This window comes from Pseudoalteromonas sp. XI10, assembly GCF_001469895.1.
Lineage (GTDB): Bacteria > Pseudomonadota > Gammaproteobacteria > Enterobacterales > Alteromonadaceae > Pseudoalteromonas.
Window position 1 is genome coordinate 1 of record NZ_LOPY01000052.1, and the last position, 57,671, is coordinate 57,671.

The 57,671-nt window shown below is 43.1% G+C and carries 43 protein-coding genes, 1 tRNA gene and 1 rRNA gene (1 of these 45 running past the window's edge); 21 read left to right on the forward strand and 24 right to left on the reverse strand.

The features are described from left to right. Positions 1-153 precede the first annotated feature (153 nt). A 5S ribosomal RNA gene (rrf, locus tag AUR67_RS15835) occupies positions 154-268 on the forward strand. A 505-nt stretch (positions 269-773) separates the two neighbouring features. On the opposite strand, the gene AUR67_RS15840 is transcribed toward rrf, so the two are convergent. The 5 genes from AUR67_RS15840 to AUR67_RS15860 form a co-directional block, all read right to left on the reverse strand. After that, complete coding sequence (locus tag AUR67_RS15840; protein WP_058585990.1) at positions 774-1,490, reverse strand: hypothetical protein; 717 nt, start codon at positions 1,488-1,490, stop codon at positions 774-776. Between the two features lie 90 nt (positions 1,491-1,580). Then, positions 1,581-2,858, reverse strand: coding sequence for a LysM peptidoglycan-binding domain-containing protein (locus AUR67_RS15845; RefSeq protein ID WP_058585991.1), 1,278 nt, complete (start codon positions 2,856-2,858; stop codon positions 1,581-1,583). Between the two features lie 118 nt (positions 2,859-2,976). After that, positions 2,977-3,516 carry a hypothetical protein gene (locus AUR67_RS15850; RefSeq protein WP_082665665.1) on the reverse strand — a complete coding sequence of 180 codons (540 nt, stop codon included), beginning with the start codon at positions 3,514-3,516 and terminating at the stop codon, positions 2,977-2,979. Between the two features lie 85 nt (positions 3,517-3,601). Continuing rightward, positions 3,602-4,906: a sensor histidine kinase gene (locus AUR67_RS15855; RefSeq protein WP_058585992.1), complete on the reverse strand. Its 1,305-nt coding sequence runs from the start codon at positions 4,904-4,906 to the stop codon at positions 3,602-3,604. Positions 4,907-4,909: 3 nt separating this feature from the next. Continuing rightward, positions 4,910-6,313: a sigma-54-dependent transcriptional regulator gene (locus AUR67_RS15860; protein WP_058585993.1), complete on the reverse strand. Its 1,404-nt coding sequence runs from the start codon at positions 6,311-6,313 to the stop codon at positions 4,910-4,912. Positions 6,314-6,543: 230 nt separating this feature from the next. Here AUR67_RS15860 and AUR67_RS15865 point away from each other — a divergent pair, with 230 nt between their 5' ends. The 3 genes from AUR67_RS15865 to AUR67_RS15875 are packed head-to-tail and all read left to right on the forward strand — an operon-like array spanning position 6,544 to position 10,908. Further along, positions 6,544-7,797: an efflux RND transporter periplasmic adaptor subunit gene (locus tag AUR67_RS15865; RefSeq protein WP_058585994.1), complete on the forward strand. Its 1,254-nt coding sequence runs from the start codon at positions 6,544-6,546 to the stop codon at positions 7,795-7,797. An 11-nt stretch (positions 7,798-7,808) separates the two neighbouring features. Continuing rightward, the gene (locus AUR67_RS15870) at positions 7,809-8,510 is read left to right on the forward strand and encodes an ABC transporter ATP-binding protein (RefSeq protein WP_058585995.1); all 702 of its coding nucleotides are present in this window, start codon (positions 7,809-7,811) and stop codon (positions 8,508-8,510) included. Position 8,511: 1 nt separating this feature from the next. Then, entirely contained in the window at positions 8,512-10,908 is a 2,397-nt protein-coding gene (locus tag AUR67_RS15875) for an ABC transporter permease (protein ID WP_058585996.1), read from the forward strand. A 115-nt stretch (positions 10,909-11,023) separates the two neighbouring features. Here the strand turns inward: AUR67_RS15875 and AUR67_RS15880 are convergent, their stop codons facing one another. After that, positions 11,024-11,551 carry a sugar O-acetyltransferase gene (locus tag AUR67_RS15880; protein WP_058585997.1) on the reverse strand — a complete coding sequence of 176 codons (528 nt, stop codon included), beginning with the start codon at positions 11,549-11,551 and terminating at the stop codon, positions 11,024-11,026. Positions 11,552-11,706: 155 nt separating this feature from the next. Here AUR67_RS15880 and AUR67_RS15885 point away from each other — a divergent pair, with 155 nt between their 5' ends. The 4 genes from AUR67_RS15885 to AUR67_RS15900 all read left to right on the forward strand — a co-directional run bounded on the left by AUR67_RS15885 (position 11,707) and on the right by AUR67_RS15900 (position 17,398). After that, the gene (locus AUR67_RS15885; protein ID WP_054552250.1) at positions 11,707-12,477 is read left to right on the forward strand and encodes a DeoR/GlpR family DNA-binding transcription regulator; all 771 of its coding nucleotides are present in this window, start codon (positions 11,707-11,709) and stop codon (positions 12,475-12,477) included. Between the two features lie 95 nt (positions 12,478-12,572). After that, positions 12,573-14,393 carry a glutamine--fructose-6-phosphate transaminase (isomerizing) gene (gene glmS / locus AUR67_RS15890; RefSeq protein ID WP_058585998.1) on the forward strand — a complete coding sequence of 607 codons (1,821 nt, stop codon included), beginning with the start codon at positions 12,573-12,575 and terminating at the stop codon, positions 14,391-14,393. Positions 14,394-14,523: 130 nt separating this feature from the next. Next, positions 14,524-16,110: an N-acyl-D-amino-acid deacylase family protein gene (locus tag AUR67_RS15895; protein ID WP_058585999.1), complete on the forward strand. Its 1,587-nt coding sequence runs from the start codon at positions 14,524-14,526 to the stop codon at positions 16,108-16,110. Positions 16,111-16,279: 169 nt separating this feature from the next. Then, complete coding sequence (locus AUR67_RS15900) at positions 16,280-17,398, forward strand: alpha/beta hydrolase (protein WP_152996541.1); 1,119 nt, start codon at positions 16,280-16,282, stop codon at positions 17,396-17,398. Between the two features lie 18 nt (positions 17,399-17,416). On the opposite strand, the gene AUR67_RS15905 is transcribed toward AUR67_RS15900, so the two are convergent. Further along, positions 17,417-18,565, reverse strand: a complete 1,149-nt coding sequence (locus AUR67_RS15905; protein WP_058586001.1) for a serine hydrolase domain-containing protein — start codon at positions 18,563-18,565, stop codon at positions 17,417-17,419. A gap of 404 nt (positions 18,566-18,969) precedes the next feature. On the opposite strand from AUR67_RS15905, the gene AUR67_RS15910 reads away from it, so the two are divergent. Genes AUR67_RS15910 through AUR67_RS15920 form a run of 3 tightly spaced genes read left to right on the forward strand, consistent with a single transcriptional unit; the run spans position 18,970 to position 21,085 of the window. Beyond that, positions 18,970-20,121, forward strand: coding sequence for an RNA ligase RtcB family protein (locus AUR67_RS15910; protein WP_058586002.1), 1,152 nt, complete (start codon positions 18,970-18,972; stop codon positions 20,119-20,121). Further along, positions 20,118-20,756, forward strand: coding sequence for a peptide chain release factor H (prfH, locus tag AUR67_RS15915; RefSeq protein ID WP_058586003.1), 639 nt, complete (start codon positions 20,118-20,120; stop codon positions 20,754-20,756). Before AUR67_RS15910 ends, prfH begins: the two co-directional genes overlap by 4 nt. Positions 20,757-20,764: 8 nt before the next feature. Then, positions 20,765-21,085 carry a low molecular weight protein tyrosine phosphatase family protein gene (locus AUR67_RS15920; protein ID WP_058586004.1) on the forward strand — a complete coding sequence of 107 codons (321 nt, stop codon included), beginning with the start codon at positions 20,765-20,767 and terminating at the stop codon, positions 21,083-21,085. Between the two features lie 20 nt (positions 21,086-21,105). On the opposite strand, the gene AUR67_RS15925 is transcribed toward AUR67_RS15920, so the two are convergent. The 6 genes from AUR67_RS15925 to AUR67_RS21055 form a co-directional block, all read right to left on the reverse strand. Beyond that, complete coding sequence (locus tag AUR67_RS15925; RefSeq protein WP_058586005.1) at positions 21,106-21,921, reverse strand: DNA polymerase beta superfamily protein; 816 nt, start codon at positions 21,919-21,921, stop codon at positions 21,106-21,108. Then, positions 21,918-23,174, reverse strand: a complete 1,257-nt coding sequence (locus AUR67_RS15930; protein ID WP_058586006.1) for a multifunctional CCA addition/repair protein — start codon at positions 23,172-23,174, stop codon at positions 21,918-21,920. Before AUR67_RS15930 ends, AUR67_RS15925 begins: the two co-directional genes overlap by 4 nt. A gap of 15 nt (positions 23,175-23,189) precedes the next feature. Then, on the reverse strand, positions 23,190-24,218 hold the full coding sequence (gene rtcA / locus AUR67_RS15935; protein WP_063124318.1) for an RNA 3'-terminal phosphate cyclase: 1,029 nt from the start codon (positions 24,216-24,218) through the stop codon (positions 23,190-23,192). A gap of 2 nt (positions 24,219-24,220) precedes the next feature. Further along, the gene (locus tag AUR67_RS15940) at positions 24,221-25,447 is read right to left on the reverse strand and encodes an RtcB family protein (protein ID WP_058586008.1); all 1,227 of its coding nucleotides are present in this window, start codon (positions 25,445-25,447) and stop codon (positions 24,221-24,223) included. A 28-nt stretch (positions 25,448-25,475) separates the two neighbouring features. Continuing rightward, positions 25,476-26,630 carry a slipin family protein gene (locus AUR67_RS15945; protein WP_058586009.1) on the reverse strand — a complete coding sequence of 385 codons (1,155 nt, stop codon included), beginning with the start codon at positions 26,628-26,630 and terminating at the stop codon, positions 25,476-25,478. A gap of 233 nt (positions 26,631-26,863) precedes the next feature. Then, positions 26,864-26,934: transfer RNA gene (locus AUR67_RS21055), tRNA-Ser, on the reverse strand. Between the two features lie 250 nt (positions 26,935-27,184). Here AUR67_RS21055 and rtcR point away from each other — a divergent pair. Continuing rightward, positions 27,185-28,777: an RNA repair transcriptional activator RtcR gene (gene rtcR / locus AUR67_RS15955; protein WP_235591850.1), complete on the forward strand. Its 1,593-nt coding sequence runs from the start codon at positions 27,185-27,187 to the stop codon at positions 28,775-28,777. 96 nt (positions 28,778-28,873) lie between these two features. Here rtcR and AUR67_RS15960 read toward each other — a convergent pair whose 3' ends face one another. The 3 genes from AUR67_RS15960 to AUR67_RS15970 form a co-directional block, all read right to left on the reverse strand. Beyond that, on the reverse strand, positions 28,874-32,089 hold the full coding sequence (locus AUR67_RS15960) for a S41 family peptidase (protein ID WP_082665652.1): 3,216 nt from the start codon (positions 32,087-32,089) through the stop codon (positions 28,874-28,876). Between the two features lie 158 nt (positions 32,090-32,247). Further along, a complete protein-coding gene (locus tag AUR67_RS15965; RefSeq protein ID WP_058586012.1) occupies positions 32,248-33,621 on the reverse strand; it encodes a hypothetical protein in 1,374 nt (457 codons plus the stop codon). Positions 33,622-33,649: 28 nt separating this feature from the next. Next, positions 33,650-36,073 carry a TonB-dependent receptor gene (locus AUR67_RS15970; protein ID WP_058586013.1) on the reverse strand — a complete coding sequence of 808 codons (2,424 nt, stop codon included), beginning with the start codon at positions 36,071-36,073 and terminating at the stop codon, positions 33,650-33,652. Between the two features lie 138 nt (positions 36,074-36,211). On the opposite strand from AUR67_RS15970, the gene AUR67_RS15975 reads away from it, so the two are divergent. The 3 genes from AUR67_RS15975 to AUR67_RS15985 are packed head-to-tail and all read left to right on the forward strand — an operon-like array spanning position 36,212 to position 37,626. Then, positions 36,212-36,715, forward strand: a complete 504-nt coding sequence (locus AUR67_RS15975; RefSeq protein ID WP_058586014.1) for a ZrgA family zinc uptake protein — start codon at positions 36,212-36,214, stop codon at positions 36,713-36,715. Beyond that, positions 36,712-37,179: a Fur family transcriptional regulator gene (locus AUR67_RS15980; RefSeq protein ID WP_058586015.1), complete on the forward strand. Its 468-nt coding sequence runs from the start codon at positions 36,712-36,714 to the stop codon at positions 37,177-37,179. The genes AUR67_RS15975 and AUR67_RS15980 overlap by 4 nt, the downstream gene beginning before the upstream one ends. A 45-nt stretch (positions 37,180-37,224) precedes the next feature. Continuing rightward, on the forward strand, positions 37,225-37,626 hold the full coding sequence (locus tag AUR67_RS15985) for a MerC domain-containing protein (protein WP_054563008.1): 402 nt from the start codon (positions 37,225-37,227) through the stop codon (positions 37,624-37,626). A gap of 60 nt (positions 37,627-37,686) precedes the next feature. Here AUR67_RS15985 and AUR67_RS15990 read toward each other — a convergent pair whose 3' ends face one another. Beyond that, complete coding sequence (locus tag AUR67_RS15990; RefSeq protein WP_171037140.1) at positions 37,687-37,932, reverse strand: DUF3297 family protein; 246 nt, start codon at positions 37,930-37,932, stop codon at positions 37,687-37,689. A gap of 85 nt (positions 37,933-38,017) precedes the next feature. Then, a complete protein-coding gene (locus tag AUR67_RS15995; protein WP_058586016.1) occupies positions 38,018-38,482 on the reverse strand; it encodes an energy transducer TonB in 465 nt (154 codons plus the stop codon). Between the two features lie 178 nt (positions 38,483-38,660). Between AUR67_RS15995 and AUR67_RS16000 the strand changes: the two genes are divergently transcribed. After that, the gene (locus tag AUR67_RS16000) at positions 38,661-40,745 is read left to right on the forward strand and encodes a TonB-dependent siderophore receptor (RefSeq protein WP_058586017.1); all 2,085 of its coding nucleotides are present in this window, start codon (positions 38,661-38,663) and stop codon (positions 40,743-40,745) included. After that, entirely contained in the window at positions 40,735-41,880 is a 1,146-nt protein-coding gene (locus AUR67_RS16005) for a DUF1624 domain-containing protein (RefSeq protein ID WP_058586018.1), read from the forward strand. The genes AUR67_RS16000 and AUR67_RS16005 overlap by 11 nt, the downstream gene beginning before the upstream one ends. Before the next feature lie 63 nt (positions 41,881-41,943). Here AUR67_RS16005 and AUR67_RS21510 read toward each other — a convergent pair whose 3' ends face one another. From AUR67_RS21510 to AUR67_RS16030, 5 genes are all read right to left on the reverse strand, one after another. Continuing rightward, positions 41,944-46,881, reverse strand: coding sequence for a S8 family serine peptidase (locus tag AUR67_RS21510; protein WP_321166307.1), 4,938 nt, complete (start codon positions 46,879-46,881; stop codon positions 41,944-41,946). Between the two features lie 168 nt (positions 46,882-47,049). Then, positions 47,050-48,213, reverse strand: a complete 1,164-nt coding sequence (locus AUR67_RS16015) for an ATP-binding protein (RefSeq protein WP_058586020.1) — start codon at positions 48,211-48,213, stop codon at positions 47,050-47,052. A 27-nt stretch (positions 48,214-48,240) separates the two neighbouring features. Next, a complete protein-coding gene (locus AUR67_RS16020) occupies positions 48,241-48,951 on the reverse strand; it encodes a response regulator transcription factor (RefSeq protein ID WP_058586021.1) in 711 nt (236 codons plus the stop codon). After that, positions 48,951-49,334, reverse strand: a complete 384-nt coding sequence (locus AUR67_RS16025) for a DUF3019 domain-containing protein (RefSeq protein WP_058586022.1) — start codon at positions 49,332-49,334, stop codon at positions 48,951-48,953. The genes AUR67_RS16020 and AUR67_RS16025 overlap by 1 nt, the downstream gene beginning before the upstream one ends. Further along, positions 49,334-50,149 carry a MipA/OmpV family protein gene (locus tag AUR67_RS16030; protein ID WP_161936944.1) on the reverse strand — a complete coding sequence of 272 codons (816 nt, stop codon included), beginning with the start codon at positions 50,147-50,149 and terminating at the stop codon, positions 49,334-49,336. The genes AUR67_RS16025 and AUR67_RS16030 overlap by 1 nt, the downstream gene beginning before the upstream one ends. A 426-nt stretch (positions 50,150-50,575) precedes the next feature. Here AUR67_RS16030 and tkt point away from each other — a divergent pair, with 426 nt between their 5' ends. Beyond that, positions 50,576-52,576: a transketolase gene (tkt, locus tag AUR67_RS16035; RefSeq protein WP_058586024.1), complete on the forward strand. Its 2,001-nt coding sequence runs from the start codon at positions 50,576-50,578 to the stop codon at positions 52,574-52,576. A gap of 121 nt (positions 52,577-52,697) precedes the next feature. Here the strand turns inward: tkt and tal are convergent, their stop codons facing one another. Further along, the gene (gene tal, locus AUR67_RS16040) at positions 52,698-53,651 is read right to left on the reverse strand and encodes a transaldolase (RefSeq protein ID WP_058586025.1); all 954 of its coding nucleotides are present in this window, start codon (positions 53,649-53,651) and stop codon (positions 52,698-52,700) included. Positions 53,652-53,882: 231 nt separating this feature from the next. Between tal and AUR67_RS16045 the strand changes: the two genes are divergently transcribed. The 3 genes in view from AUR67_RS16045 to araA are tightly spaced (at most 23 nt apart) and all read left to right on the forward strand, a layout consistent with a single transcriptional unit that may run on beyond the window. Further along, positions 53,883-55,535, forward strand: a complete 1,653-nt coding sequence (locus AUR67_RS16045; protein ID WP_054562996.1) for a ribulokinase — start codon at positions 53,883-53,885, stop codon at positions 55,533-55,535. Beyond that, positions 55,532-56,227, forward strand: a complete 696-nt coding sequence (locus tag AUR67_RS16050; protein WP_058586026.1) for an L-ribulose-5-phosphate 4-epimerase — start codon at positions 55,532-55,534, stop codon at positions 56,225-56,227. The genes AUR67_RS16045 and AUR67_RS16050 overlap by 4 nt, the downstream gene beginning before the upstream one ends. Before the next feature lie 23 nt (positions 56,228-56,250). Continuing rightward, positions 56,251-57,671, forward strand: the 5' portion of a protein-coding gene (araA, locus tag AUR67_RS16055; protein ID WP_054562995.1) for an L-arabinose isomerase. The gene runs 79 nt beyond the window's last position; only the first 1,421 of its 1,500 coding nucleotides appear in the window; the start codon lies at positions 56,251-56,253; its stop codon lies beyond the right edge, outside the window.

The following is a 57,671-nucleotide window of genomic DNA, read 5'->3' on the forward strand; positions in this document are numbered from 1 at the left end:
TACTAATTACCCGTGAGGCTTAACCATACAACGCCAAACGCGTTTTATGACAGCGTAACAGACAGAAGTTAAGACACTAAAGTAGACAATTACTTGATATCAGAATTCCAGATTTATTAATTTGCTCAAAAGAGCGAATTAAAACCCAATTTGCTTGGTGACAATAGCGTTTTGGACCCACCTGACCCCATGCCGAACTCAGTAGTGAAACGAAACAGCGCCGATGATAGTGTAGCAGCTGCTATGTGAAAGTAGGTCATCGCCAGGCTCCAAATAAGAGAAAGCCCGATTCGAAAGAGTCGGGCTTTTTTGCGTTTTGAGCTGTCCACATAACGTGCCCTATTCAATCTTGAGGTAGGTTGGGTAGAGCGCAGCGAAACCCAACATGAGTTAGCGAGTTGCTAGTTAGCAAGGGTAAAGTTGAACTGTTGGGTTGTTTAGTACAGAGTCACCCTCAGCAACAACCCCCGTAGGAGGCATTTCAGTGCCGAATTCAGACCATAACAAACACATTCATGGCTAAAGCCATTCCTACAAGTACACTTTGCCTAGAGCCTAGAGCCTAGAGCCTAGAGCCTAGAGCCTAGAGCCTAGAGCCTAGGGCCTAGAGCCTTCGGTAGATTAAAGACGCAGCAACAAACACCCACACCACGCGGCTGAAAGCTGATAGCTCTGTGTTGGGTTTCGCTCCGCTCTACCCAACCTACGGCAGATTTCCAAACTTTACTCTTGCAACTTTCCCCTTGCTAACTTTACTCTCGCAACTCGCTAACTCACTCACACTGCTGTATTTCTCTTACATCGCCGCGGCCATCGCTTAGATAGCATTGTTCTAGCAACGAGCAGTAGCAGATCTCAGTTTTAATATTAAAGCGTTGGTCATTTACCTTGTCCCACTGAGTTGCATTAAAGCCTGTTTTCTTAAAACCAAAAAGGTTAAGTTCAGCGCCTGAGGCTAATAATCGATTATTACTAACGCCGGTATACAACCAACCAAATTTTTCAAAGAAATTGATCTCTGGTGATTCATTTTGCAACTTATTTAATTGCTCTTGGTAAGCATAGATGTCAAAGCAGCAGTCTTTTATTACTTTAAATATCTCTGTATACGACTTTTCATCGTGGAAGAATTTTACGTATTTAATAATGGCTGGGCCTGATCCTGAATTTTTAATGTTGATAGTGATTTCTTCATAATTTTTTTCTTCATTGAAATTCCCCGTCATCACTTCGAGCCATGGCCAGGTTGCGGCTTTTACTTGTCGTTCTGCGGCGCTGGCTTGCAAGTAAGTGGCATAAAAGGAGGCCGCGGAGATAATAATGGCACAGAGTGCGAGAAATAGGTTTAGCCGCTCGTTGGTAAACCATGCCTTGCGCTGATTGCTGTCTGGTTGAGTGTTTTGCTGGGTGGTCTTTGTTTGCTCTTCAACGTTAGAGTCTTGCTCTGTTTTAACGGTTGAACAGCTTGCGTCCTGTTGCTGATTATCCATGATTTTTAATTGTTGTTTTTTAGACTAATAAAGATACAACTTTAATTGGATAGATAAAAGAGACAGGGAGTAAAACTCCCTGATTCGGTATTAACTATTTGAGATAAATACGGTGAGCTTTTCACCCACTCTTAAGCTATCTCTTGAAAGGTTATTCCATTGTTTAAGTTTAGTGATACTGACTTTGTATTGCTTTGCTATCTTCCAAAGGCTGTCGCCAGATTTCACCTTATACTCGATTTGTTGATCAGCCAATTGCGGCAATATCAGTTTTTGACCAATACGAATGGTGTTTGTTTTTAGGTTATTGAAGGTTTTCAGCTGGCTAACTGTTACTTTATAGTTCTTTGCAATCACACTTAAGCTATCACCGCGCTTTACTGTGTAATGTTGCCACTGGCTATAATCATTGCTTTTTTGGTTAGCTAATAGAGTTCGATAACTTGCCTGCTGATCTTTGGGAACCACAATATGTGGCGCATCAATCACTGCTGGGTATCGGATAACGCCATGGTTTAGCTCTTCAAGCTCTTGCCATTTCGCTTTGTCTGCCAAGATCACTGCACCAGTTACTGGTAAGGTCGCAATAGCCTGCTCATTCTTAATGGCAGGGAATATCATTTTTTGGTGCTTTAATAATTGTGCTGCGGCCAGTAACTTAGGCACGTATTGTTTGGTTTGAGATGGTAGCTTTAAGCTAAAGAAGTCCGTCGACTTACCTTGTTTTTTATTACGAGCAATTGCCTTTAATACACGCCCTTCACCAATATTGTAGGCGGCAATAGCATGATACCAATCGCCATCAAAGCGTTTATAAAGGTATTCCATAAAATCCAAAGCTGCGCGGGTGCTGTCGATCACATCTTGGCGACCATCATACCAAGGGGTAATTTTTACTTTGAAGTATTTGGCGATTGAGGGGGTGAGTTGCCATAAACCCGATGCATGTTTGTGCGAATAGGCACTGGCATCAAAATCGCTCTCTATAAGCGGCATTAGAGCGAGTTCTATTGGTAAGTCACGGTTTTCTACTTCTGTAACGATATGATACAAATACGGCGCTGCACGGCGGCTTATTTCTTCCATGTAATTAGGATGAGTAAGGTACCAAGCAATGCGCTTTTGCACATCTGGGTGACTTGAATCGCTAAACTGTAGTTGAATGCGAATACGCTGCCATACGTCATCAAGTTCACTTGGTTTGAGCGGTGTCACCGCGTCTACTTGTGCTTTTTTAGCTTCTGCAACCACAGTGCCTGGATTGGCTTTGATGATGGGCTTCTTTTCGGGAAGTGACTCAGGGGCAGTCTGACAGCCTGTTACAATAAAAGAAACAACAACAAGGCGTAAAAATCGATTTAAAAACACGTATTAAAATACTCCGTTAACTTAGGTGCGGGTAAACTAAAGCGCCTAAGCTTAACATAGGGTGAGCTAAAAATGACCATTAGATTAACAGCTCGCTAACTTACTCACCCAATTGAAATTAAAACGAAATACTAACTTGTAACCCAGCATAACCATGGTTTTGTGCTTCCCAATAGCGGCTGTCTATTTCTCGGGCTCTGGCATAGATCTCTATTCTGAATGGCTTTGAATCCACGCCCATGCCCACACCAACATAGCCATCAATATTATTGTGGTCGTCATCATAGCGGTCGCTGTAGTCGTGGTCATCGCGGTCGTCGTATACAGCAAGCTCAATTAAATCTAAGCCCACTTCGCCATAGACAAAAAAGTCACTGAAATAACCAAATTTGATGCCGCTATCTAAGGTTAGAAATGTCTCCCGATCACCTTTTTTAGTAAATACTTCTGCTGAGCCTAGTGCCGTTGTAAATGCTGCGCCGAAATTACTGTAGTTATTTTTAGCCATAAATTCGATGCCGGCTGAGGTGATTGAATCAGTACTATTATGCTCTGATTTAACAAACAGGTTCATATCTGGGCTGTCATAAATACCAGCAAAGCTTTTTGTAGGAATAAAGGCAAGTGATGAAAACAGTGCTAAGGCGAGATACTTCATATTGGTTAGTCCATTAAACGTTAATAGGTACATGATACCAAACAGCGCCTTAGCAAATTGTAAGTAATTGTTCTAACTATGTAAGCTAACCGAATACGCAGCGAAAGCAGGCTCCTTGCTGGCGTTTGATATAAACCAGATCGCCGCCATGATTGAGCATGATCTGGCGCGATAAACTTAAGCCTATTCCTGAGCCTTGTTGCTTGGTAGTAAAAAATGGCACAAAAATCATCTCGATTACATGATCGCTGATACCTGTACCATTGTCGCTGACCTCTAAATACAGTTGCTGATTAGCATTTTGTGCAATGCTTACTTCAATGCACTTTGCTGACTTTGGAGTATTTAACTGCTTTAGTACATCAAGGGCATTTGTAAGCAGGTTTATTATTACTTGTTCAACTTGGCCTCTATCTATCATTACTAGCTGTTGGCTTTGCACCGATAAATTCAACGTAATATTAAGTTGCTTAGCCTGTTGTGAGTGCAGAGCGACAACTTGCTTGGCAAGATCGGCCAGAATATGTGGCTGTAAGTGTGGGGCAGGTAAGCTACTAACCTTTTTAAATTGCGCTATAAACTCGCCTAAATGCTCGGTTCGTGATGCGAGTGTTGTAAGGGCGAGTTGCAAGTCTTGTTTATCTTCCTGATCATCAAAACTAAGCTCATTTGGTAGCAGCGCCGTACAAGTTTGTGCTAAAGAAGAGAGTGGCGTAATCGAATTAGCAATTTCATGAGTCAGTACTCTAGTGAGGCGTTTATAAGCTTGTTGCTCTTTTAATTGCAGCTGATCATGAATAGATTGCAAACTGATCACTTTACGAACTTTACCTTGGATTTCGGCAATACTGATCTGCACAGATAACGTATCGTGCTGCTCGCCATTTTGCCATGGCACGGTATTACGGCTATTTTGTTTTGCGTCTTGGACTAGGTTGGCTATTACACCTAAATCATCGATGTGCTTTACAGCTTGTCCAAGTAAACGACTGACCGCCGGGTTACTTTCAATAATATTGCCTTGTTCATCACATACTAATACCGCTAAATCTATATGAATTAATAGCGCTTGTAAGAACTGGGCTTGTTGCTCTGCATTAAAACGCGCAGCCTGAATTTGTTGTTTAACCTGCTCAAATTGCTGCTGCATAGGGTGTTGGTCGCCAAAGCCTAATGTGCTGTCTCCATTCGCTAAAGCACGAAACACCATATCTGCACGCCTTGTTTGGCGTTTAAATAAATTAAAAATTTGCGCGGCACATACCAAATTTAAAATTACTAAAAGTGCCGAAATTGCAGAAAACCCGCTTTGTTCCACTTGCCAAAACAAAGCAATTGATAAACCTATTAATGCAGCTAATAGGCTGGCTAAGCTAATAAAATTTCGCATCGATTAAAGTCCGTATTTTTCTAAACGACGATACATGGCTCCGCGTGTTAGGCCGAGTGCTTTAGCTGCATGACTCACGTTCCCTTGAAAATGCTTTAAAGCTGCACGAACGGTTCTCTGCTCGATGATTTCGAGATCAAAAGTGTCGTAGTCAGTGGCGCTTGTAGGGAGCTCACTTGTGCTAACAGCTGCACTTGGTGAGCTTATCACTGAGCTTATATCGAGCTCTGAGCCTTCAGAGAGGATGACTGCTCGCTCAATTGCATGGGCAAGTTCACGGACATTGCCTGGCCAATGATACTGACTTAAACGTGTCATATCAGATGCCGCAATCGAGAGCTCACGTTTGTATTTATGTGCAAAGTGCTGCAAGTAGTAGTTACACAGTAATGGAATGTCTTCACTGCGCTCACGCAGAGCTGGCAAACGGATCTCTACGGTATTAACACGGTACAGTAAGTCTTGCCTAAACTTGCCTTCAGTAACTGCTTGTTCGAGGTTTTCATTGGTTGCACAAATCAAACGAATATCAATATCGATGACTTTTGAACCACCAACCGGTGTTATTTGCCTGTTTTGTAGTGCTGCGAGCAGTTTAACTTGTTGGTTAAGCGGTAAATTACCTAGCTCATCTAAAAATAAACTACCACCATGGGCCAGCTCAAATCGGCCTATGCGATCTTCTTTCGCGCCAGTAAACGCCCCTTTTTTATGGCCAAATAGTTCGCTTTCAAACAGGCTTTCGGCCAGTGAGCCCATGTCTAGGCTTATGAAGGGTTGGCTTTGGCGCTGGCTTGCATTGTGGATTGCATGTGCGGTGAGTTCTTTACCGGTGCCACTTTCGCCACTAATCAATATGTTGGCATCTGTGTTGGCTGCTTTGTCGATCACCGAAAAAACCTGCTGCATGGCATCACTTTGGCCTAAAAACTCAAATGGTTGATTGCCGATTGACTGCTGCAAGGCCTGCTTTTGTTTTGTGAGCTTACCAACTTGCTGTTTGTCTTTAGCGTGTGAAAATGCCGCTGCAACAGCACCGAGTAATTGCTCATTTTGCCAAGGTTTGGCAATAAAGTCAGAGGCACCAGCTTTAATTGCTTCGACAGCTAGCTGAATATCGCTGTAGGCCGTCATAAGCAGTACCGCAATGTTAGCGTCTTGGCTCATGATTTTTTTTAGCCAGTAGAATCCTTCTTTGCCACTAATTGAGTCTTGCGTGAAGTTCATATCGAGTAACACAACATCTATGGCCTGATCCGCCTCGTGCTGTGCGTTAATGATACCTTCGATATCAAAGGGGTTATCTGTGGTTTTTACAACCTGATAATGCTGCTTTAAAAGTAATCGTGCGGCGATAAGTACGTCGGGGTTATCATCGACGATAAGAATTGATCCTGCTTGTTTCATAGCTATTTATTATTATTCCTTTATGGGAACACTAAGACTAATTGAAAATAGTAAGAGTGTCCATTTATGGACGATATATGGGTTTTGAAGTGTTCTATAAGCGGACACTTGATTATATACACGCTTGTTGGTTTTTGTATAAGTTGTTGTAATTTAATGAAAATAAAAGTTGGCACAAGAGTTGTTTTATCTATAGGTAATTAGCATCTAGATAACTTAAAGGCGTCAACATGGATAAGAAAATTACACGCTCAAATAACAAAGCACTTTTTAAGAAATCAGTAATAGCAGCTGCATGCTTAGCTGTTGCGGCTGCAGCTTATGGTTTCACGCAAACTGAGCAAACAGGTCGTAGTCAGCAAGTAACCGCAACAAGCTTAACGATTAGCACAGTACAACAAGGTGAATTTGTTGATGCTTTAAGTCTTCGTGGTCAGGTTATGCCTCGCACGACTATTTACCTCGACACCATTGCCGGAGGCCAAGTCGAAGAGCGACTTGTTGAGCAAGGTGAGTTTGTTAAAAAAGGCCAACCACTTGTGCGTTTAAGCAATACTAATTTGCAGCTTGATGTAATGAGCCGTGAAGCACAGGTGACTGAGCAGCTTAACTTTTTACGTAACACGCAAATGAATATGGAAACCAGCCGTTTAAACTTACGCCGTGATTTGCTTGAAATCGATCTTAAAATTACGCATTTATCGCGTCGCTTAAAACAAACTCAGCCGCTAGTGAAAACGGGTGTGTTAGCACAAGAGCAATTATCTGAAATTCAAGAAGACTTAGCGTATTACAAAGCTCGAAAAGAACTAACCCTTGAGCGTCAAAAGCAAGAAAACAGCATTCGTGAAGTTCAGGTAGCTCAGTTAAAAGACAGTGCCGACATGTTAGAGAAAAACCTTCAGTTTGCGCGTAAGAACCTTGAAAACTTACTCGTAACAGCACCTGCCGATGGTTATTTAAGTGAACTTGATGTTGAAATTGGTGAATCAAAAGGCCGTGGTGCTCGCCTAGGGCAGATTGATATTCCTAATGAATACAAGCTAGTTGTGAGACTAGATGAGTTTTACCTGAGCCAAGTTCAAACAGGTATGCAAGTGCTTATTGAACACGAGCAAGGCGAAATTGCGGCAACAGTTAGCAAAATTGATAGCCGTGTTCAGCAATCACAGTTTCAGGTTGAGGTCGATTTACCCAATGGCACGAGCAACATAAAGCGTGGGCAAAGCCTTGATGTGCAGCTGATGCTAGGTGATAGCAAAGGCACTGCTTTATTACTTGAACGCGGCGCATTTTTTACCAGCTCAGGGGGTAACTGGGTTTATGTCATGGAAAAAGATGGCAATCGTGCAGTACGAAAAGACATTCGTCTTGGCAAAAAGAATCAAAACTATTATGAAGTGTTAAGTGGCCTAAGCGCCGGAGATCGCGTGATCACCTCTAGCTACAGCAACTTTGATAAAGCACAACAACTACAATTTTAAGGATAAAAACAATGATTAAATTAACTAACTTATCACGCGTATTCCGTACTCAAGATGTTGAAACAACAGCGCTTAATAACATTAACTTACAGGTAAACGAAGGCGAGTTTCTTGCCATTATGGGGCCTTCTGGCTGCGGTAAATCAACATTACTCTCTATTTTAGGTATGTTGGATTCGCCATCAGCAGGTAGTTTTGAATTTTTAGGCCAAGACATAGCAGGGTTTGGTGAAAAACAATTAGCAACACTTAGAAAAGCGTCAATTGGTTTTGTTTTCCAAAGCTTTAACTTAATTGATGAATTAACAGTATTTGAAAACGTTGAGCTGCCATTACAGTATCAAAATATCTCAAAAAGTGAACGTAAACAGCGAGTAGAAGAAATTTTAAAACGTGTTGCAATCGACCATAGAGCAGATCACTTACCGCAGCAGCTATCAGGCGGTCAGCAGCAACGTGTAGCAGTAGCCAGAGCACTGGTGATTAATCCAAAACTTATCTTAGCGGATGAGCCTACGGGTAACCTTGATTCAAAAAATGGTGATGAAGTCATGGCGATGCTGCGTGAGCTAAATCGCGAAGGTACCACGGTAATTGTGGTTACTCACTCAGAAAAAGAAGGCAATTATGCTGACCGTTTAGTGCGCTTACTAGATGGCCAAGTGATGGTAGATAAAGCTAACCGTGCTCAACAAACAGCAGAGGTGGCATAACATGATTTTAAGTTATCTGATCACCGCGCTGCGTGCGTTTAAAAACCAAAAACAGCACTTTATTTTAAATGTTCTGGGTTTAAGTGTGGGCTTAGCTGCGGCAATTCTAGTTGCTTTGTTTGCAAAAAATGAGCTTTCGTACGATAGCCAACAGCCACATGCTGAGCGTGTTTATCGCGTTGGACAAGACTTCTCAAAACTTGGTTTAGCTGTGGTGCCTATTTTTAATTATGCACAGTCAAAGCAGGCCGAAGATTACAGCCAAGTTGAAGAAGTGTTCGGATTAACTATGGTCGAGTTGACTCGTGAAGCCATGGTTGATGTGAGTTACCGCAACCAAGGCTATAAGTTAAATGCCTTATATGGTGCAACAGCAAATATTGAAAACTTTATTGCTATGAAGACGATTGCGGGTGACTTAACAACAGCAATGAGTACTCCAGACAGTCTAGCTTTAAGTGAATCAGAAGCACTGCGCATTTTTGGTCGCACCGATGTGATAGGTGAAACACTTACGCATGAACAAGGACAGTACACAGTTCGTGCCGTGTTTGCAGATTTACCAGACAACACTCACTTTGCCTTTAAAAATCTTGTTTATGTTAAGCATGATCCAAGCGAAATAGATATCAACAGTAGTTATGTTTATATGCGTGTAGCTGAGGGCACCGATACCGATGCATTAGCTAAAACCTTAACAGAGCGCTTTTTTAGCGGTTCTATGTTGGAGCAAGTTAGTTTAGAGCTGCATCCATTACTTGATTTGCACCTAACGGCAAAATCACCTTTTGAGATGAAAGCGGGTGGTGCTAAACAAGTGGTGATGATCTGTGTTGGTTTAAGCGTGTTACTTATTCTTATTGCAGGTTTTAACTTTATTAATATGACCGTCGCTCAATCGACGAAACGTGCAAAAGAAGTGGGTGTGCGTAAAGCGCTTGGCGCAAGTAAAGGCCAGTTAGTAACGCAGTTTTTATCTGAATCTGTGTTGGTATCAATGCTTTCAATGGTGATTGCATGTGCTTTAGTGGAGCTATTTTTACCAAGCTTTAACCAACTAGTAGACCGCGAATTGGTCGTGAATTATGCCTCTGAATTTGGCATTGCAATTATTGTGGTCGCAATTGCTGTGGGCATATTAGCTGGGCTTTATCCTGCATTCTTTATTTCGTCATTCAGCGCAAAACGCGTTTTAAGTGGAGACTTACAACGTGGTAATACTGCAATATGGGTTCGTAAGAGCTTACTAACCTTACAGGCCTCACTAGCAATAGGTTTAATCATTGCCTCTATTACCTTGTTAAAGCAACTAACTTACTTACAAAGCTTACCTTTAGGCTACGAAACGACACAAAGATTGGTTATTTCAGAGCTACCTGTAGGCGAAGTATTCACAAAAGAAAAAAATGCCTTAGTTAACCGTATTAGTGCAATTCAAGGCGTACAGCAAACAACAGTGATTGATACCCGTTTAACCGTTTCAATCAATAACACACTTATGCCAACGTGGCCAAATGGTGAAGCGTCTGGCAGCTTAACGCCTGTTGTTGGCGCAAGCTACGATGTTGTAAAAACACTAGGATTAAAACTGGTTGCTGGCCGTGACTTTAGCCGTGAATTTGCTGGTGATTGGGCAAGCCGTGAAAATGGAGTAACAAGTACGGGTACCATTGTGACTGAATCTGTCGCAAGGCAAGCGGGCTACACAAACATGAGCGACATTATCGGTAAGGTAATTAAAGACTCGGCTCGTGGCGTAGATATGCGTGTTGTGGGTGTGGTTGAAGATGTAAAAGTAGGTAATGCTAAAGATGCCAACTCAAATATTATGTTCTTATGTGGCTTTAACTTTTTATCACCTGTATCAGAATTAATTTTAACGATTGATCAGCAAAACTTGCCTTACATTAAAGCTCAGATCGCTGAAGTATTAGCAAGCTCAGCCAATATCTATGAGCCAAAAATTAACTTACTCGCAGACAACTATAAAACTCTGTTAAAAGGTGATGAGCGAATTTCGAATGTGGTTTTAATCTTTACCGGTCTTGCAGTGTTCTTAACTTGTTTAGGTACATTTGGTTTGGCTTCGTTTGCAACAGTGCGTCGTCAAAAAGAAGTGGCCGTTCGAAAAGTGCTAGGAGCATCACGCATCAGTATCGTAAATATCATTGCTAAAGAGTTCTTAGTGCTGGTAGCGGTAAGTATTGCTATTGCGTATCCAGTGACTTACTTGTTAGTTGGTGATTGGTTAGCAAACTTTAATGACCGCATTGAACAAGCTGTATGGGTGTATTTAGTTGCCGCCGTCGCGGTGGCCGCCATTACTTGGGTTACCGTTGCAAGCTTAGCCTTTAAGGCCGCAAGCACCAGACCATCGCTTATTTTACGATATGAATAACAGTAACTAACTCCCAACTATAAGCCCAGCAATACAGCTGGGCTTTTTTAGTTTTAAATGAGTCGCCATAAATGACGATCTACGTAGGACGTGCTTTAGCGCGTTGGTATGAGAGTTAAAGGTCTTTGACCTTCACCGCGGGGTTACCCGCAACTAGGGTATTTGCCGCGACATCTTTGGTAACTATTGCCCCTGCACCAATCACGGCATTATCAGCAACTTTAATACCCGCAAGTATAATAGCGCCTGCACCAATCCATACATTGTTTCCAATGCTAATCGGTGCTGCAAAATTAGCTTTTGCTAAACGCTCGGTTGGGTTTACTGCATGCGATACGGCGAGTATTTGCACATTAGGGCCTATTAAGCAGTCATCGCCTATCGTAATTTGCGCATCAGTTAGCGGCGCATCGAGTACAGTACAGTTAATATTTATGAAGGTTCGATCACCTATTTTAATACCACTGCCATAATCACAATGAAAACCCGCTTCTATAACAACCTGCTCGCCACAGTGAGCAAACATGCTTTTTAGTCGTTTTAAATTGCCTTTACTCGGGCTTTTTGCAAATAAACGGCAAATTTCATGAGTATTTTTTCGTTGTTCGAGTAAGGGCTTATCGAGGCTATTAAACTCTTTCATGGGGCATGTTCATGGTTATATTTGCCAATAGCTTAGCGTGTTGGTGATGAAGATCAAAATTAAAGCTGTGTAGGTTAACGATCATTCACTTGCCATTTATATTGTTTCGTTTAAAATCTCATAACTTTCGAAACGAAACTTACGTGGTTCACTTTATGACAAAACGAAACACTCAACAACGTCGCCATACTATCTTAAGCCAAGTGAATGAACTTGGTGAAGTTGCTGTTGAAGCGTTAGCAGAGCAGTTTCAAACCTCTGAAGTGACGATACGTAAAGATCTGACAGCCCTTGAAAAAAGTGGCTTGTTACTACGCCGTTACGGTGGCGCTATTGCATTGCCGCAAGAAATCGTTGCAAATAGCAACGAGAAAAGCGACTCGCTTCGCAAAATGGCAATCGCACAGGCGGCTGCAAAGCTTATTAAAGATCATAACCGCATCATCATTGATAGCGGCCGAACTACAGCGGCGATGATCCCTGAGCTTGCAAGTAAGCGCGGTTTAGTGGTGATGACAAATGCTATTAATGTCGCTAACCGACTGCTTTCATTAGAAAATGAGCCAACACTTTTGATGACCGGCGGAACTTGGGATCCACACTCAGAATCGTTTCAGGGCCAAGTTGCTGAGAATGTTCTACGCTCTTACGACTTTGACCAACTCTTTATTGGTGCCGATGGCATTGATATTGATAGAGGTACTACAACCTTCAATGAATTAGTTGGGCTCAGCCAAGTGATGGCTGAAGCTGCCCGAGAGGTAGTGGTGCTGGTTGAGTCAGAAAAAATTGGCCGAAGAATACCAAATTTAGAACTGCCTTGGCAGCGTGTTACCACAGTTATCACAGACAACAACCTAAGCGCAGATAAGCGCGAGGCGATAACAGCATGTGGTGTACAGCTGATCTGTGCAGAAATTGAATAACCCGTAATAAGACCGACAACACCTTATTACGCATCATTTATGACAACACATCTCGCCCAAAGTAAAACACTTTGGCATGTGCAAAAGGAGAGATTATGTGTGGAATCGTAGGGGCTGTTGCAGAACGCCCAGTAAATAAAATTCTTGTTGAAGGCCTAAAGCGCCTTGAATACCGTGGCTATGACTCGGCAGGTGTGGCTTTACTTAAAGGTACTGAGCTTAACACTGTAAAAGCAGTAGGTAAGGTTGCTAACCTTGAAGCGGCACTGAATGAAGCCGCTGTTAAAGGCACTACCGGTATCGCACATACACGCTGGGCTACCCATGGTGGCGTAACTGAAGCGAATGCTCACCCACATGTTTCGAATAGCGAAATTGCCCTTGTTCATAACGGTATTATCGAAAATCATGCCAGCCTACGCGATGCGCTTAAAGGCGACGGTTATGAGTTTTTATCAGAAACAGATACTGAAGTCATGGTGCACCTTATTCACCAACTTCGCCAACAGCACGATACACTTTTAGCTGCTGTACAAGCTGCTGTTAAGCAGTTTGAAGGTGCATTTGGTACAGTTGTTTTTGATAAAGCGAACGATAACGAAATCATTGTAGCGCGCTCAGGTAGCCCACTGGTGATTGGTTTAGGTCTTGGTGAGAACTTTATTGCCTCTGACCAACTTGCTCTATTACCTGTTACTCGTAGTTTTATTTACCTTGAAGAAGGTGATGTTGCTCGTATTACCCGTGACAGTGTTGAAATCTTTGATGCAAATGGCGATGCAGTCGAGCGCGAAGTGATTGAATCAAACATTACGCAAGATGCATCAGGTAAAGGCGAATATCGTCACTACATGCTGAAAGAAATTTACGAACAGCCACTTGCTGTGCGTAACACCCTTGATGGCCGGCTAGTTAATGACACTGTCGCGATTGATGCCTTTGGCGAAAGCGCTCAGCAAATCTTTAAAGACGTAAAACACGTGCAAATTATTGCCTGTGGTACTTCATACCACTCAGGTATGGTTGCTCGTTACTGGCTTGAACAGTTTGCTGGTGTGAGCTGTAACGTCGAGATTGCTTCTGAGTTCCGTTACCGCGAATCATTTGTACATGAAAACAGCTTACTTGTGACCATTTCACAGTCTGGTGAAACAGCTGATACGCTTGCTGCACTTCGTCTTGCAAAACAGCAAGGTTACATGGCGTCAATGACCATTTGTAATGTACCGGGTTCATCACTAGTACGTGAATCTGATTTAGCCTTTATGACTAAAGCCGGCGCTGAAATTGGTGTTGCATCAACGAAAGCCTTCACCACACAACTTGTTGGCTTACTAATGCTAACAGCATCGATTGCCCAAGAAAAAGGCCTAGAGCAAGGTGCGATTGTAAATGCAATTAAAACACTTCCTAACAAGTTAGAAGAAGCATTATTGCTTGCAGAAGGGATTGAAGATTTAGCTGAAGAGTTTGCTGATAAGCACCATTCACTATTCTTAGGTCGTGGTTCACAATACCCAATCGCGATGGAAGGTGCACTTAAGCTGAAAGAAATTTCATACATTCACGCCGAAGCATACGCAGCGGGTGAGCTTAAGCATGGCCCTCTTGCGTTGATTGATGCCGACATGCCAATCATTGTTGTGGCACCAAACAATGAGCTACTTGAAAAGCTTAAATCAAATGTAGAAGAAGTACGTGCCCGTGGCGGTATTATCTATGTATTCGCAGACAAAGACTCAGCGTTTGAATCTGACGAAACAATGCGTGTAATCAATGTAAACCATGTCGATGACGTGATTGCTCCTGTTGTATATACAATTCCGTTACAGCTGCTTTCATACTATGTTGCGGTTATTAAAGGCACCGACGTAGACCAACCTCGAAACCTAGCAAAATCGGTAACGGTTGAATAAGTTAAAGCATCAAGAGCCGGCTAATTAGCCGGCTTTTTTGTGCCTGTAATTTGCTTAATTACTGTTCACTGATGCAATTTGTATTGCAATTGATTAGGATGGTTAAACACTCAGGCTAAGGATAATAACAATGAAAAAGCGCAGTGTTTTAACCTCAATAGGATTGACTGTATTAGTGCTCAGCTTAGGGATTGCTTATGGGCAATCTTTTGATCTCATCATCAAAAACGCGATGTTGCTCGATGGTCGTGGCGGCAAAGCGGTTCACGCAGATGTTGGTATTGAAAGCGGCAAGATCACTAAAATTGGTGATATGGCGGCTGACAAAGCTCAACAAGTTATAGATGCCAATGGCAAGGTTGTAGCGCCGGGCTTTATCGATTTACATTCCCATGCTGAGCGCTCAATTGCAGAGCAGCCTCGGCTTGATAATTTAGTGCAGCAGGGTATCACCACTATTTTGGGCGGTAACTGTGGTTTTTCTCCTGTCGACTTTAAGCAATTTTTTGCGCAAACCGAGCGCTCACCTCTAGGGCCTAACTTAGCTTTATTAATTGGCCATAATGATGTTCGTAAAGCTGTTATGGGTGAAGATCAACGACTTGCTACTGCTGATGAGTTAAAAGCAATGCAAGCACTGGTCGATAAAGCGATGCAGCAGGGGGCGTTTGGTTTATCGACTGGGCTTAAATATGTTCCAGGTGTGTACTCAAACTTTGCTGAAGTAAAGGTGCTTGCCGAAACCGCTCATGCTCAGCATGGATTTTTTGCCTCTCATATGCGGGATGAAGGCGCAGAGATTGTCATGGCGATGAATGAAGTGCTAGATGTTGCAAAAGAGACCGGTATTCCTGTGCATATCTCTCATCATAAGCTGATTGGCCATCCAAATTGGGGCGAGAGTAAGCACACTATTCAGATGATTCGTGATGCTCGCAAAGCGGGTTTAGATGTCACCCTCGATCAGTATCCTTACACGGCTTCTTCTACGCGATTTGCTATATTATTTCCTGCATGGTCATTGGCTGGTGGCCAAGCTGAAGTTGAAAAGCGTCTACAAGATCCAGAGTTAAGGCAAAAAATAAAACAAGGCTTGATCAAAAATATCCGTGAAGATAGAGGCGGTGGTGACCCCGCAAGGCTGCAAATAGCGCATTATACGGCAAACCCTGCATGGGATGGGCTAACCTTTGCTGAAGTATTAAAACGTGAAGGGCGAGCGCAAAGTATTGATGAAGCCGCTGAACTTGCCATGGAAATTCAAGCAAATGGCGGTGCTCAGGGGATCTTCCACGCTATTAATGAAGATGATGTTAAGTACATCATGGCTTACCCAATTACCGCAATTGCCACCGATGCGGGTGGTTCAGAACTTGGTAAAGGCAACCCCCATCCAAGAGGATACGGCACCTTCCCCAGAGTACTTGGTCATTATGTGCGTGAACAAGGGGTGATTTCGTTACCGGATGCAATACGTAAAATGACCAGCTTACCTGCAGCAAGAATGGGCCTAACTGACCGAGGAGTGATAGCACAAGGCTATGCTGCTGACATCGTCATACTCGACCCTGAGACGGTTGCTGATAAATCAACGTTTAGCGCACCTCATCAGTACGCAGAAGGAATTCAATACGTCATTATTAACGGCTTAGTCATTAAATCACCGGATGGCATGACGGGTAAAAGCGCCGGGCAAATATTGCGTCATACGCTTTAGTAAGAGAATGACTTACATGTACTTTTTTACGAAAAAAGTACATAAGTTATCTTTGTTTGTACCTGCAATTCTGTTAGCTTAAAAAATTACCAATATTTCTTAAGGATAAGTCGTGCGACTATTTAAGTTACTCTGTATTAGTGGTTTTTTACTCTGTACTAATCATGTAATGGCTCAACCAGATGCAGATGATGCGGTTACAAATTACAGCCAACATACGCATACTATCGAATCAAGTAATCTTAGTGAGCAACGCACTGTCGTTGTGCAATTGCCAAAAAGCTATCAAACACATCCAAACAAAAGGTATCCCGTTATTTACCGTTTAGATGGGGCCGGTAATTTACCATTGATTAATGCTGTGCTTGAACGCTTACAAGAAAATGATCAAGCGCCAGAAGTGATTGTAGTTGCAATTGAAAGCACTAATCGACTTAGAGATTTTTATCCGACAGTGAACAAAGAACCACAAGGGCCTGTTGGCGAAGGCGGTGGTGCAGCAAAGTTTTTAGCTTTCGTAGAGCAAGAACTGATGCCTTTGGTTAATAAACAGTATCGTACTCATGATTATAGAGTTATTGCCGGAGCCTCAGCTGCGGGTGTATTTGCTCTTTATGCTATGCAGGCTGACCCTGAGTTATTTCAAGCGCACATTGCTTATAGCCCTGCGGTATGGTGGAACTATGGCGCCCCGGCTAAAAGTCTAAATACCTTTGTTACTAAAGCCAAAAGCATTAACAGCTATGTATATATGAATATCGGCGAAGAAGCCGGCATTATGCGCGAAAGATACGATGATATGCAGCAAACAGTGCAAAATAGTAAGGTGCAAAATTTGCGCTTTAAGAGCGATGCCTTTGCAGGCGTTTCGCATAACCTAACCTCAGCCGCTGGGGCATTTAATGCGTACCATGGCTTATTTTTATCTAAACATATGCCTCTGAGTGCACTAGGCGATGATGTTTCATCAATTGATGTTTATTATCAACGTTTATCTCAGCAATGGGGCGAGCAAATAGCGCCACCAGACCGCGCTGTTCGGATGCTGGGTTACAGCTTAACGGATAACCAGCAATTTGAGCGGGCTATTGAGGTGTTTAAGTACAATATCAAAAACTACCCAAAATCAGCGTATGCACTGTCAGCTTTGTCATATGGCTATGAAATGCAAGGTAATACTCGCCAAGCATTAGTTCAAATCGAGGCTGCAATCGCTGTTGCAGATGACTCGTATCCCTACCCTGATTACTTAAAAGAGACAAAAACGAGGTTACAAGGGCAGCTATAGTTAAGCTGCCTTAAACAATCAATGGTCTTGGTGATAATAGCTCAGGGTTTGTAGGGCAAGCGCAAATACATCTGCGCTGTTATCACCATTGACGTTTTTAACTACAGTCACCGCGCGTTGATGATCAACACACATAATGGTCATGGTAATGCCACCCATACTACCGCCAGAGTGCATCACAGCATGTGGCATGTCGGCCATCAATGCTTGTAGTTCAGTATTATGTTGGTATTTTTCTCTTTGCTGATAGTTTTTGAAACCTGTCATCCAACCAATACCAAAATTGACCTGTTCACCATTATTGAGTTTGGCAGGGGTAAACATTTCATCCACTGTGTTTGCTTTTAGATAATTGCCCTGCGTGTGAGCTACTGCAAACTTGACGATATCACTTGGTGTTGCAATAAAGCCACCACCTGCCCATTTATAGCTGTGATCGGTCTGCGGTGAGTTAATTAAACGGCCCTGATCAACGCTATAAGGTCTTGCTCGATGTGGGATCAGAGTAAACTGCTCATCAAAATGTGTGTCGTTTAACTTAAGTGGCGCGAAGACTTCTTGTTCGATAATTTGTCGAAAGTTTCGTTTCGGATCAGCGCCTTCCATCGCAGCGCTAACTAATGTCCAAGCGAATGTTGAATACTGCTGTTTGGTGCCCGGCTCAAACAGTAGGGGATCATCTTTAAACATGGCTAAAGCGCTATCAATATCGCCATACCATTTGTTGAGTAAAAACTCATTGGCGCCTTTTTTGTAATGGCGGATCCCTGCGGTATGTGACGCGAGTTGACGGAGTGTTAAAGTTGCGTGTTTCTCTGGCCAGTTAGTTACATAGTTGGTTACAGGTTTGTCTAAGTTAATCAATCCCTTGTCGTAAAGGCGCATCATAGCAGCTGTAGCAATAAGTTTAGAAACACTGCCAATGCGAACTTTATGCTCTGGACTCATCAAAACTTGGTTTTCTATATCGGCAAAACCATAACCCTTTGCCGCGATTATTCCTGATTTATCGGCCACTGCGACAGTAATGCCTGGTACTGTTTTCGCACTCACCGCCGATTGAAAGGCGGCATCAATCGCTTGTGGTAGTTCAGCTGCGCTAGTGACATGGGCAGCAATCAACAGTGGTAGGCTGATGAGTGAACGAGCTATACGGTGTTTGAGCATGGCGGCATCCTTTTTGAGTAACCTTGCAGTTACTCTTGTTATTATTTTGAAGGCATTTTTAGATTGCTCAAATTTTCTCTAGATGACAACCCATAGGCGCTTAATTGCACATTTTTCACGTTGTGATGAACATTTAAAAAGGGCGTAAATAACAACGATTGATTATTTTTTAGTTGCTTTCACTTTTTAAGGTGTTTACAATCGCCGCGATTTTAACCATTCACACACTGTAGAGGAGTAAACAATATGACTTATACAACTTGTTCCTTTGCAGGTCGTTTTCTTGCCTAGCTCGAAGCTATTTCTTTATTAGCTTTTCAAAGCTAAGCCTGATCAATTAATCAAAGACCTGCCAAATCATTTTTCGTTAGCATTTTTCTATTGCAGAGAAAGGAATTGGTATTATGGGCAAGTCCGTCCAAAAACTTACTGATAACGTTAGCCTTATTGCGTCTAAAGAGTCGTGGATTGAAGGGCTAGCAATACAACAATTAATTAAAACTTCTGAATTACCTGGTATGCACGCTGTAGCGGGTATGCCCGATTTACACCCAGGTCGAGGTTACCCCATTGGGGCAGCCTTTTTTACAGAAGGTAGAATTTACCCCGCTTTAGTGGGGAATGATATTGGCTGCGGTATGTCGCTTTGGCAAACCAATACTAAGTTAGCCAAGTTAAATGTAGATAAGCTCGCAAAACGCCTAAGCGATGTTGAACAGCCGCTAGGTGAAAGTTGGCACACATTGATTAGCGAGCGAAAACATGAGCTAGCTATCACACAAACTGGTTTTGATAGCGCCCTTGGCACCATAGGTGGTGGCAATCATTTCGCTGAATTCCAGGCGATTGAAGAGGTGTTTGATCAACAAGCCTTGCTTGCTTTAGGTCTACAACCTAAACAACTGCAGCTATTGGTGCACTCTGGCTCTAGAGGCTTAGGGCAAGCTATTTTGGTTAAGCATATTGCAGAGCATAACCATGATGGCCTGGAGGTCGTGAGTGATGCCTTTACAGGTTATATGGCCAAACATGACGAAGCACTGCGTTGGGCACAGTTAAACCGAGAACTGATCGCACGGCGTTTTTTACAAGCTATTCGCGCTGGTGGCGAACAGGTTTTAGATGTAAATCATAACCTTGTAAGTCAATCACAGATTGCAGGACAAGCAGGCTGGTTACATCGAAAAGGCGCAACACCCAGCGATCAAGGGGCTGTGATGATCCCGGGCTCTCGCGGTGATTACAGTTACTTAGTTAAGCCAACGGCTGAGCAAAACGTAAACTTACGCTCCCTTGCACATGGCGCTGGTCGCAAATGGAAGCGAGGAGAATGCCAAGGCCGTTTGAGTCACAAGTTTAAAAAGGAAGATTTATATCGCACTGCGTTTGGTAGCAGGGTGATCTGTAATGATAAAACGCTGCTTTATGATGAAGCACCACAAGCTTACAAAGACTGCCAAACAGTTATTGATGACCTTGTTGATGCTGGGCTGGTTACTGTAATTGCCAAATTAAAGCCTGTGCTTACCTTTAAAACACAAGGAACGTGCGGATGATCTTAGTGCAATTATCGTCAGGGGCGGGTCCTTTAGAGTGCTGTAAAGCGGTGGCAATGGCTGTTAAGCGCCTTGAGGGTGATGCTAAAGCGTTAGCTATTAAGGTGAATACTCTTGCAGTAGAGCAAGCTGAGCTTTCAGGCTGCTACAAATCGGTATTGCTTGAATTAACAGGCGCTGAGCCGCAAATTTTAAAACAGTTTGCGCAGCAATGGCATGGCTCGATGTTGTGGGTTTGTCAAAGCCCATTCAGAGCAAGGCATAAGCGTAAAAACTGGTACTTTGGCGGTCAAATATTTGAAATAGCAGAGCAAAAATTTGATAGCGAGATCCGCTTTCAGCAATGCCGCGCGAGTGGCGCGGGAGGCCAACATGTAAACACCACTGATTCGGCTGTTCGTGCTACCCATGTTGCGACAGGAATTACTGTTCGCGTAGAGACTGAACGAAGTCAGCATGCGAATAAGCGTTTAGCCCGAGCTTTGCTAATGCAAAAACTGGCAGAGCAAGCTCAGCAGGCTGCAAGCCAGCAGCAAAAGTCGCGGTGGCAACAACACAATGAGCTGCAACGGGGTAATCCGATTCGTACGTTTAAGGGCCCTGAATTTAGCCAGACTCACAAAGGAAAAGGTTAGCAAATAACATGGAAAGATTACTGTTTATATGTAGCCGTAACCAATGGCGTAGCCCAACGGCAGAAAAGGTATTCAACCAATACAATGGCATTAAAGCCCGCTCTGCAGGTACAAGCCCACGAGCAAGGCACACGGTAACAACTGCTGATATTAATTGGGCAGATATAATTTTTGTAATGGAACATAAGCATAAACAACGCCTTAAAGCGCAGTTTAGCCGTTTATTACAATACAAGCCGATTCAGGTACTCGATATACCCGACGAGTACCAATATATGGATGAGGCACTCATTGAAACTTTAGTTGATGTCGTAAATCAATACTTGTAGAAAAACAGATACAGTGAGTTTTAGGACTCACTGTATCTTGCTAATGTTTCTTTAAATAACTGATTTAAAGCATCAAAATCGACGACTTTCTTCTTTACGTTAGCTGTGTAGTTTTCATGCCGTGTTAACTCTGCTTCGATAAACTCATTAATTACAGGCACAGCTGGCGCGTATTCTTTTTCTAAGCTTACCCGTTTTCGGGCGAGCAAATCTGAAATCGCAGCATCCAATGCAAGGTTCTCTTTGACAAGCTCCCTTAGTATATCAAACTCAATTGGGGCTGGTTCATCGTATTTTTCGAGCCACATAATCGCCAGTAGTGGTCGTAATACGTAAAAGTATTTTTTCAGCGGAACGCGCTCTTTTTTCAGATACTCTCTAAAGTTACCTTTTGCCATATGCAAGTAATGATAAATGCCTTTATGAGATGACACTATCTGTGGCATTAGTCGCTTTGCATGTGCAGCAAAAAAGCCATCATCAACATAGACTATGGGTGATTGTATCCACTCAATAAACGCGGGATTTGATTTGCTGAATAGCTTGAGTGCTTTACGAATATCCCAACCATTTATATCGATTTCATCGACGATTGGGTATTCAATTACATCTCTTTGCTCTTCAACATCAATTGCTACATACCAATCTTTAGCATGCGCATAAATAAAGCGCACATCATAATCACTGTTAGGACTTGCAAATCCCCATGCTCGGCTACCCGACTCAATAGCAAATAACACTTTAACGTTATGTTCTGCTTCTGCGGCTTTTATGCGTCGCATTATTTCAGCTCTTACACTGTCATCGATTGCTGAGTGTGCTGTTGTGTTATTCATTTTGTTTCCTTACTACTTTGCTCTGTGAGGTAATCTCGTAGTTGCTTTATTTCTGCTTCGCGAACTGCTTTTCCGATGGCTATGCCGCTTTTACCTTGGCGTATTGCTTGTTGCACAAGTGCTTTTTTATCTAGCTTGTTTAGTTGTTTTACTAAATCCAGTGCAAGTGTTCGTTGCGCATAAGGCCGATGTATAAAACTTGGCCCCCGTCCTTGCGCATCACACTGACACGCATCCAAAAACTGCAAAAACCGCGCAGGCTTATTTTGCGCATTTAGCTTGTCGACAAGTAATTTATGTAATGTTTTTGGTTTTAGCAGTGTGATTTTGTGACAACGCGTATGATTGTCACTGGTTAATGCTGCCAGCTCATAAAACCGTTTAGGCACTTTTAAACGCTGACAAAACGCCTTGATCACTGCTACGCCGCGTTGTTCATGGCCATGTAAATTGCCGTTTAGCTCAAAGCTCGTCGCCTTGCCAAAATCATGCGTTAATGCGGCAAAGCGAGTTTCTACATCAAAATTTAGCTGAGCCGCTCTTTGCAAAACTAAAAGTGTGTGGGTGTAAACATCGCCCTCAGGGTGGTGTTCTTTTGGTTGGGGAACACCACTCATTGCATCTATTTCTGGAAACACACCTAAACCATACAACGTCTTGAAGTAAAGCTCAGGGTGGGGCTCAGCAAGTGCTTTTTCTGTTTCTTTCCAAACCCGTTCTGGCGTTAAATAAGCTAATTCACCTTGTTGGTGTATTTGCATCATTAATGCCTTGGTATCAGGATGTATACTAAAGCTTTCACCAAAACGAGCTAAAAATCGAGCCACTCTCAATACACGTAATGGATCTTCAGCAAATGCGGCTGATGTATGTCTAAGTACCTTGTTATTTAAATCTTGTTGGCCGTTAAATGGGTCTATAAGCTCGCCATCGGCACTCATCGCCATTGCATTGATAGTTAAGTCCCGTCGCGCAAGGTCATCTTCTAGAGTTACGCTGGTACTGGCATTCACCGTGAACCCTTTGTAGCCACGACCTTGCTTTCGTTCAGTGCGAGCGAGGGCATATTCTTGCTTGGTGGTTGGATGTAAAAATACTGGAAAATCACTACCAACAGTTTCAAAGCCTAGGGCTAACATGGTTTCTGGTGTTTCACCCACAACAACAAAGTCTTGATCAGCTGCCGCTCTGTTTAGCAATTTGTCGCGAACTGCACCGCCGACTAAATAAACATGTTTTAATGTGTTTTCCATTGCCGATCATCCTAATTAGGTATCAGTTAATGATACCTGCCAAAGGTTATCATCAAGCTGAGTAAACGTTATCTTTACATGCAAAAGCGTTTTTATGACCTCTGCATTGGTTAAGCTGTGCAAGCTTGGTTCACTGGTTTTGAACTCGCCTTTACCGGCCAAAGCTAATGGCAAAAGTAGTTGATCTGCCAGATGTTCTTCTACTGCCGCTGCTGATTGGGTAAATTGTGTAACCTGCTCTACTGCTTTGAGAGCCACTTTTTGTGCTGCAATACCATGTTGACCAATAACTTCAAAAATACTGTTATGGGTGTCTGATGTTATCTGTAGCTGCAAGCTGTTTCCTGCTCCAATACTTTCTACACGAGTTATCGTGGTTTCAGCGCCTGTCCAATCAAGGTATTGTTTTGCAGTGCTAATTTCACGCTTCGCAACATGCCCCGGTAACTTGTTAACAAGTACTTTAATCGCCTTCTTGGCATCCTTCGTTGGCTGTGCAAAATGCGCAAAGGGCTTTAATGTTTCACACGGGTAAATGGTTAACTGCCATTTGCCACCACCGGCAGGATAAAAGCCATACTTGGTAACAGTGAGCTCACAATACACCCCCATTTTTGCTAAAGCTGGCAAATAACAGTGCTCAAAAAAGCACAGTGAAGGTGACATGCCATTATGTGTGCCACCTTCAAAGGTTATGGTAGAGGGCTGCTTTGCTGTCGCTAATGCCAGTAATACAGTTTGGCATACAAGCGTTGTACTGCCTGCTGTGCCAATCGCAAAGTGATAATCACCCGCTTTTATTTGTTTAGGCGCAAAGCGAATATGGTTTGAGCCTAGTTCAACTCCTGCTGTTTCGGCATCACAGATTTGTTGTGCTGCTAACACACAGGTTAGGTGCTGGCGTAACAGGCCAGGCTTTTTTCGCTTGGCCCGAATATTAACAACTTCAATGGCTTGCTTGGTTAACATTGATAAGGTGAGGGCGGTGCGAAGTACTTGCCCTCCGCCTTCACCTTGTGCACCATCAATTATTAAATAGTTCATTATCATCCTTTTACGCAGACTATTTGCTTTAGTGTATGTACAACCTCAACCAAGTCTTGCTGTGCTGCCATAACCTTTTCAATATCCTTGTACGCATGCGGAATTTCATCAATCACCGCAGCATCTTTGCGGCATTCTACCCCTTGGGTTGCCGCTATTTGATCTTGAATATTAAAGACCTTTTTAGCTTTTGTACGTGACATGACTCGGCCGGCTCCATGACTACAGCTATTAAAGCTATCTGGGTTTCCTAAGCCGCGAACAATAAAAGAGCGCGCTCCCATACTTCCGGGAATGATCCCCATTTCACCTTTTTGTGCACGTACCGCTCCTTTGCGTGTTACAAAACAATCTTTGCCAAAGTGATGCTCACGCGAGATATAGTTATGATGACAGTTAACAGCAAGCTCCGCGGTTTCAAAAGCGATAGGTATTTGCTTTTTAAGCGCTTTGATAGCGTTAAACATCATGATCTCTCTGTTTTTAGCTGCAAAATCTTGCGCCCATTCCACAGCCTCAACATAGTCATCAAAGTATTCGCTTCCTTCTTTCAGATACGCAAGATCCATATCAGGTAAGTTGATTTGATGACGCTCCATCTCTTTTTTAGCCAGCTCGATAAAGTAAGTGCCTATGCGGTTACCAACTCCCCGGCTACCTGAGTGCAGCATGATCCAAACTGCATTGTTTTCATCTAGGCAGAGCTCTAAAAAATGATTGCCTGTGCCCATCGTACCTAGGTGATTTACATGATTACTGTTTTTAATTGCAGGGTGCTTAGCGCAGATTTTTTCAAACCGCTTCTCAAGTTTTTGCCACTCACCTGCAACAACATCAGGAATATTATGCCAAGCACCTCTGTCGCGAGCCCCTCTACCTCGGCCCGTTCGACCATGTGGTACCGCAGCTTCAAACGCATGACGAATTGCCGCCAGATTATCGGGCAGTTGCGAAGCCGTTAACGTTGTTTTAGTTGCAACCATGCCGCAACCAATATCAACACCTACCGCTGCGGGGATCACTGCATCTACAGAGGGAATGACGCTACCTATTGTGGCGCCTTTGCCCATGTGAACATCTGGCATGACCGCGATATGAGAATGAACTAGCGACATTTGCGCAATATTATTTAACTGAGCAATAGCTGCATCTTCAAACGGTACGCCTTTTGTCCATGCCTTTATAGGTACCTGTCCTTGTTGTTCGATTGTGTTGTAGTTATTACACATAATTTGATTCCTTACTCGTCCTAGCCTGTTAGGCTATTTTTACGACCCCGTTCATTAGCCCTTCAAGGCCGCCATAAACGGTTAAGTTATTTATTTTTTCTGCGACTTTCTCTAATGCCTCTAACTCTTTAAGGCGCATTAGCGTCGGATTGTTGTCAATTACTTTCGCGGTGTTGTGTAAGCTGCGTGTTGCTGATGTTTCTTCACGTCGCTTTATTACATTTGCCTCAGCTGCTTTTTGCGCTTCGACCACTTGATTTAAAATGGCTTTCATCTCGCCCGGTAAAATAATGTCTTTTACACCAACGCCAGATAGAGCAATACCAATCTCCTTAAGTTGTTCAATCACCAGCTCTTTCACTGTTTCATTGATATACAATTTATCTAATAAGATATCATCGAGCGTTTTTGTACCAACCGCTTCTCTGAGTGCTAGTTGTAGAGTTTTGTAGATGAATTCATCCAATTTATCTACGCTCTTTGCTGCAAGCTCAGCATCCATCAGCTTGATATTGGCAGTTAAATTAATGCGCAGGCTAACTCGGTCTTTGCTGAGAATTTCTTGCCCAGATACTTCTACGCTTTGTGTTCTACAGTCATAACATTTCACTTCAATATCATGGTTAAATTGCCAATAGGCATGAATGCCTGGCTGCAACTTCCCAATAAAGTGGCCGTTAATGTAAAGTAAGCCTACATGCTCTTTCGCGACTTTAAACTCGGCAATCGGTTTGATTGCGACTGTTTTTTCGCTTCTAATTAAGCGAGTTGCGCTATTTGCACCTGCTCGATTAACTAAATTTAATAATTGCTCAGGCACCGCTTGAGTGCTGTTGAGAGTAATTCGTTCAAGTTTTATAGTCCCTGCATCTTGCCAAATATATAAGTGCTCACCAGGAGCGACGATCCCTTGTAGTAAATCATCAACGTACAACATACCTAGTTCGTTGCTCTCAAGTTTCCAGTGACTTATATGCTGTTGCAAGATTGGGTTATTGCGGTACAAACGTTCGGTATTTCGCTCTGAGAAATACAGCGAGTTAATATCAAAGGTGACAAACTCAAGCTGCTTGTGAAAATCCCAATAACGGTGCTTTCCTGGCATTAACACGTCTGTTAGTTGCTGGTCTTTAAAAACGAGCACTCTTTGGTTCTCTGCTACTAATTGTGTTTTTCTTAACATGTTCTATTTCCTTATTGATTGTTAGCAAGTGTGTATTTGTTAACTGAAAAAGGCTTTGGGCGTCGCAATAACAGGGAGCATCCGGCTTGCTGTTATCGTTCATGCTTAAGCGTTTATCAGTCAGCGCAAACAACGACTTACTAACATTTAAAGTTACGATTTTGACTAAGGCGGGATTTGAACCCGCAACATCCAAATTGGTTTTGGTGCTCTACCTGTTTGAGCTACTTATAGTATTAAGATGGGAATCGAACCCATGACCGACGAAATCATTTCGCTGCTCTACCTCTGAGCTACATTAATAGTTTTGTGATTAGGCATACGTGTTCACAGTGTGTCACGCACCAGGGTGATATTTGAATCACTCCTAATTAATCACACTTCTCTATTCCAAGAGCTGTGCCACAACTAAAAAAGAGTGTTTTTTATTTTTTAAAACAATGATTTTTATGCTTTTTATTCTGTTTTTGTAGTTTGTGCTGTGTGATGAGGCACTTGACGATAGTGTTATTTGGTATTTAAATAGATATGGTTTCTATCTATAAGGATATATTTTGAAAAGTACGATTGTGGTGAGTATTCTCGGAACTCAATTAGACTATGTGGGTAAGCGCGTAGACCGTTGGGCAAGATGGCGACCCAATGTCAGTTTATGTAGTCAAGAAGAGTTCATCGTTAATAAGCTGTATATGATGCATGACACTCATAGCTCGCGTTTAGCGAATAATGTTGCAGTAGATATTGAGTCGATTTCCCCAGAAACCACGGTATGCCTTGAAAATATTAACTTTATAGACCCTTGGGATTTTGAAGAGGTTTACGCCAAGCTTTATGATTGGTGTCATCAACAGCGTTTTGATACTGATCAGCACGATTACTTTTTTCATATCACGACTGGCACTCATGTTGTGCAGATATGTATTTTCTTATTAACCGAGAGTGGTCATTTTCCTGGGCGTTTAATTCAAACATCACCCGATAAGCATAATCAAAATAAAGCGACAGGTAAGATTCAAATTATTGACTTGGACTTATCTAAGTATGATCAACTTGCCACTCGTTTTGATAAAGAGCATTTAGAAGGTAATGCATTTTTAAAAGGCGGTATTCAAACTAAAAACAGTGCATTCAATAAGTTGATTGCGCAGATTGAAGTTGTGGCTATTCGTTCAGATGATCCTATGCTTCTGACGGGCCCTACGGGAGCTGGTAAAAGCCAGTTGGCAACGAGAATTTATAAACTGAAAAAGAAGCGCGCCATTTTAAAAGGTGAGCTTGTGTCGGTTAACTGCGCCACGTTACGTGGTGAAAATGCCATGGCTGCTTTGTTTGGCCACACAAAAGGAGCTTTTACAGGTGCTCAAAAAGAGCGAAGCGGTTACTTACTAACTGCAAATAATGGTGTGCTGTTTTTAGATGAAATTGGCGAGCTTGGTTTAGAAGAACAAGCAATGCTGTTACACGCAATTGAAAATAAGACCTTTCATCCAGTGGGCAGTGATCAAACTGTTGCGAGTGATTTTCAACTCATAGCTGGCACTAACAAAGATTTAAAAGCCGAAGTCGAAAAAGGGCTGTTTCGTGAAGATTTATTAGCGCGTATCAATTTGTGGAGCTATCAGTTGCCGGCATTAAAAGACAGAAAAGAAGATATACCAGCCAACATTGACTATGAAATGGGTTTATTTGAGCAAAAAAGTGGGCAGCGAATTCAATTCAATAAAGAAGCAAAGCAGCTGTTTGAGCAGTTTGCTATGTCGAAGCGAGCGGTATGGCGTGGAAACTTTCGTGATTTAAGCTCTGCAATTACTCGTTTATGTACTTTAGCGAGCTCTTCGCGTATCACCGTGAGTGATGTTAATGACGAAATCGCACGGTTACAAGACTCATGGCAATCTAATGTGCAACCTAAAGCCTCTAATCGCCTTGTTCACTATTTGTCAGAAGAGCAAATAGCGAATTTAGATCAGTTTGATATTGCTCAGTTAAATTATGTGCTTAGTATCTGTGAGCAGCATTCAAGCATGGCCTCAGCTGGTCGTGAATTATTTGATGTGAGTCGTACCAAAAAAGCACAAGCCAATGACTCAACTCGATTACAAAAATACTTACGTAAATTCAATTTAGCATGGTCTGACTTAGCTTAAATTATTTGTATATACAAGTTAAAAGGTAGCTCTTTTAATTAAAAATAAACCCCGCATTGCTGCGGGGTTTTTTGCTTTTTAACAACCAGTTAAGAATTAAAAGTCAGTCGGTGCTGGTGGCACGGTGAGTGGCTTTTTCGGGTTGTCTTTTAGCTCTTTTAATAGCTCTTCTACGGCACGTTCAATCGATGGATCTTTACCTTGGTAGATTAGCTCTGGGCGGTCAACAACCTTGATATCTGGGGTGACACCTTCGTTTTCGATAATCCAGTTGCCATCGTTATCTAAAATGCGGAATGTTGCCGCGATAACTTGGCCGCCATCTACTAGGCTTGGGTTACCCGAAATACCAATTAATCCACCCCAAGTACGGGTACCAATAAGCTTACCTAACCCCGCTTGGCGGAAGTAGTAAGGAATAGCGTCACCGCCAGAACTTGAGTAACCATTGATCAGCATGGCTTTTGGACCATCATGAGCAAATTGTGGTGTTTTCGTTGGCTCAACACCACGGCGCTTCCAGTAGTTAAGCGGTTTACGAGCAAGCCAGGTGATCATGTGCTCAGGAATAAAGCCACCGCCATTGTATCGGTCATCAATAATCATGGCGTCTTTGGTAGTTTGCGGCATGTAGTTTTTGAACATGGCGCGGTTACCTTCGTAGGCCGTATTTGGTAAGTGAACATAACCAATACGGCCATTTGATAGCTTATCAACGTAGGCTGCACGAGAGTTAACCCAGTCTAAATAACGGAGGCCTTGTTCGCTCGCTACAGGCTTAACGGTAACTTGCCATGCACCTTTGCTGCGCGGCTTACTGTTAAGGACTAGCTCAACTTGCTCACCTTGAGTGTTCTCTAGTAATTCGTAGAAGTTAGCGACGTCTTTTACTGAGCGGCCATTTACGGCAATGATGTAGTCGCCGTTATGTGCTTTTACCCCTGTTGTGCCAAGTGGTGAGCGGAAGTCTTCATGCCAGTTTTCACCTTGGAAGATTTGCTCAATTTTTACGTATCCTGATGGATCGCTGGCAAGTTTTGCACCCAATAAGCCGTGCTTTTTACGCTCTGCTTTTGGCATATCACCCGACTGCACATAAATGTGGCCTGAGTTAATTTCACCTGCGATTTCACTGAGAATGTAATCTAGGTCACTACGGTGTGAGATAGCATCAGCCATAGGTTGATACTTGGCTAAAATTGCGTCCCAATCTTGGCCGTGATGGTTTTCATCGTAGAACCAATCACGTAATGTACGCCAGCCTTCAACATACATTTGCTGCCATTCAATTTGTGGCTCAATTTTTAAGGTCATGTTACTAAGATCAAGCTTATTCGCTGCTAGGTCTTGTTTTGCTTTAGGCTCAATTAAGCTGTAATCGTTACCCGCATGTACTAACAGATGTTCACCGTTGCTCGAAATAGTATAACTACGAACCCCTTTAGCCACGGTTTCAAGCTCGCTATCGTGAGCTGTGCCTATCAATTGTAGGCCGCCATTAGCCAGTGTTAGCACGCCACCTTTTACTGCCGTTAAACCGCGATAATCTCCAGCTGGCGCATTTAAAGCGGTAACGCGCTGCATAAAGTCACTGCTTTGCAGGCTATTTTTCGCTTTCTTGTCGTCATCTTTTTGTTTATCGCTGACGATCGCTGTTTCGTCACTTTGTAGTGCGATAAGTGGTTTGATGCTGTCATTTACGGCTGCGGCATAAATACGCGTTGCACGATTAAACATGTAGTCAAACTCGTAGCTGCTGAAGGCTAAGTTAAAGTCGCGCTCAGAACTAAAATACAGGTATTGACCATCAGGAGAGAAAGTTGGGTTTTGCTCATTGGTCATTTCATCCGTTAAGCGAGTCACTTTCTTTTTATCAACATTGTAGTGCCACAGCGAGGCATAGCGGTTTTCATTGTTTTTCACATAGACAATGTCTTCGCTATTTGGCGACCAAGTATACTGGCGAATGCCTTGTTCATCGTAGATGCTGGTATCAATTTTGTGTTGTTTACCCGATTTTGCATCTATCCACCAGAGTGTGTGGTTTTTATCTGCAAATAACAGTTTTGAGCTATCTGGTGACCAAATTGGTGTAAAACGCCAAATAGTTCCGTTGCTGGTTAGCTGCTTGGTGGCATTATTTTTACTGCGGTCTTTTAAGTAAATTTCGTATTCGCCACTTTCATCGCTCATATAAGCAATATAACGGCCATTTGGCGACCAACTTGCGTCAATTTCGCGGCCTTTTGCTGTGTAAGATAAGTTACGTGTTGGGCCTTGTTTAACCGGTACGCTAAATAGCTCACCGCGGGCAGTAAAGAGTGCACGCTTACCATCATGAGAAATCGACATTGAGTCGATAAAGTCACTCACATTTTTTGTGTACGGCATTGCGTATTGACGCACACCAGCAATGTTAATGCTCAGCTTGCTGCTTTTTTGAGTTTTTGGATCAAAGCGATAAAGGAAACCACCATTTTCATAAACAACAGCATTTGGGCCAGCTGATGGCCACAGTACGTCAAAGTCTTTATGGTTGGTTAGCTTTTTCGGCTCAGCGCCTTTTTGGTATTGATACAGGTTAAGGGTGTAATCACGGTCAGATACAAAGTAAATGTTGTCGCCAACCCAGGTTGGTTGCTGATCGGTAGCGCGGTTAGTGGTTAGCTGCTCTGAGGTATTGTTTTTTAGATCGTAAACCCAGACATCTTGTGCACGACCGCCACGGGTGCGTTTCCAAGTACGAAATTCACGGTCAATTGGCGTGTAAACATATTTACTACCATCTGGCGAAAGCATCCCGCCGCCGGTTTCTGGAATAGCCAGAGGTTGCTCAAGGCCACCGTCAGCAGGCACCATATATGGACGACCCATACGTTTACCCCACGGTGTGCGGTTAGCACGAAATACCACATTTTTGCCATCCGCTGTCCAATCGAGAACACGATAATCAAAACCGCCGCGTGGTGGCATTGGGCCAACATCGTTGTAGTAGGTCAGTTGTTTTAAGCCAGAACCATCGCTGTTAATTACATAAATTTGGCGGCTGCCATTGTACTCTGCTGCAAAGGCAATGCGTTTACCGTCAGGTGAAAACTTAGGGAAGGTTTCAAAGCCAATATGGTCGGTTAAGCGTTTGCTCTCGCCTGTTTGCGTATTAGCAATGTAAATATCACCACCGTAAACAAAGGTAACGTTTTGGTTATGAATATCAGGAAAACGCAGTAAGCGCGTGTCTTTAGTTTCGTAAGCTGATGCCCAAGGTGCCAGTGTCGCAGCCATGGCCAGTGCCAACGTTGTTAGTTTTTTCATGGGATTACATCCTATATTGGGAACTGTTACATCATAACCATTAAGGCTTAAATAGCGATGCAGTTGCGATGAAAGGTCTGTTACAAAATATGAATAAAAAAAGGTTGGCAGTAAATGCCAACCTTTGCGAGCTATGTCATACCATAAAACATAACTTCTTAGTGGTCGTGATCGTCACTTTCTTCTGCGATACCTAACCAAGTGATGGCGCTTGGTGCAAAAGTCAGTTCAAGATCACCTTCAATTTCAAGATCTTCGATATGTACTTTTAGTACGTGCTGAGCGATAGGATCAGCAACGTAAACAAACTCACTATTTTGTGACACAGTCATGCTGAAGTTCATATCCTCTGGCATTGTTGTTACGTCTTCTTCAGTGATATCTACTTTACCGGCAAGTTCCCAGTGCATGTGGCCGTCGTGCTCATGGGCTTCAAGCACGTTTAAAAAGCCTAAGCTATCAAGTACTAAAAAGTGCTCACCGCTTGCTGAGAATGAGTAAGATACAGCACTTGCGCCTTCATCAAGTTGCCACTCAAGTACTTCCATTTCAGCTTCGCTTGGATTGATACTTACAAAAACACCCGATGCAATTGCAATAAAGCTTTCACTACCTTCATGGCCATATAATGTGCCAATACGTGTATCACCTAGAGCATCTATATTGGCGATTTTTTCTGCATGGTATTCATCGTCATGTTGGTGGGCTACCAGTACACCGTCACCACAGCCAAATGCTACATAATCATGGTTTTGCGCTGCACCGTGTAAGTCAGGGCAGGTAACTTCAAATGTTTGTTCAAGCTCATATTCACCGTCATGAAGGTGGAAAACACCCACTTGATCCGGCAGGATTTTAGCGTTTGAAGTGCTTTCGCTATCCGCACGGCGCAATGTTGCAACTAGGTGCTCGCCACGTGGCTCTGCAACACCATGCATATTGATGTCGTACTGAATACCAGCAAGCGTCTCTGTTTCGTTAGCAATGTCGTTATCGGTTAACACTTCTACAGAGGCAACTGTACCTGCATCGGCATTACCATCGTAAAACACGGCCATTTGGCCATCATGTTTAACGATGTGAGTCGGGCGGCTGCCCGTTGTTAGCTCGTAGTCACTAAATGCAGGGCCTTGTTTATAATCATGTAAATGCTCGCCATGATCTTCACGCCATAAACCGCCATCGATAAAACCTAAGTAATCTTGGCTGCGGTTAGCAATAACTGCATAACGGTAGCTTGGTGAAACATTTAGTGAGCTTGACTCATGGATAAGCGAAAACGTTTCTAGTAGTGAGTCGTCATCTAAATCAAAGATATTCGCTTCGTTGCTATCAGCTGCTAAAACCGCTAAACGGCCCATTGAGTCAATGGTATAACCGTCATCATGATCGTGATCATGGTCATCACCACTGTCGTCAGGAACCTCGATAGGGTCTTTCTCAACAATATTTGTTTCTGCGTCACCACATGCGGTGATCAGGGTGCTACTAATTGCCAGTGCCAATAGTTTTAATCTAAATAAGTGTGTCATGTAGGTTTCCTTTATTTGTAATTTTGTTTTAGAAGTAGCCGCGAACACCAAGCGCAAAACTACGCCCAGGGCGTGGTGCAATATCTTTTAAGAATGAGCTATGAACGCGGGCTTCTGTGTCCGTTAAATTTGTGCCTTTTAAATAAAGCGATAGGTCTTGGTTCAATACCGATAAGTCATAAGAAATGCTGGCATCAACAAGGGTATAGCCGTCTGTTGTGGTTTCTTCTTGTGCTATGCGGTCTTGTTCTTGGTAGCGCGTAACGTGAATATTTGCCGTTAGATTCTCTGTTTGATAGCTAAACTCAGTACCAAAACGCAGTGGTGGAGTACGCGGTAAATCTCCGCCGTCTTTCAGACGCGCGCGAACATAATCAGAGAATAAGTCGACTTTAAATTCGTCGGTTAGCTGCCAAGCAACTTGTGCTTCAAAACCATGTAAAATCACATCGTCTGTTTTAAATAAATAAACCGGTAGCTCAGATGAATGATCGTGATCTTCTTCGTGATTATGTTCGTCGCCATGGTCGTGATCATGACCGCTTTCAGCGTATAGGCCTGTGTTAATCTGGTAATAATAGTTATCTACTTGGTTGTAAAACGCATTGAAGATAAAGCCAACATCACCTTCTGTTTTACGGAATGTCAGGTCGATATTATTTGCCGTTTCTAAATCGATAGCCTCTTCTGATAGCTCAAAATGACCATCATGAGTATCGAATAGCGCACCAACTTCATAAGTTGCAGTACCAATGTGTGGGCCGAAAGATAACAGCTCAGAAGCAGACGGAGCACGCTCAGAACGCGATACCGATAAACCTAGGTTATAACCTGGTGTAAAATCCCATACTACACCTGTTGATAAACTGACCGGTGTAAACTCTTGGGCAACATCAAATACACGTGTGTAGTTTGATTCTTCGTGGTCATGATCATGGTCGTGCTCATCACCGTCTTCATCATGTGCATGGGCGTCGATCTCAGGTAACAGCACATTATTAGCATCAATAGTAACTCGCTCAACACGACCACCTAATTGCACTAAAAAATCGCCAAAGTGCTTTTCTTCCATAATTGCAAAAGCAATACTTTCAGTAACAGAAGGAGGGGTGAATGCTTCTGAGCCTTGTGCTTCTACATCACTTTTTTTGTAATGAAAGCTAACGCCACCATTCCACTCATCAAATTGGCTATGCAGAATGTCAACGCGCAGCTCATTGGTTTCATTTTTGAAAGTTGTGCCTACAGCACCGTGCTCTATTTCAGCGTGTTCGTAGTCTGTGTGGCCTGCACGTAAGTTAATTTTGCTTAGCCACTCACTGTCGATATTGTATTCACCAAGTAGCTGAACTTTGGTTTGTTCAAGATCAGCAAAAACAGCTTCTTCTTCGCTGTGCTCCTCTTCATGGTTATGTCCTTCATGCTCTTCTTCTTCACCATGAGTATGGCCAGGAATACCGTATTGGCGGTTAAACTGCTCAACCGCAACACCAAGGTAACCTTGCTCAAATAAGTAGCTAGTACCAACAGTAAAGCCATCTGAGTCTTCATTACTGTTTTCTACTACGTACTTTGAGCTGTGCTCTGTGTCGTCAATATCGGCGGCAACAGGTACTTCGTAATCGTCTGATTCACGCCAGAATGCATCAGCATAAAAGGCAAATGACTCTGTTCCTGTGGTGGCATTAAACGAAGCAACTTTTTGCTCATCTACAGAGTTATGTTCTAGATTCCATTCACCACGTGTTGTGCTGTCTGTTGGTACGCGGCTGTCAACTACGTTGACGACACCACCAATTGCACCGCTGCCATAAAATAGAGTTGCTGGACCACGCAATACTTCAATTTGCTGCGCTGTTGATGCTTCAGATGCTACTGAGTGATCAGGACCAACACGTGACACATCACTTACATCTAAGCCATTTTGCGTAATTAAAACACGTGGGCCGCTTAAACCACGGATCACAGGCGTACTGGCAACCTTGGCATGAAAGTTTGTGTTAACGCCCGGCAGCTTTTCGAGGCTATCGCCAAGCGTTGATGCTTGTTGGCGTCTTAATTGTTCGCCAGATAACACACTAACAGGTGAGGCAGATTCCATAGCCGACATATGAATCGGCGTTGCTTCAACATCAATCACTTCAATCGGTGAGCGCTTTAGGTTAAAGGTTGCGCTGTGGTCTTGGTCATTGGCAAGCGTGATATCTCGATGTAAGTGAGCATAACCTGGCGCTGAAATATGTAGCTCTTTTAAGCCGTTATTTAAGCCGCTGATTTCAAACTCACCTTTGTCGTTAGTTGTTACTTTTTGATCAGACCCTTCAAGGTCAACTGTGGCATTAGCCACCGCTTTACCTTGGTTATTTAAAACAATGCCTTTGATTGATTGCGCCAAAACACTGGCTGGTAATAACGCTGCTATGACGACAGCCACTCTTGAGATGTTATTCATTATTCACCATTTTGGATATGTTATAATGTATCAATTGTGCTTTAATTGTTATAATGTATCAAGTGTGAATCGACGAATGAGTTTTATTCTTTTTTGTAACAGCATGTTTAAAGTGAGGTAAATGGAGTGATTGGGGTTATGAAAGCAGCAAAATTAGCAGTGATATGCTTTATGGTTGGATGTATCTTTTCAGCTCAAGGGCATCAACACCATCATCATTCACATGGTGAGGGAGTGCTTTTTGTGGTTCATGATCAAGACAAGTGGCAGGTTAAGTTCATTTTACCGGCTGGAGATATTTTTGGCTTTGAGCATCAGCCCGAGACAGCTGAGCAAAAGCAAACCATTAAACAAACGTTAGCCCAATTAGCAAATTCTCAGCAGTTAGTGACATTTAACGGCGAATGTAAGCTTACTCAAGCAAATTTTGAAAACCCATTTGAGCATCACACTCATGATTCACATCAAGACTTAGAAGTTGAATACTCGTTTAGCTGTGATAAGCCCGTTTCTAAAGTCACTGTTACTTTATTTGCATGGGCTGAAGCAATATCTGTTATCGAAGCACAGTGGATCACAGAGCAAGCGCAAGGGATAGCAGAGCTGACAGCAACAAAACCTTACATTGAGTGGCCGCTATGAATAAACAGCGATTAACCAGCACACTTAATAAAGCAAAGCAGGTATGCCTTGAGCATGGCAGAAAATTCACCATTCAGCGCAAGCAAATACTGCAAATATTACTAACTACAGACGTGCCGTTATCGGCCTACGAATTGGCCAGTTGCTACAAGCTGCGCACAAGTTCAAGTGTATCTGTTATGTCTGTTTATCGAATCTTGAGCTTTTTAGAGTCGGTAAACCTTGTTCGCAGGCTTAATAGTGCTAACAAATATATCGCTTACGGTACCGACAGTGAGGTTTTTAAGCGTGAGACTTCTTTGTTTTTGATTTGCCGTCACTGCCAAAAAGTTGAGACTTTAGCGGTTTCACAGAGTGACGTTGCAAAGCTTTTCCCTCATTTTGATGATGCAGGTTTTACCTCACAAACAAAGCAATTTGAAATGCTGGGAGTATGCAATGAGTGCCAAGCAAAACTTGCTTGATGCACTTTTTATAATTCATGTGTTCAATTTTGTAGGAATTATTCAGTGAAATTACAAGAAATAATGGACAAGTTTGCCATCGGGTTATCAGCTATGTGTGCTATTCACTGTTTAGCTGTGCCTGTGTTATTGGTTTTATTACCCAGTGCTGCAGCACTGGGTTTAGGTAACGAGCAATTTCATTTTTGGATGTTAGTTGCGGTACTGCCAAGCAGCTTATTAGCACTATTTTTAGGGTGTAAAAAACATAAGCGTTATCGATTATTGATGCTAGGTGGTGCAGGGCTGGTGTTGTTGTCTGCAGCGGTGCTGCTTGGCGAAAATGTTATTGGTGAGGCTGGCGAAAAAGTACTTACTTTATTGGGTTCGCTCTTTGTCGTCACCGGGCATTGGTTTAACTTTCGCTTGTGTGGGAAAAAACGAGGGGCTGAGTGTCTAAGCTCGTAAAGATATAAACTTGTTGACCAACCATTGTGTTGGCCAACAAGCTAATTCAGCAAAACTGAATTACTTGTAGAATACTTCTACAGTGCCTTTTACCTTTAATAGTAAAGGTTGGCCACGGCGATCAAGGGCTTTTGGAGAAGCGACTTTGATCCAGCCTTCGCTGATATTATATTCTTCAACGTCAAAACGCTCTTTGCCGTTAAGTTTTACACCAATTTCATGCTCGAAAACTTCTTCCACATAAAATTTACTACGTGGATTGATAGAAAGTTGGTTTGGTAATTCTGGTTTTTGTGTATCAGTCATAGTTGCGATCTGCATTGAATAAATTGTGCGCCATTGTAGGCAATAGCTGGCATTGGCTCAAGTATCTACACGGCAAATTTATTGTTTACTCGCAGGCTTGTTCTGAATGCTCAACGCACATGGCAACGGCTTCACTCTTTTTATCGAAGTCGTGCGTTAAGCAGTAGTCAAAACGCATGGTTAACTCAATCACTTGTTCATCCGTGCGCTCTGGCCATTGCCAGTCTCTCACTATTTGCCTTGCTGCCTTTCTAACGTCTTTACTAAAGCGCTTAGGTGCTGAATTTTCAATATTTAAGTTTTTCACATTGCCTTCTGGCGTTACCTGAAAATTGACAATTGCGCAGCCACTGCCTTGTCGATTTAGCAGCCCTGTCGGGTATTGTACATGGTGCATTGGTGGCAGCCGTTGCCAGCTAGGCTTATCTGTAGTGGTATCGAGTACCTGCGCTTGAATATCAACAAATGGAAATTTACGTGATAAATCAGGGTTTGCGAATGAGCTGATTGATGCGCATACGAGCGTTAATGCTAAAAGTGATTTATACATAGTTTTCCTTAACTTGTTTGTTTTTTAATCTAGTCCCAATTTAGCGTTAAAAATTATCTTTGTAAACTAGAGGGTTGGCTAAAAATTAAGGGATAAATGTATTGTTATACTATAACCTATTTTTTATTTATGTTATTTTATAACAAATCATTTCCTTTAACTTTTACAATCAGACCTTATGAAGTACTCAACTCTTAGTTTAGCCTTAGCTGCGGCGTTTGCAGCGAATACACATGCAGCTGATAACAGCGATATCGAAACGATCACCATTGAACATAAACAGGCGTTTCGTGGTGATATTCCAACAAAAGATTTACCGCAATCGATCACCACATTAAGTAAAGACATGATGACTGACAACGGTATTACTAAGTTTCGTGATGCGCTGGATTTTTCTGCCAGTATTACTCGTAAGAATAATGGTGGAGCACTGTGGGATAGCTATTCAATTCGTGGTTTGTCTGGTAACGAAAATATGCCGTCTGGGTACTTAGTTAACGGTTTTAGTGGTGGTCGCGGCTTTGCAGGCCCGCGTGATGTATCAAACATTGAATACATCGAAGTATTAAAAGGACCTGGCTCAGCACTCTATGGCCGCTCGGAGCCGGGTGGTACCGTAAACATTATTACTAAAAAGCCACAGTTTTATCAGCAAGGGCAACTTCAAGCTGAGTTCGGTAGCGATGATCACAAGCGTATTCAAGGTGATTACACTAATGGTTTAAGCGATGATTTAGCATTTCGTATCAATGGCGCATGGCAAGATAGCGACAGCTTCAGAGACTATGTACACCACGACAAATTCGTGATTACGCCTTCGCTTTATTATCAAATCAACGATAACTCATCGCTGACTTATGAGTTTGAGTATGTTGACCAACAGCAAATGTATGACCGCGGTATTGTGGTGTTAAATGGTGATTTTGATACCGTGCCTGAGTCACGCTTTTTAGGTAACCCAAATGATGCACCAACTAAGGTGCACTCACGCGGTCATCAATTAAATTACAGCAACGATCTAAACCAAGATTGGAGCTTGTTATTAGGTGCTAGTTACCGTACTGCAACGCTAACGGGTTATTCGTCAGATGCTGAGCTTTCACCATCGCGCCAGTCATTATTTGATGATGGCAGAACTTTAACTCGCCAGCACAGATATCGTGACTATGAGTCTGATGATTTATCGCTGCGTTTTGAATTAAGCGGTCACTTTGATGTTGCCGGTATCACCAACCATGTATTGATTGGTGTTGACGGTTACGACTATGAGCTGCGCACTGGGCTTTATCGCTACCGTGGTGGTAATGGCACTTACACCATTGATATTTATGAGCCAGAGTACAGCACTACTGAAGGCCCTGAAGTGGGCATGCAGTACGAAAATAACGAACAGCAAAATGCGTACGGTATTTACCTGCAAGACCAACTAGATCTAACCGATAACTTAAAAGTGATGTTAGGTCTGCGTTTTGATGAAATTGAACAAGATATTTTTGAGACTAAGTCTGGTGTGGCATCAAACAGCAAAGAAAACCGAATTAGTCCACGTTTTGGTGTGGTTTACGCACTTAATGACGACATTAACCTTTACTCAAGCTATTCAGAAGGCTTTTTACCACTGAGTGGCACCGATGCAGAAGGTAATCCATTCGGTTTTGAAGAAAGTGACTCGTTTGAAGTGGGTGTTAAATTTAGCTACGCCAATATCAGCGGTACGCTTGCTTATTTTGATGCAAGCAAGAGCAACATGCTGGTGGCAGACCCAGTAAATGTGGGTTATTCAACACCTGTAGGTAAAGCAAATAGCACAGGTTTTGAGTTAGACTTAACAGGTTCATTGGGTGACAATACCGAGTACAACCTATCTTATGCCTATGTTGATGCCGAGACTGCAACAGACAGTCTAAATGTTGACTGGTTAGTGCCAATTCCTAAAGGTAGTCCACTTGTGAACGTACCAAAGAATAACCTTTCGGTTGGCTTAAACCATGACCTAAATCTATTCGCACAAGAAATAAAGATTGGTGGTCATTATCAATATGTGTCTGACCGTTTGGGCGACCCAGCTGATCTCACTTTCCGTTTACCGAGTTACCAAACTGTTGGTTTATTTGCTAAATGGCGAGCGACTGAACGTACTACGGTATCACTGAATGTTGATAACGTGTTTGATGAACAGTATATTGCCAGTTCTTACAATGCATTGTGGGCCTACCCGGGGGCGCCGACGCAATTTAAACTTGGCGTAAGTTATGACTTCTGAGCAAGTTAAAAGCCGTATTCACAGTATCGACATCATGCGTGGTGTCGTTATTCTGCTGATGTTACTTGATCATGTGCGAGAGCGATTTTTCTTGCACATGCAGGTGGCTGATCCCATGGTGGTTGATACAACTACGCCGGGGCTGTTTTGGAGCCGCTTTGCTGCGCACTTTTGTGCACCAACCTTTATCTTTTTAACCGGTTTGTCGGCGTGGCTTTATAGTCATCCCGCAAGTGGCGTAGCGCGCTCAGCACGAAGCTTTTTAATCAAGCGAGGGCTTTTTTTAATCGCCCTCGAAGTGACCCTGATTTGTTTTTCGTGGATGGGTTACTACCACACCATTTGGCTACAAGTGATGTGGGCGATTGGTCTTTGTATGCTGGCATTAGCGTTATTGATTAAGCTGCCACGCAACCTATTGCTGGTGCTTGGTTTAGTTATTGTATTTGGCCATAACTTACTGACCCCAATCAGCTTCACTCCTGATGAGTTTGGCTACTCGCTGTGGACGATTTTGCATGACCGAGGCTATCTATCACAAGGTGGTTTAATCGACGTCAAAATTAGCTACCCAGTGCTGCCTTGGATTGGCGTTATCTTATTGGGTTACTGTGCAGGTCCTTTATATGCACACACTCAATCGGCGGATTCACGTAAACGAGCATTGCTGCTGTTAGCCCTGTTATGTGTGGGGTTATTTGCGCTGCTGCGTGGTTTTAATATTTATGGTGAAACTTTGCCGTGGCAAACGTTTAGCACCACAACCGAAACCATGATGTCGGTGTTTAACGTGACTAAGTACCCACCGTCACTGAGCTTTTTGCTGATCACATTAGCAGGCATGTTTGTTGGCTTATGGTTATTTGAAAGACCATTAAACCGCTTTACTAATGCGCTACGTGTATATGGCTCTGTGCCTATGTTCTTTTATATTTTCCACCTCTATGTACTGCTATTTATGTATCAAATAGGCATGCTGATCTGGGGGGCAAATCAAGGGCAATATTTAGGAGTCAGTGATATATCAGGTATTTGGTTTATTACTTTGTTGCTGGCAATAGGGCTTTATTGGCCAACCAAGAAGTTTAGTGAATACAAGCGTAAGGCTAACAAGCCTTGGTTAAAGTATTTATAACGAAAAATGCCGATATGCTAAGCATATCGGCATTACCTACTTACTATCCTAATTAACTAATCCTTAGTTAATTCGAGATTTTTTACGACGAAGTGCCATCAGTGGTGCAACTGCTAGTAGTAACCAGCCGAATGAACCGCTTGATGATTTCTTGTCTTTTTCAATCTCTGCTTCTGGAATCACTGCCTCAGGGAAAGTACAGCTACCATCGTCAGTATTGGCGCTTTCATCATAGTTAGTTGCTGAGCTGTCAGTACAGCCAAGCTCTTCACCATCAGACATCACCGATAATACAAATGAACTCATTGCTGCATCAGTTGGGTTAACGCTGTCGCTAACTTTTACTGTGACATCAATATCACCATGGAAGTGCGCCGCTGGCGTGATAGTCACAGTGCTACCTGATGTGTGACCAGATACTTCATAAGTGAAGTTTTCACCTAACACTTCGATTTGGTTGCTCACTTGGTTTTCGTCAGCATAAAGCACGTCAAAACTAATCGTTTCGTTCTCTGCCACCGACATATCAGTTAAGGCTGCCATTTCTAGGTTACCGATAACTTCTAGGTCAAGGGTGATGGTTTCATCATCTGCGCCAACTAAACCATTTGTAAGTGATAGTTGATGCGTTTGATTCGCCGCTTGCTCACCAATGTACGCTTGGAATTTCACGTCAAACTTAGAGATTTCAGGGCCTGTGTAGTCAAGACACACAACCAGTTTGTCGTGTAGTACTTCGTCCATATTGTCGAAGCCGTACTTGTTACCAATGTTTAAATCGATTGGAATATCACCACTGATAAAACCACGGCCATCAGCAGCTTTTAAGCCGATAGAACCTTGTGCATCAACCAAGCTTAGGTTGTCATAAGCAAATAGTAGCTCGTATTCACCTGGCTCATAGTCAATGCCCATACGCATGAACATTTCAACATCAACAGATTGGCCTTCAGTTCTTGAACGTTGGATATTATCCCACTCAAGTACTAACCACTCACGCGATACCGTGTAAGTTGGTGTGATACCGGCGTTGGCGTCATAGTTACCGTAACCACCATCAACACGCTCTGGGATAGTGTTGTCACCAACCCAGAATGGTGCAATTAGGTAAGGCGGCGGTGGCGGCTGAGTGTAACCTTCTGGCAGTTCAACGTGGAATGGCGTTGTACGGCCTTGCGAACCAAATGTGACTAAGCCAGCTGGGTTAAGTTTAATTGAGTCAAAGTGGTACTTATTAAAGAATGGGAATGACACATCAAGATTAGTGTTCATGATTTCTTTAAATGTGTACTCAAACTCGTTGTAGTAACGACCTTCAACACCTTCTAGTGTACGCCAGCCAAGCTCACGTAGTTCTAAGTAATGAGGATCTGGTGAATGCGCCGATGTTAATGAACACATTTCGTCTGTGATGTTGGTGGTAATGTTATAATTACGCTCAACATTTTTAGTCGTTTCTTGAACACCAACTAGTGCTAGAGCGTTGCTATCTAGCATTGGTGTTACTGGCGTTGAGTTAGATGCGACAATGCTGTCAGGAACAATGTCTACGCCCGCAGGGAACTCAGTGTTTAGTGCAAATTGACGCGCTTCATCTTCGTTATTAGCAATAACGCTGATTTCGAAGTCAACTAAATCACCCACAAATGCTTTGTCTTTGTTAGCTGTAAAGGTCACGTCTTTATCAACTTGCTCGATGATCACTGGCACAAAACCAAGATTACCCGCATCTTCTGGGTTGCTACCAATATCAAAGCCACCAAAGTAGATATCGCCCACTTCCATATCAGGTAGGTTATAAGCAAGGTCAAGCTCAAGCTGGTCATAACCTGGTACGCTGCTTGGGCCTGTTACGGTTAATGAACCATTGTCTTCAGTGCTCACAGCTGTTGCAAACGATACTTCGATACCTTCATCAACCTCACCATACGATAGAGTCTGTAGGCTCATGTATAACGTAAAGTATTCACCCGCTTCAGGGTCAACAATATTACAGAAGTTAGTTAGGGTGTAGCTCGTTGACATACATAGCGTTTCTTCATAAGACGCGATACCATCACCGTTGCTATCTTTACCCATGAATACAAGTACACGTGATGTGTCGTTCATGACGCTTGCGCTTAGCATTTTTGCGTCTTCTGGCACTGTAGTCCACTGAATGTGGTTGTTGTTTACAGCTTCGCCTTCACCTTCAGCCTCTACGCTATCGAATGGATCGCCTGGTGTGGTGTCGTTGAATAGGTGTACTGTTTCAACTTGGCCTTTTACTAAGCCGTACGATTGTGTTGTTAGGTTGCTGATTTCATCAGTATTGAATGGGCCCACTTTCATCGTTGCAGAACGGCGGTGTGCATCAATTTGAATATACTCAGGTAAACCGGTATCACCAGCGAAAGTCCATACAGGCATTTCTAAAATTGGTGATTCAGGGTTGCTTGAGGTCATTACGATTTGACCTTGGTTACCTGTGTAATCAACAATTTCTTGTGGTGTTGCTTGTTGGCTTGCTTCAACCGTAACAACAATGCTTTGTGTTTCACCTGCTTTGATATCAAAGTTGCTTGGCTCAACACTAATTTTGCTATTACCAATCCAGTTTTCTGTATGAAGTGTCCAGCTTGCGTCTTCTGTCGCTGTAAAGGTTCTGATAAACGTACACTTAAAACCACAGTCATTATCAACCATGTAAGCTGTGTTTAGTGCTTTTTCACGGCCACCAAGGCTTGGGTTAGCTGCATTCATGTTAGCAATGGTTTCATCAAGCAATAGGCCTGCTTTATCAGCACGCTCAACTTGCATTTTACCTGAACCCATTTCAGCAAGAGCAGCATCAAAGCCATCATCGGTGTAGTTGTTTAAGTACTGTGCTAAAGCAACTTGATTGTTTGCAGTTAACATCAATGCTGATTGAATTTGCATTGGTGTCCAATCAGGATGAGATTGTTTTAACAATGCTGCCGCACCCGCAACGTGTGGGCTTGCCATTGATGTACCAGACATAGATTGCCAGTCTGAAGTTGCAGGGTTGCTAGTAAATGGTTGATCGTCTGATGATGGCGCATAGATATCAACACCCGGAGCCGCAAGGTCTACAAGTAAGGTGTCAAAGCCAAAGTATGATGGGCCACGACCAGAGAAGTAAGCAATGCGGTCTTTATCTACAGCATCTACAGTACCTTCGGTTGCTTCAATGGTACCCATGTGGCTGTCGCCTGTGCTTAGCCAGTCAAGTAAGCTCGTACCATCGACGTTTTTAATGTGAATGGTAGGAATAGGGTAAGACACTGAAGGAATCGTGTAGCGATCGTAAAATGATACATGGTTATAAATAATTAAACCTTCAGCACCACCTGCCTCTACGTTCAGCGATTTAGAGTACAGCGGGTAAGAACTACGCTTACATACGACAATTACATCTTGTGCACTTTCGTCGATAGCGGTTGCTGGGTCATCAACTAAATCAAATGTACCCTCAGGGAATGGCTTGTCACAGTTGGCAAGTGCATAGCTTGAACTTTCATTTGGATTTTCAAAATCAGTTGCGGCAACGATTAAACCTGTTAGCTCGTTAAAGTTTACACCTGCACCAGCAAATGGTCCTGGCGCTGCAGTATCGCCACCAGTTAGGTTTTTAAGTTGTTTGTTACCAAAATTGACTTTAGTTGAAGGCGTATGAGCTGCAACTGTGGTTACCCAAGGTGAAGAGTGGTCAGCCGTTGAATATTCAGGGCCGCTGTTACCTGCCGCTACCGCCACAAATACACCGGTTTCAGCCGCATTCATGAACGCTTGCTCAATTGGGTCGCTCCATGGATCTTCTTCAAGGCCACCTAATGAAGCATTCAGTACGTCAACATTATCTATAGCAGCTTGTTCAACAGCAGCTAAGATTGCGCTTGTTGGACAGCCTGCATAAGGGTCACCAGAATTACCTGGCCAACATACTTGGTATGAAATGATATTAGCGTGTGGCGCCATACCTGATACTTGCGGGAAAGTTACATTGGTTTCTAAACCAGATGATTGGCTTTCATACTCAGTCAGTTTGTAGGGAATATCGTAAAGGATATTACCTGCTGCTGTACCTGCAACGTGTGAACCATGGCTATGATAGTCTTCACCATTTTCTGGGCGAGTCTCTTCAAATACAGTATCAACGTAGGCTGCGGTGATCTCAGGGTAAGAATAAACACCAATTAGCTTGTCGTTACACAGATCAGCAAATTCAGCAGTCGCACAGTCACCTAGGTACTTGTCGCCTAGAGGGTTGGTGTGAGTGTAACCGTCGCCGCCTACTGCTGCGAATGATGGGTGATCGGTATTGATACCCGTATCAATGATACCTACAACCGTGCCTTCACCTTTGTTGCTGCTAGGGTTGCTAGCACTTGCGCTCCAAAGTGCAGAAGCACCGGTTTGCTCAATGGTATTGAAAGTATTTAGGCTGTAGATTTTTGAGCGAGTGATCTTCTTAACACCTGCCACTTTAGCAAGTCGCTTCGCTTCATCTTGTGTCATTTGGGTGGTGAAACCGTTTAATGTCACATTGAAAGTGCGCTCAACATTTAGCTGTAAGCCTTGCTGACTCATCGCAGTACTCAGTACTGATTGGCGCTTACTTGCTAGGTGGTTAGCGTAAGTTGCAATCGCAGGCTGCGCCATATTAAGCGTTGAGCGCGTTGTTGCTTGTTGCGTCTGCATTACCACATCTTTAGTGCTCGCAAGCCCTTTAACACCACCTTGGTAAGTCGAAATTGGTGCATCGTCCAGTTGCACGATATAAGTTTGAATACCACTAATATCTTTCTCTGGTGTGAAAACGCGGCTTTGTTTTTTAACTGTGTTATTAACCTTGTCTTCCCACACAAATTCATTGCTAATGGTTTGCTTTGGCGCATAGCCTGCTGGCTGTTCTGGCCATGCTTGGTCATTTAGCGCAGCAGCAGACGTACCTACACCTAAATAAAGTGCAGATGCGACCATCACTGATACTTTTTTCATATTGAACATGTGATCTAACTTCCCTCGAAGGATTATAATTATGAGCTCGCGCAGCGGCGAACGGTTGTAATCAGTAGGGATAGTGTTGAGTTGTGACTATAACATCAATGAAATGTAAACAATTGGCACACACTGTTACAGCTTGGTACATTTTTACCGAAAAACTGTTTATCGAAACAAGATGCTTGCTCTTGCTCCGCTTAAGGTTTGCGCGTTATCTAAGCTAAATTTTGCGTTGTTCCACAGGCATAGCTGCTTAACGATTGATAAGCCAAGGCCAACACCTTGGTAGCCTGTTTGGTGCACCGAAGCGGTTTTAGAAAATGGCTGCATGAGGCTGGCGCGCATGTGTTCTGGGATCCCCGGGCCATCATCTTCAATCACTAGCAAAGTGCCGCTTTCGCATTGTGAAAGCCTGATATGAATTTGCGTTTTAGCAAAGCGAACCGCGTTCCCGAGTAAGTTTTGCAATAAGCGTTGAAAGCTTTGTTTATCAACGCAAATTTCTGTTAATTCGCAGTCAAGGCGAATAGCCAAAGGGCTATAGCTTTGAAACTTAGTAATGCAGGGCTGTAATAGCTCGTCTGGGCAGTAGTCTTTCACTAACAAGGTGGGCTCGCATTGTTCGAGCTCGGCATAGGTTAAAAACTCTTCGACTAAAAGCTCAAGTTCAATAATGTCTTGCAACACACTGTGCCGATAAGCGTTGTTATCAACGACCGCTTCGAGGGCGAATTTAGCCCGCGAAATAGGGGTTAAAAAGTCATGAGAAACAGCATTGATCAATTCGCGTTGGCTTTGATTACGGTTATGCAGCGCTAATGCCATGTTATCGAAGGTATCGCCAATGCTCTTTAGCAAGCTAAAACGTGTGAAGTGTACTTGTGCTGTAAAGTCGGCATTTGACATTTTACTACTGGCTTTGCGCAGCTTAGTTAAGTCAAACAGCAGCGGGCCTGTAAAAATCACCACAGCTAAGGCAAGGCTAGAGTAAAACAGAAGGCTCACTAAAGACTGATAGCCCTGATCAGCAGGCTGGCTGTAGGGGCCAATGCTTAATAAGGTCTCTCTATCATCTGCAAGTTTATGAAAGTAAAGGTTGTTATTAGCATCGTTAACGCTAATCACCTGACCTGCTAAAAGTGATGTCTGTAATTGTTCACCAAGGTAAAAGTTCGCCAGAGGTGTTTGTTTAATATCAGGGTTATTGGGGGCAAGACTTAAGATGCTTTCTGCTAATTGCTGCTCTGTACTGTAACTCGGTGGGCTTGGAAAATAGGTTTCTAGTAACCAAGCGGCGCTCCCCAGACAAACTGCTAGGGTTAAATACAAATAGCAAAACAGGCGTAGCAAACTGAATTAACCCCACGCTTGTGGAGAAAAAACATATCCTTTGCCCCAAACAGTGACGATTTTTTGTGCGGGTACCGCTTCGTCACCGAGTTTTTTGCGTAAGCGACTAATGCGGCCATCGATTGTGCGGCTTTGACCATCATATTTACGGCCAATGGTGCCATCAAATAACTGATCTCGACTGACCAACTGACCCGCTGATTGAGCTAGTTGGATCAGTATTTCGAACTCTGCACTGGTCAATTCAAGTGGCTGGCTATGCAGGTAAGCCTCGCGCTGAATAGTATTAATACTTAAAGAACCAAAGCGAATATTATGCGCGTTATGGGTAGTACTTGTTGGCTTTACAGCTTGGCTGCGGCGAATAGTATTGTTAATTCGCGCTAATAAAATAGACGGGGAAACTGGTTTGGTTAGGTAATCATCGGCGCCTAGCTCAAGGCCAGTGATATGATCGACTTGGCTCTGCCTTGCGGTCATAAAAATAATTGGCGTATCTTGATATTGTTTTAGTTCTTTAAATACCTCAAAGCCATCTTCTGATCCTAATCCGATATCAAGCAAAATTAGGTCGTACTTTTTGCAGCTTGCTTGGTAACAGGCATGGCAACCACTTTCAAAGTGTTCAACGGTATAGCCATGATCAGTTAAATAGTTAGAGACTAGCTGGGCAAGTTTTAAATCATCTTCAATATATAAAATAGTATGCTGGCTCATCAAAAAATACTCCATGCGATATCACGTCGGCGTTTTTTAACATGCTGGTGGAATAAACTAATTTCAGTGCTTTCTAATGGCTCTAACTGTTCGCTAAGTAGCTCTAATACAATGTTACGATTGTTTTGCACTGTGATTGCAAAGTTTTGCCCTTGATTTGGCTTTTGGCAGAACAGCCTAATTTGTTGATCAGTAACACGAATGCACACCGTTTCGCTGACTTCGGTATACCAATTAATCGATACATCCATCACGCAATCTTGCTCTACCGTTACACAGTTTTCTGGTGTTGCCTCGATATAACCGGCTTGTGCGAATGTACTGCCAACAAACGCGAGGCTAAAAATGAATAGGAGTGAAAAAAGCTTCGTACGCAACATCATCAGTAATTCCATGCAAAGCCAGCATAAAAAGACAGTAAGTTGCTGTCATCGATAAGGGGGCTATCGGCAATACCCGATGATAAACGTTGGTATTTTATATCGCTGATAAATTGCCATTGTTGATTAAACTGATATTGGTAACTGGCTTTTAGATTGTACTTTTGACTAGAGTGACCTAAAAAAGGGCTAAATCCGGCTCGCATCTCTTGTTGTGCGCTGCCATAGTAGTAATCCACTAAACCTGCACTTAAATGTTGTATTTCTGCGCCAAGCAAAACTAGATGCTGATCAAACAAAAACAAGCGCTGTGCAGATAATGCGCCTTGTAACCCTTTGTGATAGTTGGTGAGCTCCATTGACCAATACGCGCTAAAACGCCAGCTTTGCCAGTCAACGATAGCTTCAATACCGCTCATGGCAGACAGTTTACGTTTTGATATTTTAGTAATATCACCGCGGCGCTTTGTCACCGCTGCTGTGTCGACACCTGAACCAGGTGGTGGCGGTGTCATTGAGGGGCGGCCGCCGGTTGTTCTAATCGCGGTCAGTGCTGCTGAATGTTTAGCAAAATACAGCCCGTCTTCATTGAGTTGGGTGAATAACGACACTTGATAGTTATCGCCCCACACGGGTGTCCAAGCAAACTGAGTATTTGCAAATGAAAAGTCACCGGCAAATACCTCAATGCGCGGTAGGGCATAAAGAGGAATATCGTCTTTTTTATAAACCGGGTTGTCGAGTTGACCATAACCTAAGCTTAAACCAAGGCTTACTCCTTCATCTGCTAAATAAGCAGAGTCAGTGCTGCTTGCCATTGGTGAAAGGCAAAATGCACTAATTAGAAATAAAACTCGTAGCCCAAGTGAGCAACTACCTAGAACAGTCACAAATAAACAACCTTAATGAAAAACCTTGTTAACATTAAGTTGTTATCAATGGCTTGAACAATGAAATAATGTACCAAATTGTAGCAAGGTCTGGTTTTTGTAACCTAAATTAGTTAAGTAAATTGCTTGATAAATAAGCATATTTCACTAATTTGGTTTGGTTATTTTGAGTGGTGTCGTCATTTCTTTAGTTAGAAAAAGTTATTAACAATAAAATGGTGTTAAAACCTGCGCTTAGCGGTACAAAATGGCCCTAAATACACGTCATTACTGGCATGGCGGTTTATTAAGTTGCTATTTGGGTGAGTTTTTGCGATATTATTTATATTATAATATTAACAGGAAGCTAATAAGATGACTCTGCCTAGTTCTCAATCTGCAAATGCTATTCGCATACTTGCTGTCGATGCCGTTCAACAAGCTAACTCTGGCCACCCAGGTGCGCCTATGGGTATGGCTGATATTGCAGCGGTATTGTGGCAAAACTTTCACCGCCATAACCCATTAAACCCAGACTGGTCTAACCGTGACCGCTTTGTGTTATCAAATGGCCATGGTTCAATGCTTCAATATGCATTGTTACACCTAAGCGGTTACGACGTAAGCATCGAAGATATTAAGCAATTCCGTCAGCTTCACTCTAAAACACCGGGTCACCCAGAATACGGTTACACACCGGGTGTTGAAACAACTACGGGCCCATTAGGTTCTGGTATTGCTAACGCAGTTGGTATGGCAATCGCTGAAAAAACCTTAGCAGCGCAATTCAATAAGCCAAAGTTTGATATCGTTGATCACTTCACTTACTGCTTTATGGGTGACGGCTGTCTAATGGAAGGTATCTCGCACGAAGCATGTTCGCTGGCAGGTACATTAGGCCTAGGCAAGTTAATCGCATTTTGGGATGACAATGGCATCTCTATCGATGGTGAAGTAGAAGGTTGGTTCACCGACGATACGCCTGCACGTTTTGAATCTTACGGTTGGCAAGTTATTCGTGATGTTGATGGTCACGATATGAATGCAATTGCGGGTGCAATCGAAGCGGCACAAAGCAACACTACGCAACCAACACTAATCTGTTGTAAAACAGTGATTGGTTTTGGCTCGCCAAATAAATCAGGTAGCCACGACTGTCACGGTGCACCACTGGGTCACGACGAAATCGCAGCAGTACGTGAGCAGCTAAACTGGCCACACCCAGCATTTGAAGTTCCACAAGAGGTTTATAACGAGTGGAATAATCAAGCGAAAGGCCAAGAGCTTGAAGGTGCATGGCAGCAAAAGTTTGCAGCTTATAGCAAAGCACATCCTGAACTTGCAAAAGAATATACACGTCGTGTTCTTGAAAAAGCATTACCAGCTAACTTCGCTGAATTAGCTGATGAGTACATTGCTAAATGCCAAGCCGACATGCAAAACATTGCGACACGTAAAGCATCACAAAATGCGATCACTTTCTTTGCTAACCAGCTTCCAGAATTAATGGGTGGCTCAGCTGACCTTGCAGGTTCTAACTTAACCTTATGGCCAGAAGCAAAAGGTTTACAAGATGCAGCTGATGGTAACTACGTATTCTATGGCGTACGTGAGTTTGGTATGAGCGCAATCATGAATGGTATTGCCTTGCATGGTGGCTTCATTCCATTTGGCGCAACTTTCTTAATGTTTATGGAATACGCACGTAATGCAGTACGTATGGCAGCATTAATGAAAGCGCAAAGCATTTTTGTGTATACCCATGACTCTATCGGTCAAGGTGAAGATGGTCCAACTCACCAACCAATCGAGCAAATCGCTAACCTTCGCATGACACCAAATATGACTGCATGGCGTCCGTGTGATGAAACTGAAACAGCAGTAGCTTGGCGTCAATCGTTATTAAAAGAAACAGGCCCAAGTTCACTGATTTTCAGCCGTCAGGGTACCAAAGCAATGGCACGTGATGCACAGCAAGTTGCTGACATTGCAAAAGGGGGTTATGTACTTGTTGATAGCGAACAAGCTGCAGAGCTTATCCTTATTGCAACGGGTTCTGAGGTAGAGTTAGCTGTGAATGCTGCTGCTGAGCTAAAAGCACAAGGCAAGCAAGTTCGCGTGGTATCTATGCCATCAACGAATCAGTTTGATAGCCAAGATAAAGCATACCGTCAAAGCGTGTTACCAGCTGGTACACCTAAGATTGCTGTTGAAGCTGCACACCGTGACTTCTGGTTCAAGTATGTTGGCCAAGATGGTGATGTACTAGGCATGGAGACATTTGGTGAATCAGCGCCTGGCGCAGTACTGCTTGAGCACTTTGGTTTCACAGTGGCAAACCTAGTTGCAAAAGCAAACGCATTACTTGCTGAATAATGTGACTGGTAAAAAATTATCGTAATCGCAACACGATAAGCCTGCCTTTGTGATGATGTGCAGGCAATAAAAAAGCCCGCAAACTTTGGTTTGCGGGCTTTTTGCTGCTTAAACAATCGGTTTAAACTAATTCGCTTAAGATTGACTCTAGTTTCTCTTGGTCAATTGCGAACTGACGAATACCTTGGCTTAGCTTTTCAGTAGCCATGGCATCTTCATTCATTTCCCAGCGGAAAGCTTGCTCAGTCATTGCAGCTGGCGCTTCTGCTTTTTCTGTTGCTGGTAATAGTTTTTGAGTTAATGGTGCGTCAGTTGCAGCTAGTTCAGCAAGTAACTTAGGGCTGATAGTTAAACGGTCACAACCTGCTAATTCTTGGATTTCACCGATGTTACGGAAGCTTGCGCCCATTACAATCGTGTCATAGCCGTGCTTTTTGAAGTAGTTGTAGATATGCGTTACTGACTTAACGCCCGGATCGTTAGCACCGTCGAAATCAGCGCTTGCATCTTGTGCTTTGTACCAGTCAAGAATACGACCAACGAATGGTGAAATTAGGTAAGCACCCACTTCGGCACAAGCACGTGCTTGAGCAAATGCAAATACCAGCGTTAGGTTACAACGGATACCTTGCGCTTCAAGTACCTTAGCTGCTTGAATACCTTCCCATGTTGAAGCAATTTTGATTAACACGCGTGATGTGTCGATACCTTGCTCTTTATATAAAGCAACAAGCTCAAGTGCTTTATCAACAGTTGCTTGAGTATCAAATGATAAACGCGCATCCACTTCTGTTGAAACTAAACCTGGCACTTGCTCCATTAATTTAGAGCCAATTAATACTGCTAGCTTATCAGCTGCTTTTGTTACAACTTCTGCTGTGTCACTGCTTTGTGCTTTTGCCCATGATACGGCTTCGGCAGCAAGTGGGCGATATTTCTCAATTTGAATCGCGTTTAAGATTAGTGATGGGTTTGTTGTAGCATCTTGCGGTTTATATTCGTTGATTGCTTCAAAATCACCCGTGTCAGCAACAACGGTTGTTACTGCTTTAAGTTGTTCTAATTGACTAGACATATTTATCCCATTCTTATCATACAAAAGTTAATGTAGTGGCTTTAACCTATTATTTGTGCTGAAAAAACAATCTAATCTACCAGAGAAACTGCGCAATAAATCGCCCGCCAGCAGCAAATAATCCTGTTAATAATATTTTTATAATACCTTTACAATCTGGTATTGTTGATATTATCATACAAATAAAGATAATGACTAACAATGTTAGTAAGCAATTAGTGAAAGGTAATTATGTCTCGTTATACGTTGGGATTAGACTACGGGTCGGACTCGGTAAGAGCATTACTCGTTGATGTTGCGACTGGTGAAGAACTTGCCAGCCATTTAGTAAACTACCCGCGCTGGGCACAAGGTTTATACTGTGACCCAAGTAAAGATCAGTTTCGTCAGCATCCACAAGACTATATTGATAGCCTTGTAGAAGTAGTTAATGGTCTTTGGTCACAAGTTCCAGCAGGTACTGCAGACAAAGTAGTGGGTATGAGCTTTGATACGACAGGCTCAACACCTGTTGCAATTAATAGCCAAGGTACACCACTGGCATTAACTGAAGAATTTGCAGAAAACCCAAATGCAATGTTCATTTTGTGGAAAGACCATACGTCTATTAAAGAAGCAAATGAAATCACTGAAGCTGCAACTAACAACGATGTGAACTACCTTTCACATATGGGCGGTATCTACTCTTCTGAGTGGTACTGGGCCAAAGCATTACATATTTTCCGCGTTGATAGCAGTGTTAAAGCAGCCACTTATTCATGGGTTGAGCACTGCGATTGGATGACCGCGCTAATGTGCGGCACTACACACCCTGAAGCATTAAAGCTAGGTCGTTGTGCAACGGGCCACAAACAAATGTGGAACGAGCAGTGGGGCGGTTTCCCACCAAACAGTTTCTTCAGCAATATCGATCCACTATTAGATGGTGTTGTTGATACGTTAAATGCAACTACAGAGCCAAGCGACCAAGTTGCTGGCAACTTAACTGCAGAGTGGGCCGAGAAACTAGGTTTACCACAAGGTATCGTAATTGGTTACGGTGCATTTGACTGTCACATGGGCGCAGTAGCAGCCAATGTTCGCCCTGGCGTTCTAACCAAAGTAATGGGTACTTCAACTTGTGACATCACAGTAACGTCTAAAGAACAACTAGGTGATACTTGCGTTAAAGGTATCTGTGGTCAAGTTGATGGCTCAGTAATCCCTGGGTTAATTGGTTTAGAAGCCGGTCAATCTGCATTCGGTGATTTATACGCATGGTTCAAAAACCTAGTACTTTGGCCAACTCGCCAACTTACAAATCTATCTGACGCTGAACAAGCGTTAGTTAACAAGCTAGAAGATTCAATCTTAGTTGATCTATCAAAAGCAGCGGCAGCACTGCCTGTAACAAGCAACGATGTAACTGCGCTTGATTGGGTAAATGGTCGTCGTACGCCAGATGCTGACCAAAGCGTTGCCATGGCATTAACAGGCTTAAAAATGGGCACTGATGCACCTAAGTTCTTCAAAGCACTTGTTGAAGCAACGGCCTTTGGCGCACGTGCTATCACTGAGCGTTTCCGTAGCGAAGGCGTACCAATCGAGTCAGTGGTCGTTATCGGCGGTATTTCTAAAAAATCAGACTACGTAATGCAAACTTGTGCTGATGTTTGGAACTGCCCAATCGACGTTTTAGAAAGTGAGCAAAGCTGTGCATTGGGTGCGGCAATTATGGCTGCGGTTGCTGCGGGTGAGCACGCAACAGTGGCAGATGCTCAAAAAGTTATGGCGTCGTCTGTATGTCATCAGTATTTACCAAACCCTGAGCGCGTTGCTGTGTATGACGAGCTTTATGCCAACTACCAAGCACTTGCAAGCTATGTAAACGGAGACAAAGCATGAGTTTTACTGAACTAAAACGTGAAGTCTATGAAGCGAACATGGAGCTGCAACGTCGTGGCTTAGTAATTTATACCTTTGGTAACGTATCGCAAATCGACCGCGACAAAGGCGTGATTGCGATTAAACCAAGTGGTGTTTCGTACGACCAAATGAAAGCCGAAGACATGGTGATCGTCGACCTTGAAAACAACATTGTTGAAGGGTCTATGCGTCCGTCTTCTGACACCAAAACGCATGTTCATTTATATCGCCACTTTGATTCAATTGGCGGTGTAACACACACGCATTCGACCTATGCAACTGCATGGGCGCAAGCAAAACAAAGCATTCCTTGCCTTGGCACAACTCACGCTGACTATGTACACGGTGACATCACCTGTACTCGTGAGCTAACTGATGAGCAAGTGAATGGCGATTATGAATTAGAAACCGGTATTCAAATTACTGATGCGTATCAAGACCGCGATCCGAAAGCTGCACCTATGGTGATTGTTGCGGGTCATGCGCCTTTCACGTGGGGTAAAGATGCCGCTCAGTCTGTATACCATGCCGCGCTACTCGAAGAGATTGCACGCATGGCGTATTTAACACGCACTTTAGATCCACACGCAGCTGAACTTAAAAAAGCAGTGATGGATAAACATTATCTACGTAAGCACGGTAAAAACGCGTATTACGGTCAGAGCAAATAGCAAGAATTTAGAGGATTATTAACATGACGACGATGACGAAAGAAGTCTGGTTTGTTACCGGCTCACAACATCTTTATGGTCCTAAGGTGTTAGAAACGGTTGCCAAAGACAGCGAAGCAATTGTAGCAGGCTTAAACAGCGAAGCTAATCTACCAGTAAACTTGGTATGTAAGCCTACCGTTAAGTCACCTGAAGAAATTCACGCTGTTTGCCAAGCGGCAAATACGGATCCTAACTGTGTTGGTTTAGTTTTATGGATGCACACTTTCTCACCTGCGAAAATGTGGATTGCTGGCCTAAGCGAATTACGTAAGCCTTGGTTACATCTTCATACTCAGTTCAATGCAGCCCTTCCTTGGTCTGACATCAACATGAACTACATGAATACGCACCAAAGTGCACACGGTGACCGTGAGTTCGGTTTCATCGGTACTGTAATGCGTAAAGAGCGTAAAGTTGTTGCAGGTCACTGGCAACGTGCTGACGTACAACAGCAGTTAGATGACTGGTGTCGTGCGGCAAAAGGTTGGGCAGAAAGCCAAACACTTAAAGTTGCGCGTTTTGGCGACAACATGCGTCAAGTTGCAGTTACTGAAGGTAACAAAGTTTCAGCGCAAATTACCTTTGGTTATGAAGTACACGCGTTTGGTGTCGCTGAGCTTGTAAAAGTGGTTGATACTATCACTGAAGAAGAAGTTGATGCACAGTTAGAGCTTTATAAGCAAGACTACGTAATTGCTGACGAAACTCTACAAGACGACTACGCAGTGAAAATGCTACGCAACGAAGCACGTTTAGAGCTTGGTATGGAGCGTTTCTTAGAGAAAGGCGGATTTAAAGCATTCACTAACTGTTTTGAAGACTTATCAGGTCTTTCTGGTCTTCCTGGTCTAGCTACACAGCGCCTAATGTCGAAAGGCTATGGTTACGGTGGTGAGGGTGACTGGAAAACAGCTGCTATGGTTCGCATCATGAAAGTAATGGGTGAAGGCCGTGACGGCGGTTGTTCATTCATGGAAGATTACACTTACAACATGGGTGAGACTGACCAAGTACTTGGCGCGCACATGTTAGAAGTGTGTCCTTCAATTGCAGCACAAAAACCACGTCTTGAAGTTCACCAGCACACTATCGGTGTGAAATGTGATGTAGGTCGTTTATTGTTTACTGCAAAACCGGGTGCTGCAATCAACGTATCACCAATTGATATGGGTAACCGTTTCCGTATTCTGATCAACGAAGTAGATACAGTGGCTCCGCCAGCTGATTTACCTCACTTACCTGTTGCTTCAGCGCTTTGGGAACCAAAACCAAACCTATCTGTAGCATCAGCTGCATGGATCCACGCCGGTGGTGCACACCACACTGCATACAGCCAAGCAGTAACAACCGATATGATTATCGATTTTGCTGAAATGGCTGGCGTTGAAACGATGATCATCGA

Bases quoted from the DNA above. Each gene is read 5' to 3' on its own strand.
- AUR67_RS15840 (WP_058585990.1), bottom strand. From the start codon at position 1,490: ATGGATAATCAGCAACAGGACGCAAGCTGTTCAACCGTTAAAACAGAG.
- AUR67_RS15850 (WP_082665665.1), bottom strand. From the start codon at position 3,516: ATGAAGTATCTCGCCTTAGCACTGTTTTCATCACTTGCCTTTATTCCT.
- AUR67_RS15855 (WP_058585992.1), bottom strand. From the start codon at position 4,906: ATGCGAAATTTTATTAGCTTAGCCAGCCTATTAGCTGCATTAATAGGT.
- AUR67_RS15860 (WP_058585993.1), bottom strand. From the start codon at position 6,313: ATGAAACAAGCAGGATCAATTCTTATCGTCGATGATAACCCCGACGTA.
- AUR67_RS15865 (WP_058585994.1), top strand. From the start codon at position 6,544: ATGGATAAGAAAATTACACGCTCAAATAACAAAGCACTTTTTAAGAAA.
- AUR67_RS15870 (WP_058585995.1), top strand. From the start codon at position 7,809: ATGATTAAATTAACTAACTTATCACGCGTATTCCGTACTCAAGATGTT.
- AUR67_RS15875 (WP_058585996.1), top strand. From the start codon at position 8,512: ATGATTTTAAGTTATCTGATCACCGCGCTGCGTGCGTTTAAAAACCAA.
- AUR67_RS15880 (WP_058585997.1), bottom strand. From the start codon at position 11,551: ATGAAAGAGTTTAATAGCCTCGATAAGCCCTTACTCGAACAACGAAAA.
- AUR67_RS15885 (WP_054552250.1), top strand. From the start codon at position 11,707: ATGACAAAACGAAACACTCAACAACGTCGCCATACTATCTTAAGCCAA.
- glmS (WP_058585998.1), top strand. From the start codon at position 12,573: ATGTGTGGAATCGTAGGGGCTGTTGCAGAACGCCCAGTAAATAAAATT.
- AUR67_RS15895 (WP_058585999.1), top strand. From the start codon at position 14,524: ATGAAAAAGCGCAGTGTTTTAACCTCAATAGGATTGACTGTATTAGTG.
- AUR67_RS15900 (WP_152996541.1), top strand. From the start codon at position 16,280: ATGGCTCAACCAGATGCAGATGATGCGGTTACAAATTACAGCCAACAT.
- AUR67_RS15905 (WP_058586001.1), bottom strand. From the start codon at position 18,565: ATGCTCAAACACCGTATAGCTCGTTCACTCATCAGCCTACCACTGTTG.
- AUR67_RS15910 (WP_058586002.1), top strand. From the start codon at position 18,970: ATGGGCAAGTCCGTCCAAAAACTTACTGATAACGTTAGCCTTATTGCG.
- prfH (WP_058586003.1), top strand. From the start codon at position 20,118: ATGATCTTAGTGCAATTATCGTCAGGGGCGGGTCCTTTAGAGTGCTGT.
- AUR67_RS15920 (WP_058586004.1), top strand. From the start codon at position 20,765: ATGGAAAGATTACTGTTTATATGTAGCCGTAACCAATGGCGTAGCCCA.
- AUR67_RS15925 (WP_058586005.1), bottom strand. From the start codon at position 21,921: ATGAATAACACAACAGCACACTCAGCAATCGATGACAGTGTAAGAGCT.
- AUR67_RS15930 (WP_058586006.1), bottom strand. From the start codon at position 23,174: ATGGAAAACACATTAAAACATGTTTATTTAGTCGGCGGTGCAGTTCGC.
- rtcA (WP_063124318.1), bottom strand. From the start codon at position 24,218: ATGAACTATTTAATAATTGATGGTGCACAAGGTGAAGGCGGAGGGCAA.
- AUR67_RS15940 (WP_058586008.1), bottom strand. From the start codon at position 25,447: ATGTGTAATAACTACAACACAATCGAACAACAAGGACAGGTACCTATA.
- AUR67_RS15945 (WP_058586009.1), bottom strand. From the start codon at position 26,630: ATGTTAAGAAAAACACAATTAGTAGCAGAGAACCAAAGAGTGCTCGTT.
- AUR67_RS15960 (WP_082665652.1), bottom strand. From the start codon at position 32,089: ATGAAAAAACTAACAACGTTGGCACTGGCCATGGCTGCGACACTGGCA.
- AUR67_RS15965 (WP_058586012.1), bottom strand. From the start codon at position 33,621: ATGACACACTTATTTAGATTAAAACTATTGGCACTGGCAATTAGTAGC.
- AUR67_RS15970 (WP_058586013.1), bottom strand. From the start codon at position 36,073: ATGAATAACATCTCAAGAGTGGCTGTCGTCATAGCAGCGTTATTACCA.
- AUR67_RS15975 (WP_058586014.1), top strand. From the start codon at position 36,212: ATGAAAGCAGCAAAATTAGCAGTGATATGCTTTATGGTTGGATGTATC.
- AUR67_RS15980 (WP_058586015.1), top strand. From the start codon at position 36,712: ATGAATAAACAGCGATTAACCAGCACACTTAATAAAGCAAAGCAGGTA.
- AUR67_RS15990 (WP_171037140.1), bottom strand. From the start codon at position 37,932: ATGACTGATACACAAAAACCAGAATTACCAAACCAACTTTCTATCAAT.
- AUR67_RS15995 (WP_058586016.1), bottom strand. From the start codon at position 38,482: ATGTATAAATCACTTTTAGCATTAACGCTCGTATGCGCATCAATCAGC.
- AUR67_RS16000 (WP_058586017.1), top strand. From the start codon at position 38,661: ATGAAGTACTCAACTCTTAGTTTAGCCTTAGCTGCGGCGTTTGCAGCG.
- AUR67_RS16005 (WP_058586018.1), top strand. From the start codon at position 40,735: ATGACTTCTGAGCAAGTTAAAAGCCGTATTCACAGTATCGACATCATG.
- AUR67_RS21510 (WP_321166307.1), bottom strand. From the start codon at position 46,881: ATGAAAAAAGTATCAGTGATGGTCGCATCTGCACTTTATTTAGGTGTA.
- AUR67_RS16020 (WP_058586021.1), bottom strand. From the start codon at position 48,951: ATGAGCCAGCATACTATTTTATATATTGAAGATGATTTAAAACTTGCC.
- AUR67_RS16025 (WP_058586022.1), bottom strand. From the start codon at position 49,334: ATGATGTTGCGTACGAAGCTTTTTTCACTCCTATTCATTTTTAGCCTC.
- AUR67_RS16030 (WP_161936944.1), bottom strand. From the start codon at position 50,149: ATGGCAAGCAGCACTGACTCTGCTTATTTAGCAGATGAAGGAGTAAGC.
- tkt (WP_058586024.1), top strand. From the start codon at position 50,576: ATGACTCTGCCTAGTTCTCAATCTGCAAATGCTATTCGCATACTTGCT.
- tal (WP_058586025.1), bottom strand. From the start codon at position 53,651: ATGTCTAGTCAATTAGAACAACTTAAAGCAGTAACAACCGTTGTTGCT.
- AUR67_RS16045 (WP_054562996.1), top strand. From the start codon at position 53,883: ATGTCTCGTTATACGTTGGGATTAGACTACGGGTCGGACTCGGTAAGA.
- AUR67_RS16050 (WP_058586026.1), top strand. From the start codon at position 55,532: ATGAGTTTTACTGAACTAAAACGTGAAGTCTATGAAGCGAACATGGAG.